The sequence below is a fragment of the Enterococcus wangshanyuanii genome, assembly GCF_002197645.1.
Lineage (GTDB): Bacteria > Bacillota > Bacilli > Lactobacillales > Enterococcaceae > Enterococcus_L > Enterococcus_L wangshanyuanii.
Genome location: NZ_CP021874.1, coordinates 1,787,033 through 1,844,703, shown reverse-complemented (window position 1 = coordinate 1,844,703; position 57,671 = coordinate 1,787,033). Strand labels below are relative to the sequence as shown.

51 protein-coding genes (2 of these 51 running past the window's edge) are annotated in these 57,671 nt (G+C 37.0%); 39 read left to right on the top strand and 12 right to left on the bottom strand.

Features of this window, described 5'->3' with window-relative positions:
• The 3 genes in view from CC204_RS08960 to CC204_RS08950 are tightly spaced (at most 3 nt apart) and all read right to left on the bottom strand, a layout consistent with a single transcriptional unit that may run on beyond the window.
• Positions 1–272 carry the beginning of an osmoprotectant ABC transporter substrate-binding protein gene (locus CC204_RS08960; RefSeq protein WP_088269874.1) on the bottom strand. 661 nt of this gene lie to the left of the window's left edge, so the window shows 272 of its 933 coding nt (coding positions 1–272); it begins with the start codon at positions 270–272; its stop codon lies off the left edge, out of view.
• Positions 269–907: an ABC transporter permease gene (locus CC204_RS08955; RefSeq protein WP_087640878.1), complete on the bottom strand. Its 639-nt coding sequence runs from the start codon at positions 905–907 to the stop codon at positions 269–271. Before CC204_RS08955 ends, CC204_RS08960 begins: the two co-directional genes overlap by 4 nt.
• A 3-nt stretch (positions 908–910) precedes the next feature.
• Positions 911–2,086, bottom strand: a complete 1,176-nt coding sequence (locus tag CC204_RS08950) for a betaine/proline/choline family ABC transporter ATP-binding protein (RefSeq protein WP_176372826.1) — start codon at positions 2,084–2,086, stop codon at positions 911–913.
• 287 nt (positions 2,087–2,373) lie between these two features.
• Between CC204_RS08950 and CC204_RS08945 the strand changes: the two genes are divergently transcribed.
• The 7 genes from CC204_RS08945 (at position 2,374) to queA (ending at position 10,158) form a co-directional block, all read left to right on the top strand.
• Positions 2,374–4,359: a glycosyltransferase family 2 protein gene (locus CC204_RS08945; protein WP_157894265.1), complete on the top strand. Its 1,986-nt coding sequence runs from the start codon at positions 2,374–2,376 to the stop codon at positions 4,357–4,359.
• Between the two features lie 18 nt (positions 4,360–4,377).
• Entirely contained in the window at positions 4,378–5,067 is a 690-nt protein-coding gene (locus CC204_RS08940; protein WP_088269872.1) for a hypothetical protein, read from the top strand.
• 37 nt (positions 5,068–5,104) lie between these two features.
• Positions 5,105–5,659, top strand: coding sequence for a hypothetical protein (locus CC204_RS08935; RefSeq protein ID WP_088269871.1), 555 nt, complete (start codon positions 5,105–5,107; stop codon positions 5,657–5,659).
• A gap of 209 nt (positions 5,660–5,868) precedes the next feature.
• On the top strand, positions 5,869–6,186 hold the full coding sequence (locus CC204_RS08930) for a PadR family transcriptional regulator (protein ID WP_087640883.1): 318 nt from the start codon (positions 5,869–5,871) through the stop codon (positions 6,184–6,186).
• Positions 6,187–6,194: 8 nt separating this feature from the next.
• On the top strand, positions 6,195–7,739 hold the full coding sequence (locus CC204_RS08925) for a DUF4097 family beta strand repeat-containing protein (RefSeq protein WP_227011263.1): 1,545 nt from the start codon (positions 6,195–6,197) through the stop codon (positions 7,737–7,739).
• Positions 7,740–7,852: 113 nt separating this feature from the next.
• Positions 7,853–8,365, top strand: a complete 513-nt coding sequence (locus CC204_RS08920; RefSeq protein WP_088269869.1) for a tetratricopeptide repeat protein — start codon at positions 7,853–7,855, stop codon at positions 8,363–8,365.
• A gap of 761 nt (positions 8,366–9,126) precedes the next feature.
• Entirely contained in the window at positions 9,127–10,158 is a 1,032-nt protein-coding gene (gene queA, locus CC204_RS08910; RefSeq protein WP_088269867.1) for a tRNA preQ1(34) S-adenosylmethionine ribosyltransferase-isomerase QueA, read from the top strand.
• 164 nt (positions 10,159–10,322) lie between these two features.
• On the opposite strand, the gene CC204_RS08905 is transcribed toward queA, so the two are convergent.
• From CC204_RS08905 to spxA, 3 genes are all read right to left on the bottom strand, one after another.
• A complete protein-coding gene (locus tag CC204_RS08905) occupies positions 10,323–10,595 on the bottom strand; it encodes a hypothetical protein (protein ID WP_088269866.1) in 273 nt (90 codons plus the stop codon).
• A 12-nt stretch (positions 10,596–10,607) separates the two neighbouring features.
• On the bottom strand, positions 10,608–11,447 hold the full coding sequence (locus tag CC204_RS08900) for a hypothetical protein (protein WP_088269865.1): 840 nt from the start codon (positions 11,445–11,447) through the stop codon (positions 10,608–10,610).
• A 351-nt stretch (positions 11,448–11,798) separates the two neighbouring features.
• Entirely contained in the window at positions 11,799–12,197 is a 399-nt protein-coding gene (gene spxA, locus CC204_RS08895) for a transcriptional regulator SpxA (protein WP_087641539.1), read from the bottom strand.
• A 360-nt stretch (positions 12,198–12,557) separates the two neighbouring features.
• Between spxA and lanM the strand changes: the two genes are divergently transcribed.
• Positions 12,558–15,449, top strand: coding sequence for a type 2 lanthipeptide synthetase LanM (lanM, locus tag CC204_RS08890; protein WP_088269864.1), 2,892 nt, complete (start codon positions 12,558–12,560; stop codon positions 15,447–15,449).
• A gap of 80 nt (positions 15,450–15,529) precedes the next feature.
• Positions 15,530–15,703 (top strand): hypothetical protein, encoded by a 174-nt coding sequence (locus tag CC204_RS21380; RefSeq protein WP_188634503.1) that lies wholly within the window; start codon positions 15,530–15,532, stop codon positions 15,701–15,703.
• 381 nt (positions 15,704–16,084) lie between these two features.
• On the opposite strand, the gene CC204_RS08880 is transcribed toward CC204_RS21380, so the two are convergent.
• Entirely contained in the window at positions 16,085–16,339 is a 255-nt protein-coding gene (locus tag CC204_RS08880; protein WP_086329112.1) for a helix-turn-helix transcriptional regulator, read from the bottom strand.
• Between the two features lie 680 nt (positions 16,340–17,019).
• On the opposite strand from CC204_RS08880, the gene CC204_RS08875 reads away from it, so the two are divergent.
• From CC204_RS08875 to CC204_RS08865, 3 genes are all read left to right on the top strand, one after another.
• Complete coding sequence (locus CC204_RS08875) at positions 17,020–19,656, top strand: cation-translocating P-type ATPase (protein ID WP_088269863.1); 2,637 nt, start codon at positions 17,020–17,022, stop codon at positions 19,654–19,656.
• Between the two features lie 1,078 nt (positions 19,657–20,734).
• Complete coding sequence (locus CC204_RS08870) at positions 20,735–22,681, top strand: KUP/HAK/KT family potassium transporter (RefSeq protein ID WP_227011262.1); 1,947 nt, start codon at positions 20,735–20,737, stop codon at positions 22,679–22,681.
• A gap of 114 nt (positions 22,682–22,795) precedes the next feature.
• Entirely contained in the window at positions 22,796–24,085 is a 1,290-nt protein-coding gene (locus tag CC204_RS08865; RefSeq protein WP_088269861.1) for a hemolysin family protein, read from the top strand.
• Between the two features lie 57 nt (positions 24,086–24,142).
• On the opposite strand, the gene CC204_RS08860 is transcribed toward CC204_RS08865, so the two are convergent.
• Entirely contained in the window at positions 24,143–24,730 is a 588-nt protein-coding gene (locus CC204_RS08860; RefSeq protein WP_088269860.1) for a hypothetical protein, read from the bottom strand.
• 202 nt (positions 24,731–24,932) lie between these two features.
• Between CC204_RS08860 and CC204_RS08855 the strand changes: the two genes are divergently transcribed.
• From CC204_RS08855 to CC204_RS08810, 11 genes are all read left to right on the top strand, one after another.
• Positions 24,933–25,658 carry an epoxyqueuosine reductase QueH gene (locus CC204_RS08855; RefSeq protein WP_162288338.1) on the top strand — a complete coding sequence of 242 codons (726 nt, stop codon included), beginning with the start codon at positions 24,933–24,935 and terminating at the stop codon, positions 25,656–25,658.
• Positions 25,659–25,819: 161 nt separating this feature from the next.
• A complete protein-coding gene (gene metE / locus CC204_RS08850) occupies positions 25,820–28,084 on the top strand; it encodes a 5-methyltetrahydropteroyltriglutamate--homocysteine S-methyltransferase (protein WP_088269858.1) in 2,265 nt (754 codons plus the stop codon).
• Positions 28,085–28,948: a methylenetetrahydrofolate reductase [NAD(P)H] gene (gene metF, locus CC204_RS08845; RefSeq protein WP_088269857.1), complete on the top strand. Its 864-nt coding sequence runs from the start codon at positions 28,085–28,087 to the stop codon at positions 28,946–28,948.
• 412 nt (positions 28,949–29,360) lie between these two features.
• Entirely contained in the window at positions 29,361–30,266 is a 906-nt protein-coding gene (locus CC204_RS08840; RefSeq protein ID WP_088269856.1) for a signal peptidase I, read from the top strand.
• 68 nt (positions 30,267–30,334) lie between these two features.
• On the top strand, positions 30,335–31,582 hold the full coding sequence (locus tag CC204_RS08835; RefSeq protein WP_088269855.1) for a hypothetical protein: 1,248 nt from the start codon (positions 30,335–30,337) through the stop codon (positions 31,580–31,582).
• A gap of 40 nt (positions 31,583–31,622) precedes the next feature.
• Positions 31,623–32,360, top strand: coding sequence for a cell wall protein (locus CC204_RS08830; RefSeq protein ID WP_088269854.1), 738 nt, complete (start codon positions 31,623–31,625; stop codon positions 32,358–32,360).
• A 13-nt stretch (positions 32,361–32,373) separates the two neighbouring features.
• On the top strand, positions 32,374–33,216 hold the full coding sequence (locus CC204_RS08825) for a BsaA family SipW-dependent biofilm matrix protein (protein ID WP_088269853.1): 843 nt from the start codon (positions 32,374–32,376) through the stop codon (positions 33,214–33,216).
• An 8-nt stretch (positions 33,217–33,224) separates the two neighbouring features.
• Positions 33,225–33,845, top strand: a complete 621-nt coding sequence (locus CC204_RS08820) for a hypothetical protein (protein WP_088269852.1) — start codon at positions 33,225–33,227, stop codon at positions 33,843–33,845.
• 115 nt (positions 33,846–33,960) lie between these two features.
• A complete protein-coding gene (locus tag CC204_RS08815; RefSeq protein ID WP_088269851.1) occupies positions 33,961–36,180 on the top strand; it encodes a MucBP domain-containing protein in 2,220 nt (739 codons plus the stop codon).
• A 52-nt stretch (positions 36,181–36,232) separates the two neighbouring features.
• Positions 36,233–36,409, top strand: coding sequence for a hypothetical protein (locus tag CC204_RS21155; protein ID WP_157894264.1), 177 nt, complete (start codon positions 36,233–36,235; stop codon positions 36,407–36,409).
• A 5-nt stretch (positions 36,410–36,414) separates the two neighbouring features.
• The gene (locus tag CC204_RS08810) at positions 36,415–37,116 is read left to right on the top strand and encodes a recombinase family protein (protein ID WP_088269850.1); all 702 of its coding nucleotides are present in this window, start codon (positions 36,415–36,417) and stop codon (positions 37,114–37,116) included.
• Positions 37,117–37,175: 59 nt separating this feature from the next.
• Here CC204_RS08810 and CC204_RS08805 read toward each other — a convergent pair whose 3' ends face one another.
• The 3 genes from CC204_RS08805 to CC204_RS08795 form a co-directional block, all read right to left on the bottom strand.
• Entirely contained in the window at positions 37,176–38,327 is a 1,152-nt protein-coding gene (locus CC204_RS08805; RefSeq protein WP_088269849.1) for a pyridoxal phosphate-dependent aminotransferase, read from the bottom strand.
• A gap of 110 nt (positions 38,328–38,437) precedes the next feature.
• Positions 38,438–39,160: an amino acid ABC transporter ATP-binding protein gene (locus tag CC204_RS08800; RefSeq protein ID WP_088269848.1), complete on the bottom strand. Its 723-nt coding sequence runs from the start codon at positions 39,158–39,160 to the stop codon at positions 38,438–38,440.
• Positions 39,153–40,616, bottom strand: a complete 1,464-nt coding sequence (locus tag CC204_RS08795) for an ABC transporter substrate-binding protein/permease (RefSeq protein ID WP_088269847.1) — start codon at positions 40,614–40,616, stop codon at positions 39,153–39,155. The genes CC204_RS08800 and CC204_RS08795 overlap by 8 nt, the downstream gene beginning before the upstream one ends.
• Positions 40,617–40,849: 233 nt before the next feature.
• Here CC204_RS08795 and CC204_RS08790 point away from each other — a divergent pair, with 233 nt between their 5' ends.
• From CC204_RS08790 to CC204_RS08750, 9 genes are all read left to right on the top strand, one after another.
• Positions 40,850–41,938 (top strand): iron-containing alcohol dehydrogenase family protein, encoded by a 1,089-nt coding sequence (locus CC204_RS08790; RefSeq protein ID WP_088269846.1) that lies wholly within the window; start codon positions 40,850–40,852, stop codon positions 41,936–41,938.
• A gap of 227 nt (positions 41,939–42,165) precedes the next feature.
• Entirely contained in the window at positions 42,166–43,311 is a 1,146-nt protein-coding gene (gene tgt / locus CC204_RS08785; protein ID WP_088269845.1) for a tRNA guanosine(34) transglycosylase Tgt, read from the top strand.
• Positions 43,312–43,392: 81 nt separating this feature from the next.
• Positions 43,393–43,764, top strand: coding sequence for a preprotein translocase subunit YajC (gene yajC, locus CC204_RS08780; RefSeq protein ID WP_088269844.1), 372 nt, complete (start codon positions 43,393–43,395; stop codon positions 43,762–43,764).
• A 128-nt stretch (positions 43,765–43,892) separates the two neighbouring features.
• Positions 43,893–44,141 (top strand): post-transcriptional regulator, encoded by a 249-nt coding sequence (locus CC204_RS08775; RefSeq protein ID WP_229677504.1) that lies wholly within the window; start codon positions 43,893–43,895, stop codon positions 44,139–44,141.
• A gap of 281 nt (positions 44,142–44,422) precedes the next feature.
• Positions 44,423–45,535, top strand: coding sequence for a GTP pyrophosphokinase (locus CC204_RS08770; protein WP_088269842.1), 1,113 nt, complete (start codon positions 44,423–44,425; stop codon positions 45,533–45,535).
• A gap of 210 nt (positions 45,536–45,745) precedes the next feature.
• Positions 45,746–48,343, top strand: a complete 2,598-nt coding sequence (gene adhE, locus CC204_RS08765) for a bifunctional acetaldehyde-CoA/alcohol dehydrogenase (protein ID WP_088269841.1) — start codon at positions 45,746–45,748, stop codon at positions 48,341–48,343.
• A 91-nt stretch (positions 48,344–48,434) separates the two neighbouring features.
• The gene (locus tag CC204_RS08760; protein ID WP_088269840.1) at positions 48,435–48,863 is read left to right on the top strand and encodes a GNAT family N-acetyltransferase; all 429 of its coding nucleotides are present in this window, start codon (positions 48,435–48,437) and stop codon (positions 48,861–48,863) included.
• A gap of 360 nt (positions 48,864–49,223) precedes the next feature.
• Positions 49,224–50,399: an RtcB family protein gene (locus tag CC204_RS08755; RefSeq protein WP_088269839.1), complete on the top strand. Its 1,176-nt coding sequence runs from the start codon at positions 49,224–49,226 to the stop codon at positions 50,397–50,399.
• Between the two features lie 104 nt (positions 50,400–50,503).
• Entirely contained in the window at positions 50,504–51,373 is an 870-nt protein-coding gene (locus tag CC204_RS08750) for a VOC family protein (protein ID WP_088269838.1), read from the top strand.
• Positions 51,374–51,453: 80 nt separating this feature from the next.
• On the opposite strand, the gene CC204_RS08745 is transcribed toward CC204_RS08750, so the two are convergent.
• Positions 51,454–51,933, bottom strand: coding sequence for an RrF2 family transcriptional regulator (locus tag CC204_RS08745; RefSeq protein WP_188634504.1), 480 nt, complete (start codon positions 51,931–51,933; stop codon positions 51,454–51,456).
• A gap of 100 nt (positions 51,934–52,033) precedes the next feature.
• Between CC204_RS08745 and CC204_RS08740 the strand changes: the two genes are divergently transcribed.
• The 7 genes from CC204_RS08740 to CC204_RS08710 all read left to right on the top strand — a co-directional run.
• A complete protein-coding gene (locus tag CC204_RS08740) occupies positions 52,034–53,140 on the top strand; it encodes a YhgE/Pip domain-containing protein (RefSeq protein ID WP_157894263.1) in 1,107 nt (368 codons plus the stop codon).
• A gap of 216 nt (positions 53,141–53,356) precedes the next feature.
• Positions 53,357–53,836 carry a PTS sugar transporter subunit IIA gene (locus tag CC204_RS08735; protein WP_088269836.1) on the top strand — a complete coding sequence of 160 codons (480 nt, stop codon included), beginning with the start codon at positions 53,357–53,359 and terminating at the stop codon, positions 53,834–53,836.
• 7 nt (positions 53,837–53,843) lie between these two features.
• Entirely contained in the window at positions 53,844–54,683 is an 840-nt protein-coding gene (rhaD, locus tag CC204_RS08730) for a rhamnulose-1-phosphate aldolase (protein WP_088269835.1), read from the top strand.
• A 20-nt stretch (positions 54,684–54,703) separates the two neighbouring features.
• Positions 54,704–55,003, top strand: a complete 300-nt coding sequence (locus CC204_RS08725) for a PTS sugar transporter subunit IIB (RefSeq protein ID WP_088269834.1) — start codon at positions 54,704–54,706, stop codon at positions 55,001–55,003.
• Positions 55,004–55,034: 31 nt separating this feature from the next.
• Complete coding sequence (locus CC204_RS08720) at positions 55,035–56,453, top strand: PTS galactitol transporter subunit IIC (RefSeq protein WP_088269833.1); 1,419 nt, start codon at positions 55,035–55,037, stop codon at positions 56,451–56,453.
• Positions 56,453–57,499, top strand: a complete 1,047-nt coding sequence (locus CC204_RS08715) for a 2-hydroxyacid dehydrogenase (RefSeq protein ID WP_088269832.1) — start codon at positions 56,453–56,455, stop codon at positions 57,497–57,499. The genes CC204_RS08720 and CC204_RS08715 overlap by 1 nt, the downstream gene beginning before the upstream one ends.
• A gap of 50 nt (positions 57,500–57,549) precedes the next feature.
• Positions 57,550–57,671, top strand: partial view of a BglG family transcription antiterminator gene (locus CC204_RS08710; RefSeq protein WP_162288337.1) — the beginning only. 1,927 nt of this gene lie beyond the right edge of the window; only the first 122 of its 2,049 coding nucleotides appear in the window; its start codon is at positions 57,550–57,552; its stop codon lies off the right edge, out of view.

Genomic DNA, 57,671 nt, shown 5'->3' with positions numbered 1-57,671 from the left:
CGAGCAGCCGAAATTTGGGCATCTCCATTGATCATCGCTTGGTGATTGATCGTTGTTGTCGCTAGATTATTGATGATCGTTGTCTTTTCATCTGTATAATGTTCGATCATTCCTGCAACTAAACTAGCCAAAATTTGTGCCTCAGATGTGATCCCGCCAGTGATGGAGATCGTATTTTCATCAGAATTAGAAGCCAATCCTGGTAATGAGCAGCCAGAAAGTAACAACGCACTGCAACATACAATAAAGAACAATTTTAATTTGTGTTTCATTCGTCTGCCTCCCTTAATGCTTTAGGAGTGATTTTCTTCTCTAATAAGCCCAGTAATAAATCAGCAGCTAAAGCTAAAATCGTTACTGGAATCGTACCAGCAAAAATCAAATCAGGCTGATAGTTATTCAAGCCACTGAAAATAAAGTCTCCTAGACCGCCTGCGCCAATATAAGAAGCAAGGGTTGCCCAAGCGATAACATAAACAGCAGCTAGGCGAATCCCAGCCATGATCGTAGGCATGGCGATCGGCAGTTCTACCATGAAAATCGACTGTGCATTTGTCATGCCCATTCCTTTAGCGGCATCCTTATAATCAGAGCTGACTTCTTTGATTCCAATATAGGTATTTCTCAAAATCGGCAACAATGAATAGATAAATAATGCGATAATCGCTGGAATTTTTCCGACACCGAAAATGGGGATCATCAGTGCCAATAGGGCTAAAGATGGGACCGTTTGTAAGGCACTAGTCAAACCAATAATAATAGCGGCCGTTCTTTTGGTGCGTGTTAGTAAAATCCCAATTGGAACCGCAAGCAAAATCCCTAAACCAAGGGCCATTCCAGAGATGAAAATATGCTCACCGATTTTTGTAACAAGCTCATTTCCCCGTTCTAAAAGAAACTGATTCATTTTTTACACCTCCGCTTGCGGCTGTGTGACATCTGTTGTTTCAGTTTCATCTGTATGTTCTTCTTCGCCCCAGATAACGTCATATACGATATCTACGAGAGAAGCTCTTGTTAAGATACCAACGACTTTTTGCTGGTCATCAACAACAGGAACGTATTTCAATCCACGTTTTAAAATGCGCTGTAAAGTATCCCGCAATAAGGAAGATTTTTTTACAAAGAAAACTTTTGGATTCATGATATCACTCACACTTGTTGCTTTATTCCGACGGCGGTCTAAGGTTTCAACATCGATAAAGCCTTTCAGAACACCAGACCCGTCAACTACTAATAGCGTATCTACCCGTTTTTCTCTCATTAGCTTGATCGCTTCAGAAAGTGATTTTTCTGGTGTGATCGTAATGGCGTTGTTCAGCATTACTTCACCCACAGTTGTAATATCCGGTTTCGCTTGGATCAAGCGATCCTCACCGATCAGCTCTTCAACAAATTCATTGACAGGATGGCGTAAAATATTATCTGGTGTATCAAATTGAATCACTTTACCTTCGCTCATAATGGCGATTCGATTCGCTAATTTCAGCGCTTCATCCATATCATGTGTAACAAAAACAATGGTTTTTCCTAAACGTTCTTGTAGGTCTTTCACTAAATCCTGCAAAGAATCTCTTGTGATCGGATCTAAAGCACCAAAAGGCTCATCCATCAATATAATATCCTGATTCGCTGCTAAAGCTCTAACGACCCCGATCCGTTGTTGTTGACCGCCAGATAATTCATTAGGATAACGATCAAGCATTTCTCTAGGCAACTCGACCAAATCGATCATTTTCTCAGCGATTTTGTTGCGTTCTTCCAAATCAACTTTCAGCAATTTTGGTACAAGTACAATATTTTCCCGGATCGTCATATGCGGCATCAAGCCGATATTTTGGATAACATACCCGATTTTTCTTCGTAACTCTACTGGATTGATCGTTTGAATGTCTTCACCGTTAATCAAGATTTTGCCTTTTGTTGGATCTGTCATTCGATTGATCATCCGCATCGATGTTGTTTTTCCACTGCCGCTGGTACCGATAAAGCAAATAAATTCTCCTTTATCAAACGACAGATTGACATCATCTACGGCGATTTTACCGCCTTTGTAGATTTTTGAAACATGTTGAAATTCGATCAACTTTCCCACCCCAAATTCTTTTTTCTTAGTCTGTTTTTCAATCGATCTTTGCTGTTTTACACCTAGATAACGAATGTTTCTATATTACTAGTATGCTACAAAACCTTGATTAGGACAAATCAGATGTTTTTTTGTGGAAATGCTATGAATCAAAAAAATAGCTGAGAGCTGCTATTAAAGGAAAATAGAATTTGACTATTATTCTATTGACAATAGTTAGAAACCTTAGTATATTGGTGTCTAGCGACTATTATTTTATGAATAATAGGAAGGATAAGGAGAATAGAATGGAAAAATTTGGGTTAGGTTATTTGGTATTTAGTTTAAGCTATTTATATTTATTTTATTTTATTTCGAAAAAAAATGAACAATATCGAAAATTTGTATTAGCTGGATTTGTCATTATTCAGTTGATCTATTTGTCATGGCGCTTGATTTACACGATTCCAAGCGGCAGTATTCCAGAAATGATAGCTGGAAGTCTATTGTATTTGGCTGAGTTTATGGGATTCTTACAGGCGTTTACGCTAGTCTTTTTATTTTGGAAACCATATAAACGTAAAGAAAAAAAGCTTGATGCACTAGAAGAGCTGCCCACAGTAGATATTCTAGTGGCAACATATAATGAAAACATCGAAATTTTGGAAAGAACAGTTGTAGGCTGTTTATCGATCGATTATCCTAAAGAACTATTGAATATCTATTTATGTGATGATGGTGATCGCCCGATCGTTAAAAAATTAGCTGAAAAACATCATATTGGATTTATCGCACGTCCTACACATGAGCATGCTAAAGCAGGAAATTTAAATTACGCTTTAACACAAACAAACGGACAGATCATCGTGACACAAGATGCAGATATGGTGCCGAAAAGAGAATTTTTACAGCGAACACTAGGCTATTTTTCAAACAAAAAAGTTGGTTTTATTCAAACGCCGCAAACATTTTTTAACTCAGACATCTTCCAACACAATTTATACTTAGACAGTGAAATCAATAATGAACAAGACTTTTTCATGCGTAGTTTAGAGGAAGGGAAAGATCGTTTTAACGCTGTCCTTTATGTTGGAAGTAATGCTTTATTCCAGCGTGAGGCATTAGAGTCGATCGGTGGTTTCACAACGGGTGTGATCACAGAAGATATGGCTACAGGATTGTTGTTGCAAAATAATGGTTGGCAGGGGGTTTTTGTCAACGAAGCGTTGGCTTCTGGACTTTCTCCAGAAACATTGGGTGATTACGTGAAACAACGTGATCGCTGGGGGCGCGGCAATGTTCAAGTAATCAAAAAATACACGTTGAAGAAACTTAAAAATTTATCTTTTATTCAAAAATGGTTCTATTTAGACGGTGTGATGTATTGGTATTCTGGCATGTATAAATTGATTTATTTGATGTCGCCGTTTCTATATCTAGTTCTTAATATTGCAAGCTTGAAAACTACATTAACGCAACTGATCGTATTTTGGCTGCCAGCCTTTTTATCTGGGAGTCTGATGTACAAATCAGTAGCTAGAAAAAAATATAATTCATTCATAAGTAATATCTATGAACTAGTAACGGCGCCTCAGGTATCCTGGGCTGTTTGGAAAGAAACCTTATTTAGTCCAAAGAAAAATAAAAAATTTCACGTAACCATCAAGGGAGTTCAAGGCTCAAAAGGATATTTTGATTGGCGCAACTGTAAGGTACAGATTTTATTATTGTGTATCAATCTGTTTACTTTATCCTACTATATTTTTCATTTAGATATTCACCATCTACAATGGCAAAGTATTTTATCGATCAATCTTTACTGGCTGCTGTACAATATCGTCAGTTTAGTGGTTGCAGTTAGTGTTGCGTATGAACGTCCGCGTCTGCCGATGAGTATTCCAGTGGATTATCAAGGAAAGATGAGCAAAGAAGGGCAGATCATACCCGTTCAAATCAATTACTTGAGTGAACGAAGTGTGATCATTACGGCTGAACAAAATGATCCTTATTTAAGTCAGTTATTGAATCAAGAAGAAGGATTGCTTTCTTTTGAAAAAATAAAAGAAGTAAAAATGGTTCGTTCGCGTATCTTAAACTTAGATGGAAAAGTTGAGATTACATTCAAAATTCAAAAGCTGTCCCGAAAAAATCATTATTTGTGGTTAGGATTGATTTATTCAGATGCAGAACATGTAGGGGATATTCAATCAATTAGAGTGAAATTTTACACGCTATTCAAGTATATTTTCAAAAATAAAAAAGATGCACAAAAAAATCAACAGTTACTGTTATAAAAGGAGCCAATTAGACATATGAAAAAACAGAGAATAATCATTATGTTAGCTTTGATCATTGTTGTTTTCACAGGATGTACGAAGAATGCTGATCCCAAAGACGTGACGGAAGCTTTCATTAATAATGTCATATATGGTAAGGACAAAGAAGAGGCAGAGAAGTACTTTTATGATTTAGATGCACCCACTCAAAGTGATTTAGTTCAGGATTTTTCCGAATTGTTTGATTTATCCGAAGCTCAGGCCAAAGAATTAGTAGAAATTTACCAACAAAAACTAGAGAATGAGACTAGCTTTTCTATTAAAATGAAAGAGCAGTCAGATAAAAAATCTGAAGCTGAGGTGACAGTAACAGGATTGGACCAAAGCACATTCGATCAAGTTGTTGATAAAAAAACAGACGAAGAATTGGTTAAATGGGTACAAAACAAAGGGTACGATACGATCAAGACATTAGATGATATCGATAAGCTCACCGATGAAAAGCAGCTAAACAAATTATTGAAAGAATTGAATGGACTAAAAGATGAAGACCTTAATCAAATCCAATTTGAAGCGTTAAAAAAGACATTCAAAGAATTAAAAGCAGCACCAAAATCTAAAACGATTCGTATAGAGCTGGAGCAAGATAAAAAGGAAAAGAAATATTGGAAGGTCATAGATGAGGAAAAAAGCTTTAATGAGTTACTTGATGCATTCCAAGGATAACTAGACTAAAGAATATGTTGATTAAGGAGAAGTTAGAATGAAAAAATTTATATTATTTTGCATAGCTCTTTTAATGATCGGTGTAGGTACGACCCAAATCGGCAGTACGACAGTAGAGGCTGCTTTTTCAAAAGATGAAGTTGTCAGAGAACGATTTGCTTTAAAAAGAGAACGGCTGGCCGAAGTTGTTTCTAAAAAAATTGCACGTGTAGAAAATTCGATCAAAACAAAATTGAAAGAGCAAGAGATCAAAAAAGCTCAGAAACAAAAAGAAGAAGCGAAAAAAGCTGCGGCTAAAAAAGTAGAAGCAGAAACGAAAGCAGAAAACGAGGCTCAGGCAGCAGCCCAAGCCTCTGAACAATCAGCTGCCGCCGAACAACCTGCTGATGCTTATCAGCAAGAAGAAGCTGCTCAGGTTCAAGAAGAAGCGGGAGCGCCAGCGGATGCTGTTTCCGGAGCCTCGGCAAATGGGCAAGAACGTGGGCAAAAGAATAGAGAATGGGGTAACCAGTTAAGCGATCCTAATTTGACACCGGCAGAGCGTCAAGGTATCATTCAAGAGAAAAAGAATTACAACCGTAATAACTATTAGTAAGCTGAACAATAGATTGTCCCGTGAATAAAATAGGTAACAGATTCCGCTTTTTTAAGTCATGCGGAAGTTTCAAATGTAAATTTTATTTAGAAAGAATAGGTGCAAAAATTGGTCATGATTGTTTACTCGTAGTTTATGTATAGTGTAGGAAGTATTAAAGACGGTCAGTAATTTGTCAATCAAAACTGTGATAAGGGGATTGAGCGATGAGGGCTTCAAGCCAGTTTAAAAAAGGTGCTTTAGAGATGTGTGTACTTCATTTTATTCAAAAGGAAGATCGCTACGGCTATGAATTAACACAACGAGTAAATCAATTTATACCAATTACCGAAGGGGCACTTTATCCGGTTTTACGTCGGTTAGTTAAAGAGTCCTACTGCATTATTTACGCCAAAGAATCACCAGATGGACCTTCAAGAAAGTACTATCAGATAACAGATAAGGGACAAGAATATTTGGCACTTTTGGAACATGACTGGGACGAGTTTGTTGATCAAGTAAACGAGTTGAGGAGGGCAGATTAGTGAGTACGATGGAGGAATATTTAGACCAGCTAAAAGCTGCTTTTGCTGAAGAAGATATAGAAGAATTCAATGAGTTGAAAGAAGATCTACTGGAGCAACTAGCTGTTTGTTTAGAAGATGGACAAACAGAAGCTGAAGTTGTAGCCAGACTTGCTTCACCTCAAGAAATTGCAGCAGACTATTATGCAGATCTAAGCTTAGCTGCTGCAATCAATGCGAAAACATCTGTTGTTCCTCGAGAAGAGATCCAAGATGTTTTTATTCAAACACAGAAAAAGAGAATGCAAAAGTTATTAAAGACAGTAGTTAAGGTATTAAAACCTTTGATATTACTTTTATTGTTGGCAGAGTTTTCTTTTTCTCTCATCTATATAATCAAAGAACTGCTCGAAGAAAAAAATCTAGCTGCTATTCCATTGATACTTTGTTTTTTTACAGCTGCATTGATTCTTCAATTAGTAAAAAGCTGGTTTATTGAAAAGAAAAAACTAGTAAATATCTTATCTACAGCAGCGTTAGCATTAGGTCTAGGGGGATTGTTGGTATTTTCTCTAACAGATCGTTTGATGTATACGGGAAGACAGTATTATAAAGAGATCGAGCTTTCTTCAAGCAAGAATGCTTCATTTAGTTTTGATTCAGATGCAGATGTCGAAATCACAACAGTAGAAGTTTCTAGTACTGAAAAGCCGAGTTTGATGGTCAAAGGAAGATTTAAAGAAAGTGATATCCAAAAAATCGAAAAAGGTTCTTACAAAAACAAGGTCGATTTGACCCTTGATAAAGAGAATATCTTTGATACATTTACTAAAACAGGGCGTTCGGAGGTGATGTTCTTTATTCCAAAAGGGACAATTCTTGATGATTTTCGCTTGAGTCTAAGCCAAGGAGATCTACGCTTACTAGATATTCAGACGAAAAATTTTGATTTGAATTTAATTTCAGGAGATGTCTATGCTAAGAATATCATTGCAGATGAAGGTCATGTGAAAAGTGATTTTGGAGATGTGATCATTGAAGAATCTGCCATGAACCTAGAGGTAAAAAGTGATTCTGGAAAGACGGTTATTACTGGTATGCTAGGTGATTTGATGATTGAAGGAAATAGCGGACTGTCTATTTTGAAATTCTTACGCTCAGATAATATCGTGTTGAACAACCATTCCGGCCGAATGATTTTGGAAGATACCGAGACAAAGAAACTAAAAGCGACCGCAACTGATGGCCAGGTCATTGTCAAGAGAACGAAGGGCGATCTACTAATGAGCAATGAAAAAGGTAAAATCGTCTCAGAAGAGAATAAAGGAAATCTAGAAATAGAAAATATTTCTGGACCGATCATTTCAATTCAGGATAGCAAAGTAAATGCTAAAGTATCCAGTCATTCTGGCTTTATTAAATGGCTTCAAGATCCTGCACAAGCAGTCAAAGTCACAGCGAGCACAGGAACAGGCGAAATAAAAAATGATTTTTCAAAGATACCTTCTGGAAAATACAGTATTGATGTGCAGTCGAAAACAGGTGACGTCAAGATTTTGAAAAAAGTAGAGTAAGTCTAAAATAGAACTATTTACGTAAAAATAAAGAAAGTGGAGTTAGATCGAGTCTAGTCTAATTCCACTTTCTAATGTATAAAACAAAAAGGCAAGTATTATAAGGAGAGCATATGTTTAATAAAAGAAAAATCAAAAAGTGGTTTAAGTATGGGGAAATGGCTATAGAGACGAAAGATTATAAGCAAGCGGTCTATTTTTTTAAGTTAGTCATTGAAGGAAGTATGAAACACGGCGGTATACGATTTAATGATTGTTTCAATGCACTTGTTCATTTAGGTGATATCTACAATGAAGAGCACTGTTTTGACGAGGCAGAGCAACTTTATCGTATGGCAGCAGGAATGGACTCTTCTGCCAAATACGTTTTACTAAAGGATGAATTTTTCCATACTGAATTTGGTTATGAACTAGATCGTAAAAAATGGCTGAAAAGAAATATGATCGACTATACGGATATCATTCAGGCGAAGAAAAAGAACCATTGGGGGTTTCTAATCGATGAGACCAAGACAGAAAAGAAGTACGGATCAGCAGTTAAAAAAATAAAGAAACAGAGTAAAACTGATCCATCTGAGGAGTTTGTTTGGGCGTATGGTGATTCCCTTGATACATCCCCATTTTAAGCGGATGAAAAGGATGAAGGCTATGAAAAAATGAAATAAACAGAAATTAATCTGACAGTTTGTTGACTATGAAATTGTTTTTCTTTAAAATGAGTAGTAGATAGAAACGAATAAAATAAAAAAGGCACTTCACAAATCAGTTGGCGCTGATTTATGAAGCCCTGAGAAGTCAGAAAAGGCTGACCAATCAAGTTGCCCGTGTTAATGTATAACATCAACACTCTCCATTTTACTCAATTTTGAGGAAAATATCTAGGATTTTCTTCATATAGAGCTAGTTGGTTGTGTGATGCTTATTTACTGAACATGCAATGGTGTTGGTGTAGTTTGCCAACACCATTTTTTTTGTTTGTTTCTATCTAGAAAGTGTAAAAAGTCGATAGGATGGATGCTTTAGGACTGAAGCCGACAGTCAAAAAGTGTTTGTCTGCTTTTGATTTGACACTTTCATGAACGATCAAGAATATCCTGAATCGGATGACTAACGTTTAGGTGGTAATGTTCAATCCGATTTAATTAGTCTTTGATCATTCAAAGGTGTGGACAGTTATATCCAATATAGATGAAAGAAAAGAGAATCGCCGCAGAATTACTTTTACTTCATTTTGGGTTATATCTGTCCATATTTTCATTTATTGATTAATTAGAAAATAGACTCGATCATTTCTAATAAATAACTAGTCTTGCTGCTTTCTTCATAGCCAGATAGAATAAAAAATGTTAGAATAGCGAAGACAAATCAAGTAGAAAGAGTGACAAATATGCTTAGTACAGAAGATTTTGATTTTGATTTACCTGAAGAGCTGATTGCTCAAACACCGCTAAAAGATCGAACAAGCTCACGACTTTTAGTCTTAAACCGTGAAACAAAAGAAATAGAAGATAAGCATTTTCATGACATCATTGATGAATTGAATGCTGGAGATGCGCTAGTCATGAATGATACACGTGTATTACCTGCGCGTTTATACGGAGAAAAACCTGAGACTGGTGGGCATTTGGAAGTGCTCCTTTTGACGAATACACAAGGAGATACTTGGGAGACACTGATCAAGCCAGCGAAACGAGCTAAAAAAGGCACTGAAATTCATTTTGGTGACGGACGTTTGAAGGCGACAGTTGTTGAAGAACTGGAGCATGGCGGCCGAATTGTTGATTTCACTTATGATGGGATTTTCTTGGAGATTTTAGAATCTTTAGGCGAAATGCCTCTACCGCCCTATATCAAAGAACGTTTAGAAGACCCTGAACGATACCAAACGGTCTATGCAAAAGAGAACGGCTCTGCCGCTGCTCCCACAGCCGGCTTACACTTCACTCAAGAACTACTTGAGAAGATTCAAGCAAAAGGGGTAAAGTTAGTCTATCTGACTTTACATGTTGGCCTAGGAACGTTTCGTCCAGTTAGTGTAGAAAATATTGCTGAACATGAGATGCACAGTGAATTTTATCGATTGACAGAAACGGCTGCAGAACAGCTGAATGAGGTTCGGCAACAGGGCGGGAAAATTATTGCTGTTGGAACAACCTCTATTCGTACGCTAGAAACGATCGGCTCAAAATTTGATGGCCAAATTAAAGCAGACAGTGGCTGGACAGATATTTTTATCACACCAGGCTATGAATTCAAGATCGTTCAAGCTTTTTCAACGAACTTCCATTTACCGAAGTCCACATTAGTCATGCTAGTCAGTGCATTTGCAGGACGTGATTTGACATTAGCTGCATATCATCATGCTATAAATGAACGCTATCGCTTCTTTAGCTTCGGGGATGCAATGTTTGTGAAATAAGGGGATACTTTGATTTTAATCCTTTTCAACGGTCTTTAAGATATACCAAACAAACTCTAACTTAACACTTTTCATTTTACCTTTGTATAAAACTGCTTTAGCGCCTATCTCTTATGAGATAGGCGCTTTTTTTATTGGTTTTTTTGTATAAAAAAAGCAATCTCTTAAGACTGCTTTTCCTTTTTGTATTTTGTTAGTAAAAAAGAAACGATCGTGTAAATAGTTAAGGCTATAAAAAATACCTCACTTATCTTGATAAACAGATGCCCTAGATCGTAGTTAATAGAAAATTTTTTTTGAAGATTAATCATCTCATCCAGCGTTAAAGTATCTGGGTCTTGCATAGGGAGAAAATTTAACGTTAGGATAACTCCTATTAGCCAAACCAGAAAAAGAACAAAATACAAGTTTTGAATTATTATTTTTCTATTAATCACAATAATAAACTCCTATCTTGACATTGTTCTCACAATTTCAATTTTATAAGGTTTGATGGCGCCTAACGTTTGGACAAATACACAATAATTATTTCCGAAACCTACACCAAAATTATTGCTATATCCGTTAACTTCCCACTTAAAGTCAAATATATCAGTAACTTTCACTGTAGTAAAGTAGTTACCATTTGCTTGTTTTTTATATGATACGGTATAGGATACACCTCTCAACGCAGTCATAAGATGTCCACTAGGAAAAGTATGTGTACCTGAAAACGATCCTGAAGATCGTCCACCTCTGAACGCTTCAGCTTTCAAACGACTGTAATATGCAGTCATCAAACTTTCACTGTCTACCATTCTTGCCCAAGTATCGTCTTTATTATAATAAGTTGCTGGAGTGTAATTAGTACCAATTTTGTCTAACGGCACAATCGCACGTCTCATATAGTTTGCCGTTTGCCAATGTCCCATGCGATCAACAACAGCGATGCCTGCTTTATAAGCTGCAATTGCTGTTGGGTATGGTGTAATAACTCTTTTTTGTGGAAGATCGGAAGACTCAATCACGTCTTCTAGTTTTTCATCTTGTGTAGAATCAAAATTATCTAATTCAGATAGCGCGGAATTTAAAAATGAGTTAAAATCTTCTGCAGAATCATTTTCGGAAGGTGCATCATAATACATGTTAATTGTACTCTCGATATAGTCCTTATTTGCAGGTTCAGAAGCTGAAAGTTCTGCGATTAAGTTCCTATTTTCCTCATTGATTTCAAATTTTTCTTGAGCTTCAACAGTTGTGCTAAAACCAAGACCCAACAGTAATAAAGTAACCCCTAGTAACTTTTTCATAATGTTTCTCCTTTTTGTTTTGATAAAAGTATACTATATCAATCTATTGGATTCAAATTGTGTTTTATTGGTAGGTATTATGTAATGTGTAAAAAGACGGTTAAAATTGCTCCTTTAGCGAATTTATCTTGAAAGATAATAAAAATCCCAACCGATCGAATAGAACAATCTATTGTCTATTCAATCGGTTGGGAAAAAACGGATTTTTTTATTTTTAAGTCTGTTATTAACTGTGGTATAGCCGTTTGTAACGCTATGCAATGTTTGTGAAATAATATCAAAAACTCATCGATTGCTTGGTCTTTTAAAGAAAGCAGTCGATGAGTTTTTTTGGATTCGAGGTAGTAACAGTTATAAGCCGCTTAGTAGTAATGTTTGGGACAGTTCTCTTTTACGGACTGATCTTGGTAGGAAGCAACGAATTTCATCTTCATTGAATCCGATTTGGAGTCTTTTTTCATCGATCATAATTGGACGGCGTAAAAGACCAGGGTTATCTTTTACTAGTTCTAAAAGTTCATGTAAAGGCAATTCATTGATATCTATCGCTAATTTTTGGAAGATTTTGGAACGAATCGAGATAATATCTTCTGTTCCTTCTTCTGTAAGAATTAATATATTTTTTAGTTCATCTAAGGTAATAGGAGTCGTGCCAAAGTTCTTTTCTTCAAATGGAATCTCATGGTCAATCAGCCACTTTCTCGCTTTTCTACATGATGTACAGCTATTTGTCGTATAGAGTTTTAACATAAAATTCATATCCTTTCGAAAATATTGGTACATACCTCTTAACAATTATAATATACTAAAAGTACAAAATTCACAAAATAAATGCTTGCGAAATGGCTGATTATTTCTATCAAAAGAGAGAAATAAATAAACATCTCGATTTTATTGTTATTTTTTATGAGAATTAGATGATTTAATAAGTCATCTTGAATGTTTATTTTGTTATCTTTAAAACTGATGACAGGAGATAAAAAAACGGAAGAAAATGGTGTATCTAGTTCGAAATAAAGTAACAAGCGCTCCTACAAAATAAAATTAGCATAGTATTTCAACTATTTTTTTATTATTATTAAGGTATGACATGATCAAGGAGAGAGAAAGATGATTGAAGAGGTAACGTATAGCTATGCGACAACGATTTCAGAAAGGATTCAGTGTTGGAAAGACTTGAAAATAGATGATGAAGAAGAAAAACAGTTCTTAAAGAAATGGCAGGCACGTAAAAGTTTGTTAACACCAGCTGATTTCAATGCAATGCTCAAGCAATATTCCTATGATGAACTTCTGTTTAGTAGAGCATTTTTACCCTTTACTGAAGAACGGGCGAAATTATTACTGCCAGAAATTGAAAAGAGCCAGTGGTTCCAATTGCATCAACGGTTATTTAAAGACGAAGTCTCGCTCAAGGAACTAAACTTAAGTGCTGCGTTACGTTTTCATTTAGCTTTTTATGAAAAACATATTCGTGGTCTGGCTAAAAAATATTCAGAAATCCTCATAACAGAAGAAGTGATCTGTGATTTAGTTGAACAGTTAAGAAAAGAGTTCTTTTTTATTTCTCAAAAAACCCTTGCATGGGATGTCCATCAAATGATAGAGGAATATCAACTAAAGGAAGAATCGAAAGAAGCGGAGTTTGTTAGCTACATCAAAGAATTTCTTGGGGATAAGCAACGAACCTATTTGTTTTTTGCAGAATATCCGACCTTAGCTCGACTTTTAGCTGTCAGATTGACATTTGCTTGTGACGTAATTGAAACCTTTCTTGCTTCTTTGAGTCATTCGACAGAGCAGCTAGTTGAACTTTTTCATGTTGAGTCCCCTTTTAAACTTGTGGATGTTTCATTAGGACAAGGGGATAGTCACGAACACGGTAAGACGGTGATTCAGTTTCAATTAGGAGAAGTTTCTTTAGTATTTAAATTTAAAGAATTAAAGATCGGCGAACGCTTTAATGAGCTGTTGACCTATGTAGAAGAAATAGACAAAACAGCCTCATTTTACAAGGTCCAGCGTTTCGTCCAACCGGATTTTACAATCGAGGAAAAGGTCGGTTATAAAGAATGTACAAAGGAAAATGAGGTTGTAGAATTTTATCAACAGTATGGAAAACTATTGGCGCTGACCTACTGGCTAGGCGCAACGGATCTACATATGGAAAATGTGATCGCTCACGGAAACCAGCCAGTTTTAATCGATGTAGAAACCCTGATTCGTCCAGATATCACTCATACAAAGAAAAATACTCGACAATTGAGAATAGAAAAAAATTCAGTAATCGTGACAGGACTGATCCCGCAAAGAAAGCAGTGGAAGCGTGAAATAGAGCTGGATGCATTATCGGGAACGAAGCAAAAATTACCTCAAAAAGTCAGTCGATTAAAAGAAGAGCATTCAAGTGAAATTGCGTTCCATTTAGAAGAAGCCTACATGCCAGGGGCCAACAATATTCCGTGTCTAAATGGCATTGAAGTCGATTATCATAAGTACCGGAAAGTTATCTTGACAGCGTTTAAAGAGATGAACACACTTCTGCTTAAGAATAAAACAGTTTTCATAAAAAAAGTTAAGGAGCTTTTTTCAGGAATACAAATTCGTCTAATTTACAGAGATACTCAGGATTACGGAAATTTATTGAATTTTACGCTGCACACAGATTGTATGTCAAACTATATTGAACGAGAAAAGGTGATCGAAAATGTCTGGGCTAGCAAGGTCGTGCCGAAAGCACTTATTTCTACTGAGGTCGAGTCATTATTAGTGCATGATATTCCTTTTTTTACAGCGAATACTTCTTCAACAAGTATTTATGTGAACGGTCAAGAATTTTCACAAATGCTAAAATATTCACCTCTGCAAGAGACCGTGGCCCATATGGAACAAATCACCAAAACAACGAGTCAGTTTTCTTATCTTTTATTGAAAGAAAGTCTTGAAATGCTGGAATATGATGTACAGAAAATTGAGATCCCAGAGAACAACCCAACTATTCAAGAACCATTATTACAAAGAGCAGCAGATATTGGAGATAAAATAATTGAGCAACTTGCTTTAGATACGAAAATACAGACCATAGATTGGTTATCTATTTTGCCAGCTGATGATCTTGACATACTCATTTCCTATCCAGGGAAAGATCTTTATGAGGGGAGCGGTGGAGTCTATTTATTTTTTGTTTATCTTAACCATTATGTTCCTAAAAAGACGTATCAACGTGTGATCGACATACTGAAAAAAGAAATCTTTGACTGTACGGATAATGAAGAAGCTTACGAGAGCGCCTTTTTCTCTGATGGGATGCGTCTTACAATAGCTTTTTATGCCTATAGATTACTTGGCGATGAAAAATATCGACACTATTTAGAGGACAGTCTAGAAGTATTGTTTCGTACTTCAAACTCACAAAAGAATCAACAAAGTGAGTGGATCTATGGCAGAAGTAGTTTGCTTGCGGTGTTGACAGTGATTTATCAGTCTCTAAAGCTTCCATTGGCTAAACAAGTGCTTGCGAAATATATGGATTCAATGGCGTGTCAGGAAATGACAGATAATAGTTTTGCTCATGGATATGCTGGAGTTTTGTACGGTGTGTATCAGGCAAATCAAGTTTTACAGGATAAAAAAGCAGAGACTATTCTTTTGTGGTATAAAGAAAAATTCATAGAAAAATTAGCGACTGAGCAGATACAAAATGATTCGTGGTGTCGTGGTTCTTTAGGGATAAGGTATGTTTGTGAGAGGCTTCAGATCGATTTTCCTATAGAAAAAGTAAATAGTTTACCATCCCAAAATGATTGCTTGTGTCATGGAACGGCTGGGACAGCTGAAGATTATACAGATAATAATATGTTATTAGTCAAAAAGAGCTTCATCTTGAAGTCTGATTCAGAAAGCTATCCAATTAGTCTCTTTGGCGGCTTAGCTGGAATTGGGTATCAATTATTACGAACATTTAACGTACATGAAGTTCCATCAGTACTATTTATCCAATAAACAATCTGAAAAAAGAACTTTACTTATTTAGTGGAACATCTTATAATCAAATTATTAAGATAAGGGGGAGAAAAAATATCATGAGAAAATTATCTATTGAGAAAATGGAAACAGCAAAAGATACAAAAAAAGTGGATGCGGTTGTTGGAGCTTCATTTGAAAGAAGTAAAAATTCCGAAGATACAATTGATCGCTCTGAAACAATTGTTGCAAATACTGTTGGTGGTTGGTCAAGATTAATTTGTTGGCCATAAAAATTCATAAAAAAAAGCTAACGTTAGTTAGCTTTTTTAGATTGTCTTTTTCAAGATCATAATGCCAATAGCTTCGGCACTAGATATAATTAGTACTGCAAAGTTTAAAATCCATGAGTAAGCTAGTTCATTGTATGATGCAACCTCGTAAAATAGATTGCTCAATGAGAAAAGTATTACCAAAGTGACAATGAAAGAAATAAAGCTTGCAGTTGAAATAATTTTCTTTCCACGTTCATCTTTTCCTTCTTTGCTAAAGAAAAAGTAAACAGAGTACACGATGAATACAATATAACAACTACTAGGCTAGACCAATGATTTACAGGCAAGTTATCAAAAAAAGATTTAAGTGATTCGATCATAATTTATCCTTTCCTTCCGTTAATCGGTTTCTTCGCTTGTTTGCTCGTCGTCTGTTAATTTTTTGAAAGTGAAGATTTGTTCAATCGGCACTTCAAAAACATCTGCTATGTCATGAGCCAATAAAAGGGAAGGATTGTACCTATTTCTCTCTAGTTGAATGATAGTTTGTCTAGATACTCCTACTTTATCAGCAAGTTCCTGTTGGGTCATGCGTTTCATAGCTCTGTAGACGTGAATGGAACTCTCAAAGGATGAGTTCTTCTTTTTTGGCAATGCAAATCCCTCCAATAGTCTAATTTATGTATCAAATAAAAAGCGCATAGTCACTATACCATATCTTACTTTCACTTACAAATATCTTGCAAAGAAAAAAGCCAAGCTTCTCGACTAGCTTGGCCTTCGTTTCCGGAAGGAATCAGTGTATTGATTTATATTTTTTTTACTTCTAGTTATACATGCAAAGTAATTAGTTGAATTTCTTGTTCATAAACCAAATGTTGTCTTCATTACATTTTCTACATTTCTTAAAAATATTTTTTTAATCAAACTATCTTTATATGCATTCTTTTCTTTAAATGAGACTAAATCTTCAGTGTTTTTATGCATATTCACTATTTGTAAAGATGTTTTTATGATTTTTTACTTTACACATATAGGTGTTGAAAGGTGAATCGTGCTCTGCTAACAATTTTGTGTTTACTCATTTCATGCTTCGAGAAATTCTTCAATACGACTGATATATCCTCCTTCCTTCTATAATTATAGTAACATAAAAAGTAAGCGTTTTCAACATAAAAGCTCCTTTTTTTATAAAATATTTAGTCAAATAGTAGCTAAAGCTAGAAAGAAAAATGAAAAATTAGCCATATTTATTGAAGTCTGAAAAAAAAACATGTTATAGTGAATATAGCCACTATATTAATAGAAGGAAAAAATAAGAATGGGGGGATAGGATGGACGCATACAAACAACCTATCGAAACAATTATCAAAGAAGTAAATACAAATAAAGAGCAAGGGTTAACGGAGCAAGAAGTAAAAAAACGACTGGCTGAACATGGTGCAAATAAGTTTCAAGAAACCAAAAAAGATTCTGTTTTGAAGAAATTTCTTCACAGTCTATCAGATTTTACAACAATCATTTTATTAGTTGCAGCAGCGATCTCGTTTTATACAGCGATCGCGACTGAGCATGGTGATTACTTTGAGGGAATCCTGATCATTGCCATCGTGATCATTAATGCAGTGTTGGCAATCGTTCAAGAAGGAAATGCAGAAAAATCACTTGCAGCTCTTCAAAACATGAATAAGCAAAGTAGTGCTGTTTTACGTGACGGCAAAGTCGAAACGATTGATGCAGAGGCTGTTGTTGTTGGAGATATCCTTGTTTTAGAATCGGGAGCGATGATCACGGCAGATGCACGGTTGATTCAGACTGCTCAGTTAAGAGTAGAAGAATCAGCACTGACTGGTGAAAGCGAACCAATCGAAAAAGATTCAGAGTACATAATAGAAAAGGATGCACCGCTTGGAGATCAGTTGAACATGGTATTCAAAGGATGCACGGTTGCAAACGGTCGCGGCAGAGCGGTTGTCACAGCGACAGGTATGCAGACCGAGATGGGCAAAATTGCAGGCTTATTGAACGACGATGTCACACAGCAAACACCATTGCAAAAACGTTTAAATCAACTAGGAAAACGAATTAGCCTGATTGCATTAGGAGCAGCTGCCATTGTTTTTATTATTGGACAGTTACAAGGCGAGCCATTATTGGAAATGTTCATGACGGCCGTTTCATTAGCAGTTGCAGCTGTACCTGAAACGTTGATGGTCATCGTGACCCTAACGTTGGCTTTTGGCGTGCAGAAAATGGCGAAAAAACATGCGATTATCCGCCGTTTACCAGCAGTTGAAACACTCGGGACTGCTAATGTCATTTGCTCAGATAAAACAGGAACGCTTACGCAAAATAAAATGCGTGTTAGACGTGTTTGGTCTCGTGGAGATGAAGTAACAGATACAGAAGATGCGATGACAGATGAAGCGATGGAAGTGCTAAAAATGGCAGCCCTTTGTACAGACGTGATCGTGGACAAAGAGGGTGATGACTTAGTCATTCAAGGAAATCCAACAGAGGCAGCAATTGTGCGTGCAGTTGAAGAAAACTACCATACAAAAGCTGAGCTGGAAGAAAAATACCCGAGAATTGGCGAAATTCCATTTGATTCAGATCGTAAAATGATGACGACAGTCCATAAAATGGGAAAAAAATATATTTCTGTTACCAAAGGAGCCTTTGATGTCTTACTGACCCGTTTTCGATTTGGGGATTTAGATCAGGCTGCTGTAGTTAATGATCGCTTCGGAAAAAGGGCTTTACGAGTGATTGCAGTCGGTTATGCGATCTATGATGAAGAACCTACTGAAATTACTTCTGAAGCCTTAGAGAAGAATTTAAGGCTATTAGGATTGATTGGGATGATCGATCCACCGAGACCTGAAAGTAAGGGAGCAATTGCCAGAGCTAAAAAAGCAGGGATCAAAACTGTAATGATCACAGGAGATCACGTGGTGACTGCCGGCGCAATTGCAAAAGAATTAGGCATTTTACAAGATAAAAGTGAAGCATTGACTGGTTCGGAATTACAACAAATGTCAGATGAAGAGCTAGATCAACGAGTAAAATCTCTCTCTGTTTATGCGCGTGTAACACCAGAGGACAAGATTAGAATCGTAAAATCATGGCAGCGGACAGGTGCTGTGGTAGCAATGACGGGAGATGGTGTCAATGATGCTCCTGCCTTGAAGGCTAGCGATGTTGGGTGCGCGATGGGGATTACTGGAACGGATGTAGCCCAAGGTGCGGCCGATATGATTTTAACAGATGATAACTTTGCAACGATCGTCGATGCTGTTGCTCAGGGACGAGCAGTTTACAGAAATATCCGTAAAGCAGTAAATTTTCTGCTTAGTTGTAATATTTCAGAGATTTTTATTGTATTGATAGCCATGCTTTTAGGCTGGGGCGCACCGTTTACAGCTGTACAACTACTGTTTGTCAACGTGGTTGCAGATGGGCTGCCAGGTTTTGCTCTCGGGAAAGAGCCTGCTGAAGCTGGAATCATGGATGAAGCACCAATTCCTAGAAATGAAGGGATTTTTGCGCGCGGTTTATGGCAAAAAATCGGGATCAACGCCTTTGTTTTCACAGTGATCACACTTTTTGGTTTCTATTTAGGGGCAAATGTTGATTCAGTATCATATTTCTTTGATGCAAGCTATGAAGTAGGTCAAACGGTAGCTTTCTTGATTTTAGCTTATTCATCGATTTTACATGTGTTCAATGTTAGAAGCACTCAATCGATATTTAGAGTAAAACTTGCAACGAACAAATCATTATTTGAAATGGCAGTGTTAGCAGTGATTATTACAACAGTGATTGCATTGTTGCCATTTACACAAGAATTATTTGGTCTGGTACCGATTGGTATGAATCATTGGCTGTTGGTTTTTGGCCTTTCTATCGTACCGATTTTTGTGAATGAAATGATTAAATTCCACTATTCTTCAGATGATGAGGAAGAGTAAAAAAGATAGGACAGAGACCTGGAATGCTGACTTTAACAAAGACAGTATTCCAAGTCTTTTTTTAGTAGAAAAAATGAATAAAAAATATTTATATAAAAGACTTGCTAAAATAGTGTGAGAGTATTATAGTTGTTATCAAAATCAGTTATCTTTTTATTGGTTTTTTCAATTAAATAAAAAATTACAACCACTATTTTTATTTGGATCTCCAAATAAAAATCTTAGGGGAGTAGCGACATAGTTTACTATGTTCTTAGATCAACAGCTAGTGTGAATAACACTGGTCTAAGAATGAAATTGCGAGACCTAAGTGTAAGGACCAAGTGTCGTTTCACTTAGGTCTCTTGTTTTGCTTTTTAGGTGGAAAATTTTAAAAAGAATGGTTGGCAACTTGCATCATCTAGCTTTACAGGCTAGCCTTTCGGGAAAAAGATAAAAATGGAGTGAGACAAAAAGCGTCTCAATCAATTTTTCCTATTTTCCATTCAAGGCAGATCGAGCCTGTTCAGCTTTTGCATCATCTAGCTTCAAGAGCTAGTCTCTCGGAAAAAAGATGAATAAGATTCGTGGTAAAAGCACCACGTATCATATTCCCTATTTTTCAGTCGAGACTGACCGAGCTCTTTTAGCTTTTGCATCATCTAGCTTCAAGAGCTAGTCTCTCGGAAAAAAGATGAATAAGATTCGTGGTAAAAGCACCACGTATCATATTCCCTATTTTTCAGTCGAGACTGACCGAGCTCTTTTAGCTTTTGCATCATCTAGCTTCAAGAGCTAGTCTCTCGGAAAAAAGATGAATAAGATTCGTGGTAAAAGCACCACGTATCATATTCCCTATTTTTCAGTCGAGACTGACCGAGCTCTTTTAGCTTTTGCATCATCTAGCTTCAAGAGCTAGTCTCTCGGAAAAAAGATGAATAAGATTCGTGGTAAAGAACACCACGTATCATATTCCCTATTTTTCAGTCGAGACTGACCGAGCTCTTTTAGCTTTTAATTTTAGGAGGAGAATCTTGTGGGAGAGAAATCTAAGTTTTCGCATCATCAGAAATTGACCGCTGCGGGTCTTTTAGTGGCTATGGGGGTCGTTTATGGCGATATCGGAACTAGTCCGCTTTATGTAATGAAAGCAATCGTTGGAGATAATGGCGGTCTTCAAAATGTGTCAGAGAATTTTATTATTGGAGCGGTGTCATTGATTTTTTGGACACTGACGATTTTAACAACGATCAAATATGTTGTGATTGCTTTGAATGCAGATAACCATGGTGAAGGAGGGATCTTTTCTTTATATACGCTTGTGCGTAAAAAAGGAAAGTATCTGATCATTCCGGCGATGATCGGAGGAGCAGCGCTTTTAGCAGACGGTGTCCTGACGCCAGCTGTGACTGTGACGACTGCAATAGAAGGATTACGTGGTATTCCGATATTTTTCGAGCGTTTCGGAAATGACCAAAATATTATTGTGATTATTACGTTAGTGATCATCCTTGTGCTGTTTTCAGTGCAACGATTTGGGACAGATGCTGTTGGTAAAGCCTTTGGTCCAATCATGTTTGCTTGGTTTACTTTCTTAGGGATCATGGGACTAATCAATTTTGGACAGGACTGGACAGTGCTACGTGCGTTGAATCCGTATTATGCGATCCATCTTTTATTGAGTCCGGAAAATAAGCTGGGGATTTTTGTTTTAGGAAATGTCTTTCTTGCTACGACTGGTGCAGAGGCACTGTACTCTGACTTAGGCCATGTAGGGAAATACAATATACGTGCTAGCTGGCCGTATATCAAAGTCTGTCTAGTGCTAAATTATTTAGGTCAGGCGGCATGGATTTTAAGTGCTAAAAATGATCCTTCAATTTTAGCAATTGAAAATCTGAACCCATTTTTCCAAATGATGCCGAATAGCATCATGTTGTTTGGTGTTGTTTTTGCTACGATTGCGGCAGTAATTGCTTCGCAAGCATTGATTTCCGGTTCGTTTACTTTAGTATCAGAAGCGATCAAATTAAAATTATTACCAAGATTAAAAATCATTTATCCTGGTGCAAATATTGGTCAAATGTACATACCGGCTGTGAATACATTGTTGTGGCTGATTTGTTCATTGATCGTTATTACCTTTAGAACATCTACACATATGGAAGCGGCATATGGTCTTTCAATCACTGTAACGATGTTGATGACGACGATTCTTTTGATGTTCTATCTACTGCAAAAAGGTGTACCGCGTGGCGTTGCTTATCTAGTTACTTTATTTTTCGGTAGTATAGAATCGATTTTCTTTGTTTCAAGTATTGCGAAATTCTTCCATGGTGGTTACGTTGCGGTAGGAATCGCCTTGTTGATCCTTACAGTGATGACGATTTGGGAATGGGGCAATATCATCAAAGAGAAAACCTCAGATACTGTACCGCTTAATCAGTATGTGGAGCAGTTACGGATGTTGAAAGAGGATACTTCTGTACCGAAATCTCAAACGAATGTGGTCTTCATGACACCTGATTTGATTGGTGAAGAGATTGGTCGACCGATCATTTATTCGATCTTAGATAAACAGCCGAAAAGAGCAAATGTCTATTGGTTTGTCAATGTTGAAGTAACAGATGAGCCTTTTACAAAAGAATATTCTGTTGATATGATGGGGACCGATTTTATCGTTCAAGTTCAATTATATTTAGGCTTCCATGTGGCTCAAGAGGTAAATATTTATATTCGTCAAATCGTTCATGATTTAATGAAAGATGGCCGTTTACCAAAACAACCACAAAGATATTCATTGACTCCAGGTCGTGAAGTGGGTGATTTCCAATTTATCATCATCCGTGAAGAGCTTTCAAAAGTTACCGAATTAAAAAAATGGGATCGTCAGATCATGCAGCTGAAACTAGCGATCAAAAAATGGACGACGACTCCAGAAAACTGGTTTGGTTTGGAATATAGTGAAGTGAAATACGAATCAGTTCCATTGATTATTGGTGATACACGTAAAACACGCTTAAGAGAAAGAAAACCTGTGTTATAACGTCAAAAAGCTTTAGTCCGTTAATCGGACTGAAGTTTTTTTGATTGTTCTTGTTCGCACAATTTTGATTAGACAAGTATAATGAGCACAGAGAAGAAAAACGAGGTGTAGGAAATGCTTGCAATCAATTTTTTTATTTTATTTTTAATGATCGCTGTTACTGCATTTTTTGTAGCAAGCGAATTTGCTTTAGTAAAGATTCGAATGTCTAGATTGGAACAACTAAAAAAAGATGGAGTCAAAAATGCTGAACTGGCGATTCATGTCACCCATCATTTAGATGCTTATTTATCAGCAAGTCAATTGGGAATCACGTTGACAGGATTGATCATTGGTTGGGTCGGTGAAGGATCTGTGGCGGCTTTACTGCACCCTTTGATAGGTAATTTACCAATCAGTGCTGCATTGAGCCGAACGATTTCTATTATTCTAGGCTTTGCGTTGGTGACTTATGTCGATGTTGTCGTAGGTGAGCTATTACCTAAAAGTTATAGTATCGCGCAGACAGAAAAAGTTGTTTTAGCTATTGTTAAACCGCTGCATTATTTTTATAAGATCATGTATCCGTTTATTTGGTTATTGAATCACTCAGCAGCTGGATTAGGTAAATTATTAGGGATCAAGCTGGTTTCAGAAGGGGAGGAAACCTTGACTCAAGAGGAATTGCTTTTTGTGGCAGTCGATTCTTATAAAAAAGGTGAGCTGACAAAGGAAGAGTATCATTATATGGAGAATGTCTTTGAATTTGATGATACCCTTGCAAAAGAAATTCAAGTCGATCGGACATCCATGGAAGTTTTTGAGGCAGATGAAACGGTCACGCAAGCGATCCAGCATTCTTTAAAACGGGGACATACGAGGTATCCTGTGATCGAAGAGTCAAAAGATCAGGTACTTGGCTATGTGACTTTACCGACATTGATCAGAGAATCTTTTGTAGATGGAGAAAGAAAAGTTTGTGATTTAGTAGAAGAACCGATCGTAGCCCTAGCGACGACGCCTATCAAAACCTTGTTGACAATGATGCGTAAAGAGGGAAAACACATTGCGATTTTAAAAGATGAATATGGTGGCACCACAGGAATGGTCACGATCGAAGATATTTTAGAAGAGCTTGTTGGAGATATTCGTGATGAAACGGACTTGGAAACAGCTTTGATCGCAAAAGAGTCAGAGAATACTTATATCATCTCAGGAAAAATCACGTTGGATGATTTTGAGCGCTATTTCAACGTTAAGATCCCAGAATTTGAAGCATCTGAAATGTCGACTTTAGCAGGATTTATTGTTGAACAAAAGAATACTCAAATTACAGTTGGAGATCGATTCGCATTTAATGAATTTACTTTTGAAGTCATGGATTATGAGCATGCACATATTGATTATTTTAAAGTAACAAAATAAAATAAGAGTGAGGCAAACGTCTGTTTTGACGGTTGTCTCGCTCTTTTAATTAAACAATTAAGCTCTATGATAAGTTAAATCAGATGGACCGAAGAAGGAGCCTGAAACGGACATTTGGGAAAAACTCTCTAAATCGATGTCATGAACAGTTAATGTGAAGTCATTATCAGGAACATGATTTCCTTCTGCGTCATACACTTCATTTGTGATGAGTAGACTTTGATTTTGTTCATCCCAATTTAAAGACGCTAATTTAATAGAAAAAGCACCGCCTACACCTGACATAGGAGCTATGCTTGCAGACCCACCTGTAAATGAAGCGGACCATTGTATGTCATTAGCATCATTTTCAGTTGAACGCCATTCGCCCATTAAAGCATTGTAGATTGTTTGTGGATCCTTAGGAGTAGCTTCTTGTGTATTCGTGCTTGTTTCAGTGTTAGCTTCTTCGCCAACCGATGATGAACTTACATTTATTGCATTGGTAGTCTCGGTTGTTGTTGAAGCATCTGTTTTTACTTTAGTATCAGTTGTTACTACTTGAGTCGATGTTTGTGGTTGTTCAGCTTGATTCTCCTTTTTCTCACCGCACGCACTTAATGTTACTAATAGTAGTGTTACCGTGAATAGTGTTGATTTTTTCATTATGTTACCTCCTTTTGATGTACTTATTGTAATCTAAAGGAAATGTTTTTGCAATAGTATTGTAATAAAAAACGTTATTCTGTTATATTAGTTGTAGTGAGCGTAAGAATTTGAATTTGATTTTTGTAAAATAGTCTGGATAAATGGTAATAGAAGAAGTAAAATGAAAAATATTGAACGATAAATTTTGGAGGTGATTTAGGTGATAAACCTAACCGAAATAATGGAGAAAATGCCTCCAAATCAAAAAATAAACTATGATCGTGTATTGCAAAAGGTCATTGCAGACTGGGAAAAAGAAGCGATTCGTCCAACCATTTTGCTTCATAGCTGTTGTGCCCCCTGCAGTACGTATACACTCGAATACTTAACGAAATATGCAGATGTGACGATTTATTTTGCTAATTCGAATATCCATCCTCGTACAGAGTATCAGCGCAGAGAACTCGTTCAAAAAAAATTTGTAGAGGATTTCAATGAACGGACGAATAATCAGGTTAAGTTCTTAGCAGCCCCATATGAACCAAATGAATTCTTGCAGATGGTCAAGACAAATAACTTAGCAGAAGAGCCGGAAGGTGGTAAGCGTTGTTCTGCTTGTTTTCAAATGCGATTAGATATCGTTGCTGAAAAAGCTCAGGAGTTAGGTTATGATTATTTCGGTAGTGCGTTGACCTTATCACCTAAAAAAAATAGTCAGTTGATCAATGAAATCGGAATCGATATTCAAAAATTCTATGCAACGAATTATTTACCGAGTGATTTTAAAAAGAATAATGGGTATAAGCGTTCGATCGAACTTTGCAAAGAATACGATGTCTATCGTCAATGTTATTGCGGCTGTCTATTTGCCGCAACAAAGCAAGGCGTTGATCTTAAAGTGATCAATAAAGAGGCGAAGGAATATTTAAAAGATAGAATGGAATAGCCAATCAGAAAAATGAGAGAATTACGTGACTTGAAGAGGAGTGACGTAATTTTTTTTATTTAATATAGCTTTAAACTATATTAAATGATAGAAAATAAGTGTTATTCTATATTTCTTTCTCGTGGTAAAGTAGTTGAAATACCTTTTGGAGGAGGAAATGTATGAAAACATCGATTATTGGTTTCCCTCGTGTTGGGGAATTACGGGAATTGAAATTTGCGACAGAAAAGTATTTTAGAAAAGAGATCACAGCGGATGATCTGGAGACTACGGGAAAAGAATTGCGGAAAAAGCATTGGCAGCTTTTAGTCGATCAGGGCATTGATTTCATTCCTAGTGGTGATTTTTCTTTTTTCGATACGACATTGGATACAGCAGTCCTGCTGAATTTAGTACCGAAGAAATATAAAGAGTTAGAGTTATCGCCGCTTGAAACCTATTTTGCCTTGGCAAGAGGGTATCAAGGTGAAGCTGGTGATGTAACGGCGTTAGCCATGAAGAAATGGTTCAATACAAATTATCATTACATGGTTCCGGAAATTGATGATGAAACGACACTTCAGCTAGTTAGTAGTAAGTTAGTCGATACATTTAAAGAAGCAAAAGCTCTAGGAATCAAAACACGTCCAACGATATTGGGGCCTTTTACATTGCTGAAATTAGCTACATATCACGGGCACAAGCGTGCAGAAGATTTTTATCAAGCGGCCATTACAGCGTATGCTCAATTATTTGCAGACTTATCTCAAGAAGAGTGTGAATGGCTTCAGATCGATGAACCAGCACTAGTATTAGATTTGACGCAGGAAGAAAACAAGCAATTCAAAGCATTGTATCAAGCACTCCTTGGTGAAAAAGGAAAGCTGAATATCTTAATTCAGACATATTTTGGAGACGTCCGAGATGTGTATCAGGATTTAATTGATCTACCTTTTGACGGAATCGGTCTGGATTTCGTTGAAGGGAGAAAAACACTTGAATTAGTCGAAGAATATGGTTTTCCAAAAGATAAAGTGCTATTTGCAGGGATTATAAATGGGAAAAATATTTGGGCGAATGACTATCAAAAATCATTAGCTTTGATTGAAAAGCTTCAATTAGTAGGTGAGATCGTCTTAAATACATCTTGTTCGTTACTGCATGTGCCATTTACACTAAAAAATGAAACTTCTCTGGGTGTTGATGTAACGAATCATTTTGCTTTTGCTGTTGAGAAACTGGCTGAAATAAATGATGTGAAGAAAATCAATGAAGACAAGCAAGCTCATCAAGCAGTATTAGAAAAAAATGTCAGCTTATTCAATCAGGAGCGTTTTATTAAAAATGGGCAATTGGCACAGAAAATTAAATCTTTGACAGATACTGATTTTGTTCGTCAGCCAGTATTAGTAGAACGTGCGGCGATTCAAAAAGAAAAATTGAACCTGCCGCTCTTGCCAACAACAACGATTGGTTCATTTCCACAAACAAAAGAAGTGAAACAAAATCGCGCTAAATTCAAAAAAGGTGAAATCACGGAAGCGGAATATACTACATTCAATCAAGAAAAAATTGCTGAGTGTGTGGCATTCCAAGAAGAGATCGGGCTGGATGTTCTTGTTCATGGGGAGTTTGAACGAAATGACATGGTAGAGTATTTTGGCGAAAGTTTGGATGGGTATTTGTTTACGGAAAAGGCTTGGGTGCAATCTTACGGCACTCGTTGTGTGAAACCGCCGATTATCTGGGGAGATGTTTCTCGGTCAAAACCAATTACAGTTTCATATTCTAAGTACGCTCAAAGTTTGACGGATAAGCCAATGAAAGGAATGCTGACAGGACCTGTGACGATTTTAAATTGGTCGTTTCCGCGAGAGGATATCAGTTTGAAAGAGTCGACACTGCAGTTGGCTTTAGCGATTCAAGAAGAAGTTTTAGATCTAGAAGCCAATGGGATCGAGATCATTCAGATCGATGAAGCGGCTTTGCGGGAAAAATTACCGTTGCGCCAATCCGACTGGCATTCTGAATATTTGGATTGGGCGATTCCAGCGTTTCGTTTAGTGCATAGTAAAGTTCAGCCAGCGACTCAAATTCATACACATATGTGTTATAGCGAGTTTGCGGATATTATTCGGGATATCGATAATATGGATGCAGATGTGATTTCATTTGAAGCTTCACGCTCGAATTTAACGATCTTGGATGCTCTGAAAGCAATCGATTTTCAAACCCAAGTTGGCCCTGGTGTTTATGATATCCATTCACCACGAGTACCTTTAGTCGGAGAAATTGAAGAAACGATCCATAATATTTTAAAGAAATTGCCTGTTGAAAAAGTTTGGGTCAACCCAGACTGTGGATTGAAAACGCGCGGAGTCCCAGAAACACATGCAAGCTTGAAAAATTTAGTCCTCGCAGCTAAACAGGTACGTGGAGGGATTTAAATGAGAACAGATGCCTTGTTTAAAGAAAAAACCGTTTTTTCTTTTGAAATATTTCCGCCAAGAAGAACAGCTCCTGTGGAGACGATTTATCATACGTTAGAACGTTTAAAAGGACAAAGGCCTGATTTTATCAGTGTCACATTAGGTGCTGGTGGCACAGGAAATAATTTAAGTACAGCAGATATTGCTCAAAAAATTCAAGAAGAACAATTTTTGCCGAGTGTGGCTCATTTACCTGCTGTCAATTTTTCTAAAAATGAGGTCATCACAATTTTGGATGAGTTAAAACAAAAGAAGGTGGAGAATATTTTGGCGTTAAGAGGAGATATTCTCCCTGATAAAGAGCCTAAGAAAGATTTTGTTTATGCGAACGATCTCATCACGTTTATTCATGAACAAGGGAAGTTCAATATAATCGGTGCCTGTTATCCTGAAACTCATAGTGATGCAGCAAGCTCAGTGGAAGATATTCAAAATTTGAAACGAAAAGTAGATGCGGGGACAAATCAACTGATCACACAATTGTTCTTTGATAATCACTACTTTTATACCTTCAAAGAAAAATGTGAGATAGCAGGTATCGATATACCGATTCAGGCAGGAATAATGCCTGTTGTAAACAAAAAGCAGATCGAACGAATGGTAAAAATGTCAAACGTGACTTTGCCAACAAAATTTTTAAAAATGATGGAGCGTTATGAACATAATCCAGAAGCGATCAGAGATGCTGGAATTGCCTATGCAATTAATCAAATTGTAGATTTAGTTGCTCAGGGTGCGGATGGTATTCACTTATATACGATGAATAATCCTTATGTCGCACAAAAAATCAGAGAAGCAACTCGGAGTCTATTTGAGGCGTAAAAAACTGAACAAAATAAACTGCATGGAATGACTGACAAAGTTATTCTATGCAGTTTATTTTTGTTTGTGAAATTATTGCATTTATAAGTATAATCAGTCTTTTTAAAAGAGATAAAATAACAAAAAATATAAATATGTTTATTTTTAAAATAAACGAAAGGTTGTTTTTTTCTTTTTATTTCCATAATTCGGAATAGAGTCGGTGTATATATGAAAGCTATTTTAATTAATAATTGAACATAAAACAAATAGATTTTTAAGGAATTTTAAAAATGAATTGATTTAAAAAATAACATGTAGTATCATTTTTCTTAGGTGGTTAAAAATAATTACATTTAGATAAGCTTATTGATTTCTAGTTAGAGTTTTTCTTATGTAGTAGTAGAAAAAGTAATGAGTGGGAGGGAAGCATATGTCAAGGAGACCAGCTGTTAAAAAGTTAGATCACTCTAGTGAAACAATAGATAGAAAACAGCGTCCTAAGCGTCATTCCCGAAATAAAGCCGATTACGATCAGCGACGTCCGAAGGTTGAAAAGTACTATGAAGGTAATGCAAGACCGAGACGAAAATCAAAGCCAAGTACTGATCGACAAGTATCAACTTCTTTTGAAAGAAGGGAGAAAGTTGACAGAGCTCGGCGGATTCGACAGGGAGATGACTTTCAAAAGCAGAAGATAAGAAGACGTCATCAGAGACACGAACCCAAAATTACTGAAAAGAAACCAGCAGTCGTACTATTTTCTTTTTTGGGCAATCTATTTTTTTATGTGGTTACGATCGGCATTATTATGATGGCGGTGATGTTTTCCTTTAGCTCGAAATCTACAGCATCGATTTTCGGCTATCGTTTCTATACCGTTTTGACCAATTCGATGGTTCCGCAAGAGAACGGTCTCAAAGGTGGTTTTTATGCAGGGGATATCGTGATCGTCAAAATGACAGATGGAACGAAAGTAAAGAAAAATGATATTGTGACATTTGCTGTAGGTGACGGCTCCCGCTATTTGACTCATAGAATGGTTGATCGTAAAGATGAGTTGAACGGCGAAAAAGGTGATTTTTTGATTACTAAAGGAGACGCCAATCAAAGTAATGATCCGCCAATAGCTGCAGATCGTGTACTCGGTAAAGTGATTGTAGCTGTTCCAAAAGTTGGTGATTTTTTAGATTTTATTCGGGAAGAATTTTGGGCTTGTCTTGTTTGTGTTCTTTCCTTATACGGATTTTTCTTAGTATTGAAAGCTTATTTGTTTTCACCAAAGGAAAAATATATCCGAAGAAAAAGGACTTCGAAACAGCCAATATACGAGCAATGATATTAGCACGTCGGCTGTTAATAGCGGCGTGAGAATATAAATTATTATCTTTAGGAGGATAAAGAAAAATGAAAAAGAACAAAAAGAAAAAGTTGGTAGCTGCCGCACTTTTAGCATTATTGGCAGCAGGAGCAGGTACTTTTGCGTGGATCAATTCTCAGGATCAACGAATCAACCGTGTGAAGACTGCAGCAATCAAAGACGGTAGTGTCAGCGTGGAAGAGTTATGGAATCCAAAGCCGATCGTACCAGGAACTGATGCAACGAAAGAAGTAGCAGTGACAAATTCTGGGAATACGCCTGTTTTTGTGCGTGTGTCTTATGAAGAAGTATTAAATTATCTGACAGAAAAAGGTGCAGTGACAAATCGGACTGAAGGTTGGAAAAAGAATGCTACACCTGCGATGTCGGATGATGTACCTGTAGAATTTGACGGTGAAAAATATACAGTAGCCGGCAGTGGTTATGCAGATATAACTGGAAAAGTAAAAGACAGTCAGGGAGCAGCTTTGCCAACAGGAGTTAAAGTCTATGCAAACGGATCTGTCACGAAAGATCCTGTGACTGGTGATGAGAATACTACGTTTAGCTACGCAGCGTTTTTCGAGTACAGTTCAGGGAAATTTCAGGCAATGACAACAGATGTTTCTGTGAAAAGCGGCAATACGGTCGGTTCATCAGCAGAGGATTGGGATTTTGTCATGAACAAAGCGGAGTATTCTGTTTATAAAGGTGGTTATAGTAATAACGTAGCTAACTGGGCTGCCTCTACATTAGAAGGTGCATCAGCAGAAGCGACTGCTGCAAAAGCCTCTTTACTGGGAAGTGCTGGAAAGAAATATGATGTAGATTATGACTATAGAGCTACTGCTTTAGGACTTTCTGGTATTCCTGCGGCTTCTCCTGCAATTGCTGGTGAACAAATTCCAACAGCCGCATCAGATAAAAAAGGCGTTCAAGCAGATAAAGCAGCTTTAGGCATCAGTGGTATTCATATAGAATATGGAACAGATATGACTGTAACGACAGCTTTAGCAAATAATAAGTGGACTTATAATAAGGAAGATGGTTATTTCTATTTCACAAGTCCGGTTAATTCAGGTGCTACAACTCCTCACTTATTGAAAAAATTAGTATTTACAAATGCAATAGGAACAGAATATACAAATGCAACATATGACTTGATCGTAAAAATGGAGGCGATTCAAGCGACAAAAGAAGCGTTGACAGATGCGACTGGTTGGAATCTACAAGGTGCGGATGCTTCAGAAACGAAAACGATTACTGAATATCTAGCGAGCCAAGCAGCAAGCTAACTTTTCTTAAAAAGGACAAAAAATAGGAAGGGGAAAAATAATGCTGCAATCACTGGTACAAAAACGTCTGCCGATGTTGTTTTTATATAGCTTCGTAAGCATTATAATCACTTTTACTAGCGGAACGCTTTTAGTTGTTGCAAGTCAAACCCTTCCTCCAGGATTGATCATTGGCGATGAGACAGGGATATCTGCTTCTTCGGAAGGCGAATATTATGTCGATTTGCCAAATGTTCTGCCGGGAGAAAGTTATGAAAAAATAATTACGATTCGCGGTTTAGACATTCAGGAGCCGTTTGAACTGGGAATTTTAGTTACGCCGGACTCATCGAAGGGACTTGTCGATTTTAATCAGCTGATTACCTTGACTTTGACCTTAGAAAATAAGGTTTTATATCAGGGTCCGTTATTAGGTAATGGAGAATTTGACTGGACAGTTCAACCATTGATCATCGGAACATGTGAATATGGTACCGACCAAATTTTAATTGCCCGTTTTGATGTCGACAAAAATTTTACAGCAGCCGATTTTAAAGAAGAAAGTCAATTACTTTATCACTGGACGTTTGTTGCAACAAAAAACCAACAAGAAGAGTCGACTTCCATAAGTAAGGAACCAATATCTAAAGAAAAAGAGCGGTCCAAGGGGATATTTCCTCTGACAGGAGAAGAAATCAGAAATTTGATTTATAAGATTTTAGCAGGGTTACTATTGGTATTGATCAGTATTTTGCTATGGAAGAAGCATAGAGAAGAACAGAGTGAAAGAGAATCGTAAAAGGGGGCTGCAAATGAAAAAAGGAAAACGGGTCTTAAAAATTATTCACGCACATAAATTGTTGTGGGGGCTATTTTCTGTCGTGTTAAGCTTACTGCTTATCGTAGGAAGCACCTATTCTTGGATTACTTATAGCGATGACAAGATCAATCGAAATAAGCCGAATAGCAAACAATTTTCGGTTGTGATCGATGAATTATTTACCCCCAATTTGCAATGGATCCCAGGTACAGTAACTGAAAAACGATTACTTATCAAAAATGACGGGCAGCTTCCTGCATTTGTCAGAGTGTCTCTTTATGAATTTCTTGCTCATTTTGAATTAGATATGACTGATGGTACAGGAAATGGTGGATTAAAAATCAGTACTTTATCAAGTGGAGCAGACATATCTATGGAAGATGCCGATACATGGGAAAAAGGTCATACGTATAAGCTTAAGCCGAGTCAATATTATACTGCATCAGAAGTTTACAAAGGCGATAAGTCGAAACCAAACACAGCATATGTCTACAAAGGGAAACGACCAGCAGAAGGTCTGAGGTATTTGACGATCAACTTCAATGATCCGGATATTTTTGATAAGGACAATCAGCCCGACAAAGAGAAAAAATACTATTGGTACTATTCAGAAGGATATTTCTACTATTCAGAGATCCTAAAACCAAATGAAAAAACAAAAGAATTGATCCAAGCGGTGAGTTTGGATAAGAATTTGCCGAATAAATATAAAGGTTCATTTTATCAGCTGATTCCTATTATGGATAGCCATGACAGTACGAAATCTTTATTGGAGGATTGGAAGCTTCCTGCGGGTTCCTACGTTGAAGCTATGTACCATGAGAAGGTACATTAGGAGGTCTTATGAAAGAACAAAAACAAACGATTTATTTTGTTGGGCTATTACCGTTTTTTATTTTGTGTTTAGTAATGGGCGGTATTACTGTCTATGCTGCGATGACGATGCAAGAAGAAAAAGTAAATCGTTTTCAGATTGGCAACTTGGAAACAAAAATCGATGAAGTGTTCACTGAACCGACAACGATTTTACCGAATCAAGCAGTGGACAAGAAAGTTGATATTATCAATACAGGAACACTTGATCAATTTGTTCGTGTTTTGTTACAACCGGAAATTAGTTTAGAAAAAGCTGGTGTCACAAGGCTCTTATCATCTAAAATCGGAGATGAGGTATTGCTGGATGTAAATACTGCTCAGTGGCGATTAGGGGAAGATGGCTACTATTATTATTTGGACATTTTAAAGCCTGGAGTAAGTAATGCAGCGAAGGATCTATTTACGCAAGTAACGTTAAAAACTGGCCTGGGACCTGAATATCATGAGGCAAAGTTTAACTTATTGGTGAAGGTGGAAGCAATCAATTGTAATAAATATTCCTATCGTGATGCTTGGTGGCAAGGAGAAATGCCGATCGAGGAGGAATTGTTGAAGATCGACAAACAGCTAGCGGTTAAAGCAGAATAAAAATAGGCACATGGGATGCGTATTCCATGCTTGCCTTTATACTCAGCACTTATGAAATGAGTGTTTTTAATGGAGAAATCATTGATTTGATAAGTAGTGATAAAAAGGAGAGAAAATGAAAAAAAGAAAGCAGAGGTTGAGTCAGAAAGTTAAGGTAAAATGGTGGTTTATATTGTTGCTTGTTTTTGTTGTTGGAGGGTATCTGTTTGTAAGTCAAGGTAATTTAGGGGCTTTTACAATCATCAATAAAGGTGAGTTTTATTTAAAAGCCGAAAATCGTTGGGATGGAAATGAGAAAAAGAGTTATTCTTCTTTGGAGTGGGGCGCTGTTGATGGATTAAAGCAGTCGGGTTATCAGTTGTTCCAATCAGAAGATGGTGTCACTTGGAATGCTCGTTCTATGAATTATGGAAAAACGATCAAGGTTTTAAATATTTATCCAGATACAGTAGATGCGCGAAATCTAAAAACATGGATGGATAGTTTAGAGTTAAAAAATTCAAAAGGGGATAGATTGATACAAGTAAGCTATGCCGCACAATCAGTTTTTGGGTTGGATCCTGATAGCCATTTAAAAAATGCTAAAGGGGATTATATATACGATGTTATCATGTTTGGTTCATGGGATTATAACAATCATGTAGATATTTCAGTTGCAGCAAAAAATGCAACACAAGCATATATCGATAGCGGTAGAGGTGTATTATTTGGTCATGATACGATCACACCGAATGATCGAGGTCATACTAATTTTAATAGTTTTGCTAGCCAGTTAGGATTTAAATTACAAGCGTCATCTTTTCAGCTTGGCAGTACATCTGTAAAAATCAACAACAACGGTTACTTGATGAAGTATCCATTTGAGCTGCAAAATGATTTAGCCTTAACAATACCTTTGACACATACATGGGGACAAGGGATTTTACCTGGATCCAGTACGATCAAATGGCTGGAATTTCAAGAGCCATATAACTGGAATAAGCCTGGAGATGGTAGCGCTGATGCAACATTTTATTTAGCTACGAACAACAACCTGGGGATGATTCAAACAGGACATAGTAACGGTCAATCGACGATGGATGAGCGCAAGATCATTGCAAATACCTTGTATAATTTAGCTCAGGTTTCATTAGAAACAACGGCACAAGATTATACAGTAAAGGATGATCGTGCCCCAAAACTAGCAACGGCTACGCCAATGCCAAATACTAGCATAGAGAATTTTACTATAGAAATCGATAGTACAGATATAGGAAAAGAATATCAATGGTACGTAGAAGCAGATACAAGAGAGAATGGATTGAAAAAATCCGATGTAGTGAAAGAAACGATCACTAGTAATATCGCGGGTTATTTTTATACGATCGATAATTCTGCAGCGTCCAATTTAAACACTACCGTGACAGGCTACAAAGACGAATTTGGTCGGATTGCTTCTGATCGTTATGACATTTATGTAGCACCGCAAGGAACAACAGATAAAAATGCAATAGACTATGATCCCTTAAAAGATGCAAACTTGGTCACATATAATACAAAGGGAACAATCAGCGGGATTGACGGTTTAACTGATTATGATAAATATCTACATATTGTTACTGTTGACCGTGCAAATAATGTCAGTGGAGTCAAGACGATCCCGTTTAAAGATCTTATCCCATTGTCTAGAGTCACTGAAAGGTACTTAGATACAGAAGGAAACGAGATTCAAACAGAAACGTATAAGGATATAGTGAAGGGGAATAGCTATACTCAGAGGTTCAAAAATTTGAATGGTTACGCAGTAGATAGCTATCAGATCGACCATGCAGAAGCTGTACCAAGCACAGATAAGACAACTGTTTTGATTGATAATGTTAGCCAAAATACGACAGTCACTTATTATTACAGTAAATTGATTCAATTAAATCTTAGACAAGTTGTGCTAGCAAGTCAGGAAGAAATTATTATACCGAAAAAAGGATATTTACAGCTAGATAACGGACGCATAGATAAAAGAAGTAATTTATTTAATGTCACTGTTGATTCCGGAGCAGATCAGGAACAAGTAGCTTATACAAGTATGGTTATTGCAAAGCAGTCAACACATCATCAGGTGTCTGTAACAGTAGCGATACCTGAATATTATTCATACAGTGGCTATACAGTCACAAAAGATAATAATCCTCATGATAGTGGAATGCGGGTAAAAGACAAGCTTCATTTGGATATTACTGAAATTGCTGAGTATTGGGTGACTATTTATATAGAACCTTCTATCGATCAAAAGCGTTCCCCTGTTCCTTATAATTGGGATCATCAACTAAATAAATTAGGAGAAATTCAAATCAAATAGCTACAGAAAAAGCTTGACCATCACTTTTCACCTCAATTTCAGGAGGATGCGTATGTATATACTATTAATGGCATCGGCAATCGTCATTTTTATTCACAGTTTACTGCTTGTGTATATTATTCAAAAAAATACGGAATTGACGGATAAGCTTGAGCAGCTGTCTCACGAGTTTGTACCAAAAAAGAAGAGACGATCTAAGTTACGAAAAAGAAGTGATCAGAGGAAGTAAAGAAGATGAAATTAGGTTATGTTCATGGGCATAAAGTAGAGCAACAATATGATATCTTAGAGAAATACGAAGTAGATGAAATTTTTTCGGATACGGATCAAAGCTATGAGCGGCTATGGCAAGCTGATAGCGAGCTTCAACGATTACTGAATTATTCAGAATCAGAAGATAGCTTGGTTATATCCTCCTTAGAGGTGCTGTCAAGAGATTACCAGATATTACTTGAGTTGTTCAGCGAGTTAGAGAGATTACAGGTTGAGCTGATTGTTTTGACATCACCGGAACTGACATTGCAAGAATGGCAGCAGGTACTTTATTGGGTCGCCAGAAATGATCGTTTATTACACCCAAGACTAATTAGTGTTAAAATGAATCGAGAAAATAAGAAAAACAGAGAAAATTATACTGTGTTTAGCAGAAAGTCTGAAGGCAAAACACTCTATCAAGAAATCTTTTGGTTACTCGTCAATAAGCAAAAAATCAGAGCAATCGCAAAAGAAAAAGGAATTCCTGTTGAAACTGTTTTTCGAATTCAGCAAGAGGTTAAACGAATGAAGTTAGCGCTGATTTTTGTTACCTGTTTCTTTTTAGCAATTACGACGATCAAATTAACTGAAAATTTTTCAGATAATCTATTGATCCAAGTTGTAGTATGTATTGCTACGACAATGATCATACTCTATAATGCATTATCAGATAGTGAATAAAAATCAAAAAAGAATTGTCCTTTTTCATCATGTTTTGGAAAAAGGACAACTCTTTTTAATTAAAAGGACATTTTTTCTATTCGGTCAAAAGCCTCTTTTAAAACACTTATATCCTGAGTAGCTGCCAAACGTACATATGCATCACCAGTTGTTTCACCGAAAGCTTTTCCCGGTATCATCAGGACGTTGGTTTCTTTCAACACTTTTTCAACAAAAGGAACAGATGTTAATCCTGTTTTAGAAATATTGATAAATGCATACATGCTACCTTTTACAGGATGTAAAGAGAGAAAAGGAATTTGGGCGATTCGTTGTTCCAAATATTCCAGACGCTCTTTAAATACAGTGACTACTTTAGGAACTAATTCTTCAGAATGGATAAGAGCATAAATCCCTGCTTGCTGTGAGGGACTTGGAGCCGAATACGTGATGCTTTCGTTAATTAGTTTTGCTGCATCATTAATATAATCTGGTGCGATCATGTAACCAATCCGCCAGCCTGTCATAGCAAAGGCTTTTGAGAAGCTGCTGAATGTAATCGTGTTTTCGGGAGCAAAGGCAGCCATCGGCACAAAATCATCATAAAAACAAAAAGCTTCGTAGACTTCATCCGAAAGAATATAAAAATTATGTTCAATAGCAAGATCTGCAATCGCCTTAAATGTTTCGGATGAAAAAACAGCGCCTGTTGGATTATTTGGAGAATTGATGATGATTGCTTTTGTTTTGTCTGTGATTGCTGCTTTTAAGACATCGATATTGATTTGAAATCCATCCTCTTCGTAAGTCGGAATGAAGACGGGGGTGCCGCCAGCGAAAAGTACTTGATCTTTATAAGGTGAGAAATAAGGTTCATGAATAATTACCTCATCATCAGGGTCCAATAATACTTGCAGGGTTAAATACATCCCATGTAAAGCCCCCACTGTGGCGCGGATTTGTGTTGTTTCAAAAGACAGACCGTACTGCTTTTGATAAAAGGCTGCGACGGTATCAAGAAACTCCTGACTGCCGCCAGAAGCAGTATACTTTGTATGACCATTTTTAGCATCGGTAAAAGCTGCGTTGATGATCGTTTCGTCAGTGATCAAATCAGGATCACCGATTGATAGATCCAGTAAATCCGGTACTTGTTTTGCTAATGTAGCGATATCCATTAAAATGTTTTCAGCGGGTTTTTGATGACGTTGTGCAATGTTTGAAATATCCATATTTTTCCTCCAGTTACCTTTGTACGTTCTTCGTTTATTCTATTCTTATTTTGTTGATTTTTAAAGAGGGCGAAGCAAATTGTTGTAAATTTGCTCAGCCCTCTGTTTTATTATAGTACTTTTCTTAAAAAGTCTTGCGTTCTTGGATTTTTAGGTTGTCCAAATATTTCTTCAGGTGTTCCTTCTTCTTGAACAATGCCAGCATCCATGAAGATCACTCGATCTGCAACCTCACGAGCAAAGCCCATTTCATGGGTTACGACGACCATCGTCATTCCTTCGACAGCTAAAGCCTTCATTACAGATAACACTTCGCCGACCATTTCAGGATCAAGTGCAGATGTTGGTTCATCGAACAGCATCACATCGGGATTCATCGCTAAGGCTCGAGCAATTGCTACACGTTGCTGTTGTCCACCCGATAGGCTTGAAGGGTAACTGTCGCTTTTATCTTTTAAGCCGACTTGATCTAATAAAGCGAGGGCTTTCTCTTTTGCTGCGGCAGGTGTTTCCTTTTTAACTTTTATTGGACTGATCGTTAGATTATCTAAGACTGTTTTGTGTGGGAACAAGTTAAAATTTTGGAAAACCATGCCCATTTTTTGTCGTAAGGTATCGATGTCCGTATCCTTATCCAGCAAATTTTTTCCTTCAAACTCAATAATGCCGTCTGTCGGTTGTTCTAGTAAATTTAAACAACGAAGAAAGGTACTTTTTCCACTACCAGATGGACCGATGATCACGACAACTTCTCCTGCTTTGACATCTAAGTCGATCCCCTTTAAGACTTCGTTTTTTCCAAAGGTTTTGTGTAAATTTTTAATATTAATCACTAGTACTCATTCTCCTTTCAGCAACACCTAATAGGCGGGAAATAGTAAAGGTCAACACAAAGTAAATCAATGATACAACAAGATATGGTAAGAATGGCTTGAAGCTGGCTCCTTGTACATTCCCAGCTTGGAAGATCAATTCAGAAACACCGATAACAGAAACAACGGAAGATTCTTTGATAACTGTCACAAATTCATTTCCAAGTGCAGGTAAGATATTTTTGATTGCTTGAGGCAATATGATATAACGCATCGCTTGTGGTTGATTCATACCCAATGAACGAGCGGCTTCTAGCTGACCTTTATTCACAGCATTGATTCCGGCACGAACGATTTCAGCGACATAAGCACCACTGTTTAAAGCTAGGGCAATACAGCCAGCTGCGATTTTCGATAAATCTAATCCTAAGACACCTGTACCGAAATAAACGATAAAAATTTGAACTAATAGCGGTGTACCACGAACATATTCAATGTAAGCGATCGCGATACCGCGTAAAATTTTTGATTTTGACAATTTCATTAAAGCAAGTAGACCACCTAAGATAGCCCCGAATAAAACACCCATAAAGGCTAGGAAAATCGTATAGCCAGCACCGCTGATATAAAATTTACCATATTTTCCAAGAAAGCTTTCATCATCTGTAAACATTAATTTTCCAGCTTCTTTTTTATAGCCTTCCAACAAGTTATTGTCGTTGATCGTTTGAATCGAAGCATTGACTTTTTGCTCTAAAACAGGTGCATTTTTGGGAATCGCAACTGCGGCGTCTTTTTCTCCTTGTTCAAATGTGACATCTGCAAAGGTCAAATTAGTATCTCGATCAACATAAGCTTCTGCTACAGGCCCTTCTAATACAGCGGCCTCTACTTTTTTATTTTTCAAGTTCATGATGATGTCAGGAACTTTTTGTAAAGAAGTCGGCACAGAACCAATTAGTTCTGTTTTTGCTAGTTCTTCTTGTGTCGTTTGTTTTTGAACGCCGACTTTCACACCGTCAAAATCATTTGTCGATTGAAATCTGTCTTTATCATCTTTTCTAACAACGACTTTTTGTTGAACGGTCATATAAGGATGAGAAAAATTAACTTCTTTCAAACGTTCAGGCGTTGGCGCCATACCTGAGATGATCAAATCGATCTTTCCAGTTTTCAAGGCACCTAATAAGGCATCAAAACCTAGTTCTTCTATTTTTAATTTTACGCCTAGATCATCAGCGATTTTTTGAGCGATAGAAATATCAAACCCGACGATTTGGTCTTTGCCGTCAACATCAGCATGAAATTCATACGGAGCATAATCGGCGGAGAGACCAACGATCAATTCTCCTCGTTTCATAATACTGTCATAGACAGGATCTTTTTCTTCAGCAAAGGCTGTGCCGACGGGAAGAATAGTTAATAATACCAGTAGAGCGGGTATGATAAGTGCCAAAACTTTTTTACATCGTTTCATTTGTTTATCTCCTTTATAATAGAATTAGTGAAAGCAAGTCACCCTTTGAAGCAAATATTCGAGCGTTTTCGATAAATATACTGAAAAAATCGGATAAATGTATAAAAATTTATTGTTTTCGGATGTGAATTATCATATCATAGATTAAGGGAAAGGAAAAGTGGATTTATTCAAAGAATGTAGAAAAGTTCGCTTTTGCATAAAAATCAAGAAAAAATGGAAGGTCGAGAAGAATGAATCAGTCATTGATAGTAAGAGGAGCACCGCAAGAATACGAATGCCGAGTTGGGGCGTGGAATGATTTAGAATCCCATTTAAATAGAAGAAATATCAAACGTGTCATGGTACTGCATGGGAAAGATTCATGGGAGGCAGCGAAAGAATATTTTCCGGAATTAATGCATATTGATACATTTTTTGTGTATTATGGCGGAGAATGTACTGATGAAAAAACAGCTGAGCTAACGGCTCAATTTAAACAAAAGGATTTAGAGGGAATTATTGCAGTAGGCGGCGGAAAAATTGCTGATCTAGGTAAATCAGTAGCAAATCAATGTCAAACACCAGTATTGATTTTACCAACGTTAGCTGCAACCTGTGCGGCATATACACCTTTGAGTGTTATTTATGATCAAGCAGGTTCAATGGTCCGTTATGACGTATTTGCCAAAAGCAATGCACTGGTTTTGATCGAACCGAAAGTCATTTTGAATTCACCAGTTGAATTGATGGTCGCAGGAATTGGTGATACAGTTGCTAAATGGTATGAAGCAGATGCAATGATTTCGCAGTTATCTGTCCAATCAATAGAGATACAGGTGGCAGCTTTTGCAGCGCAAAAATGTCGTGAAGTGTTATTGGCCAATAGTCATGAAGCTCTTGAAGCGATGCGGAAGCAAGAAATCAATCAAGCTTTTTTAAATGTTGTTGAAACCAATATTTTGTTAGGTGGAATGGTCGGCGGTTTTGGTGATGATTATGGTCGGACGGCAGGTGCACATTCGATTCATGATGCATTGACGATTTTACCAGAAAGTCACAAACAATTGCACGGAAATAAGGTTGCTTATGGCGTGTTTGTTCAGTTGGTGATCGAGGATAAATGGACTGAAATCGAAAAGTTGATTCCATTTTATCATGAGTTACAATTACCGATTTCATTGAAAGAGATGAATATGACTTTAACAGAAGAAGAGTATCAACAAGTTGCAGAACGCGCTGCTGAGCCGCATGAAACGATTCATTATATGAAAGAAAAAATTACTCCAGATGTAGTGAAAAATGCCATGATAAAGTTGGAGGCAGCAATGAATCAAAACTAAATGGTTTGATGCTGAACCATCCATCTCAAGTACGGAGTAAACTATTTTATAATCATAGTTATTTTTGATAATGAAAAGGAGTTTTGAACATCACTTATTAAGGTCTGTTCAAAGCTCTTTTGGTTGTCTAAGGATATCCTAAAGAAAGCCTGTAAAACCTTGCAAAGACGCAAAAAAAAAAGTATGATGAGGAAAGCGTGAATTTACAAAAGAAAGTAGGGAAATGAATGACGGAACCAGCCATTCGTTATCGTTTAATCAAGAAAGAAAAACATACAGGTGCCCGCTTAGGTGAATTGATCACTCCGCATGGAACTTTTCCAACACCGATGTTTATGCCAGTAGGAACGTTAGCGACAGTAAAAACAATGTCCCCGGAAGATTTAAAGGAAATGGGTGCAGGGGTAATTTTAAGTAATACCTATCATTTATGGCTTCGCCCTGGCGATGATTTGATCGCAGAAGCTGGCGGCTTACATAAATTTATGAATTGGGATCAACCGATTTTAACGGATTCAGGTGGTTTTCAGGTATTCTCATTAAGTGATATGCGTAAAATCACTGAAGAAGGAGTTCATTTCAGACACCATTTAAATGGATCGAAATTATTCCTATCTCCGGAAAAAGCCATCAACATCCAAAATAATTTAGGCTCTGATATCATGATGAGCTTTGATGAATGTCCACCATTTGATGAAAGTTACGATTATGTGAAAAAATCGATCGAACGGACCTCACGCTGGGCAGAACGAGGCCTAAAAGCTCATGCGAATCCTGATCGTCAAGGATTATTTGGGATCATTCAAGGAGCTGGCTTTGAAGACTTACGTCGTCAAAGTGCAAAAGACTTAGTTAGTATGGATTTTCCAGGCTATTCTATTGGTGGGTTATCTGTTGGAGAACCAAAGGCAGAAATGAATCGTGTGCTTGATTTCACAACACCATTGATACCAGATAATAAGCCAAGATATTTGATGGGTGTCGGAACTGCCGATTCATTGATCGACGGTGTGATTCGTGGAATTGATATGTTTGACTGCGTATTGCCGACCAGAATTGCCAGAAACGGGACTTGTATGACATCAAAAGGCCGCTTAGTCGTTAAAAATGCCCAGTATGCCAGAGATTTTCGTCCGTTGGATGAAAAATGTGATTGTTATACATGTAAAAATTATACGCGTGCGTATATTCGACACTTGATCAAAGCAGATGAAACTTTCGGTATCCGTTTGACGTCTTATCATAATTTATACTTCTTATTGAATGTGATGAAACAAGTGCGTCAAGCAATCATGGATGACAATCTACTCGAATTTCGTGAAGCCTTTTTTGAGGAATACGGATTCAATAAAGAGAATGCAAAAAGTTTCTAATAATTTAATCAAAAGACTGGTGTTGTAAACGAAGTTTTGTTACAGTAAACTAGTGATTATATGATAGAGAGGTGAATAAGAATGGGCGGAGGACTTTCGTTTATTTTACCATTAATTCTTTTAGCAGGAATGATGTTTTTCATGACACGTTCGCAAAAGAAGCAACAAAATGAACGTCAAACACTTTTAGACGCAATGAAAGTGGGCGATGAAGTAGTCACGATCGGCGGGTTACATGGAGTGATTTCTGAGTTTGACAGTGTAAAGAAAACGGTCTTGATCGATTGTGAAGGAATCGTTTTAGAATTTGATCGTGCAGCGATCAAAACTGTAAAACCAGGTACGACTGTAACAAACGATAGCGATGTAACAGTTGTTGAAACAAAAGAAGAAACAATTGTGGAAGAACCAACAACAATTGAAACTTCTGACAACGACGAAACGAAAGAATAATTCCAGCTTGCTGGAATTTTTTCTTTCTAATAGAGATCGCCTTAACAAAATTCAGTTTATTACATAGTTGATTCTTTAGAAAGAAGGGATGCGTCATCGAAAAGTTATCTTGGCGCCAGCGTTTTTTGGTGAAAAAAGAATTAAAAACAACCTGCGAATCTTTTCGAAAGCTTGGTTATTCCTCGGTCGATGAAAAAGAATTGATGCATTATCTTGTTTCTTATCGTTGGAAAAAGGCAGCACCATCATCGATTCAAGCCTGTCGAGAAGACATTTTACATATTAAGCCAAATGAATTTTTTGATTATCAGCAGTTGGTTGCACAAACCAGCCGATTGACGATCAATGACTGGCAGGATTTGAAGGACTTATTTTAAATTAGTAAATAAATCTCCAAATGTTAGGTCTAACGATTTAACGTTTGGAGATCTTTTTATTTTTATTAAAAATAATGAACACGATATTTAAATTTTGGTTAAAATAAATGTCTTAATGTGATAAAGTATATAAAGAGTTTATTATATTATGAATCTAATGAATTTTTTTTTAAAGGAATATTCTTTACCTAGCTGACAGTTCATAAGAGTTATATGGGAATAAAAGTGCGAAAAAAATTAGTTGATGACTGATTACATTAACGTATACGGAGGTCAAGTATATGCGGGAACTTGATGACAAAAAAACAGAAATTTTAAAGGAATATGATAAAAAGCATAAAGTTTATGAATCATTTGCTAAACAAGTTGAAAATTTACTTATGATTTTGATACAAAATGACAATATAAAAATTAGTTCCATACAATCTAGAGTGAAAGAAAAACAAAGCTTAGAGAAAAAAATAGAGAAAAAGCAAACAGTGTTGTCTAGTGAAGACAAGCGGTCTTATAAATACAATAAACTAGAAGATATAACGGATATTTGTGGTATTCGTATATGCACATTTTATAGTGATGATGTAGATAAAATTGCTGATATTATTGAAAGAGAGTTTCTTGTAGATCAAGGTAATTCAATTGATAAGAGAAAAGCGATAGAACCAGATAGATTTGGCTATTTATCTTTACATTATATTGTATCTTTATCTGAAGAAAGACAATGTTTAAGCGAATATACTTCTTTTTCCGATTGTAAGTTTGAAATCCAAATTAGAAGTATCCTACAACATACTTGGGCAGAAATTGAACATGATCTTGGCTATAAATCAAGTGTCGGGATTCCAAAAGAAATTCGCAGAGATTTTTCAAGGCTGTCAAGTCTTCTAGAGCTTGCAGATAAAGAATTTCTTAGTATTAGAAATAAACTAGACTCTTATCAAGAAGCTGTTAAAGGGTCTCTTATTACTGGACAAGATCAAAATATAAATATTGATAGAATATCTATAAAGAAACTGATGGACTCTGATTTTTTTACACAGCATGTTGATTATTTAGAAAAGAAACTTGGATTGAAAACAAAGTATTATTCTACTTCGGCTGATATCGATGATATAGTTGATGCGTTAAATTATTTAGATATTAATACAATTGATCAATTAAAGTATCTTTTAAATAAATCAAAAGAAATGATGATTCTTTCTTTAATAGACTCAGATTCAATTGCTGACAGAGGCATTTTCTTTTATTGTTGTTATTACTTAGTGATTAAAAATGAATTAGGGTTAGAAGTCTTGCAGGAAGTTTATAGTCGCTTGGGTATCGGAGACAGGGCAACCAAAAAACGTTATGCTGAATTTCAAAAGTTTTATAAGAAAGCTGCAACTAAAACTAAGTAATATGGTAGATTATTTTTAGTTTATAGTAGAAAAGAAAGTAATGAACAGACTTTTTTTATTAATTTGAAAAAAGTCTGTTTTTAAATTTTCAAACAAATGTGAAAAAAATCACAAAAAACTATTTACAAGAAAAAAATATTGTTGTATGATATGTATGTGAAATGGTTAACAAACAAAAATACATGATTCATTTTTCAGGAGGATTTTAAAATGGCTAAAACAACCAAGAAAGAAGAGACTCAAACAACTGATGTAGCAGCAATGATCGATGAGTTAGCGAAAAAAGCAAATGTTGCTTTAAAAGAAATGGAAGATTTTGATCAAGCGAAGGTTGACCATATTGTGCATCAAATGGCAATGGCTGCTTTAGATCAACATATGCCACTAGCAAAAATGGCTGTTGAAGAAACTGGACGCGGAATTTATGAAGATAAAGCAATCAAAAATATGTATGCCTCTGAATATATCTGGAACAGCATCAAGCATGATAAAACAGTTGGTGTGATCAATAAAGATGACCAAACTGGTTTGATCGAAATTGCTGAGCCTGTCGGTGTGGTTTGCGGAGTAACACCAACAACAAATCCAACATCAACAACAATTTTTAAAGCCTTGATCGCACTTAAAACACGTAACCCAATCGTTTTTGCATTCCACCCAAGCGCACAAAAATGTTCTGCAGAAGCAGCACGTATCGTTCGTGATGCTGCAATCAAAGCAGGTGCTCCTGAAAACTGTGTACAATGGATCGAACAACCATCATTAGAAGCAACTTCTGGTTTGATGAACCATCCGGGAATCGCCATCGTTTTAGCCACTGGTGGTGCAGGTATGGTGAAATCAGCTTACTCAACTGGTAAACCAGCATTAGGAGTAGGTCCTGGTAACGTTCCTTCTTATATTGAAAAATCAGCTAAAATCAAACGTGCTGTAAACGACTTGATCGTTTCAAAATCATTCGATAATGGAATGATTTGTGCTTCTGAACAAGCTGTGATCGTAGATAAAGAGATTTATGCAGCTGTTAAAGCTGAATTTGAAGCACACCAAGTGTACTTCGTAAAACCAAATGAATTACAAAAACTTGAAGATGCAGTAATGAACGAAGGAAAATATGCAGTTAATCCTGCAATCGTTGGTTACTCTGCTGAACATATTGCTGATTTAGCAGGTATCAAAGTACCAAAAGGAACAAAAATCTTAGTTGCAGAAATCGAAGGAGCAGGTGCTGAGTACCCACTTTCTCGTGAGAAATTATCACCAGTCCTTGCAATGATGAAAGCGAAAAATACAGATCACGCCTTTGACTTATGTGAAGCAATGCTTGAATTAGGCGGATTAGGACATACTGCTGTGATCCATACAGAAGACGAAGACTTACAAGTGAAATTCGGTTTACGCATGAAAGCTTGCCGTATCTTGGTAAACTCTCCATCTGCTGAAGGCGGAATCGGAAATATCTACAACGAAATGATTCCATCATTGACATTAGGCTGCGGATCATATGGTAAAAACTCTGTCTCTAAAAACGTATCTGCTGTCAACTTGATCAACGTCAAAACTGTAGCGAAACGGAGAAATAATATGCAATGGTTTAAATTACCACCAAAAATTTTCTTTGAAAAAAATTCATTACAATATCTACAAAAAATGGAAAACGTTGAACGTGTTATGATCGTTTGTGATCCAGGAATGGTTCAATTCGGTTACGCTGATACTGTTCGTAAAGAATTACAAAAACGTAAAAATGATGTTCAAATCGAAGTTTTCTCAGCTGTAGAACCAAACCCATCAACAAATACAGTTTACGCTGGAACAAAAGTGATGGTTGATTTTGAGCCTGATACGATTATTGCGTTGGGTGGCGGATCTGCAATGGACGCGGCTAAAGGAATGTGGATGTTCTATGAGCACCCAGATACAGAATTCTTTGGTGCAAAACAAAAATTCTTGGATATCCGTAAACGTACGTACAAAATCGACAAACCAGTTAAAACACAGTTCGTATGTATTCCAACAACATCAGGTACGGGTTCAGAAGTGACACCATTTGCGGTTATCACAGATAGCGAAACACATGTAAAATACCCATTAGCTGATTACGCATTGACACCAGATGTAGCGATCGTCGATCCTCAATTTGTTATGTCAGTTCCAGCTTCTGTTACAGCAGATACTGGTATGGATGTATTGACACATGCGATCGAATCTTATGTTTCAGTTATGGCTTCTGATTATACACGCGGATTAAGTTTACAAGCGATCAAGCTAGTTTTCGATCACTTAGAAAATTCTGTGAAACGCCCAGATGCAGAATCTCGTGAAAAAATGCATAATGCTTCTACAATGGCTGGTATGGCATTTGCCAATGCATTCTTGGGAATTTGTCACTCTGTAGCACATAAAATTGGTGGAGAATATGGTATTCCTCACGGACGTACAAATGCGATTTTATTACCGCATATCATCCGTTACAATGCCAAAGATCCTTCAAAACATGCAATGTTCCCTAAATATGACTACTTCCGTGCAGACACAGACTACGCTGATATCGCGAAGTTCTTAGGTCTTAAAGGTAAAAATACTGCTGAGTTAGTTGATGCATTAGCTAAAGCTGTATACGATTTAGGTGTAGCAGTCGGAATCGACATGAATCTTAAAGCACAAGGTGTAACACAAGAAATTCTTGATTCTACTGTCGATCACATGGCTGAATTAGCATACGAAGACCAATGTACAACAGCAAATCCAAAAGAACCATTGATCAGCGAATTGAAACAAATCATCATTGATGCATATAATGGTTAATTAAAAAAAGAGTAAGGACGACTTGAAAAAGTTGTCCTTCTTTTTTTGATTCAGCTATACTGATCATAACGAAAAAAAGGAGGATCAACTGATGACGATTCGAGTAGCAACAAAAGCAGATATACAGGCAATCAATCGATTGAATACGGAGGCACTGCAGCATGAATATCCTTTAAAAGAAGCTGAAGAACGATTAGCTTATATACTTTCATCACCAGCCAATCAGTTATTCGTAAAGGAAATCGCTGGACAAGTAGTCGGTTATATTCAATTAAGTGAATACATCTGTACGTATGGACCGATTTTGATGAATGTTTTAGGGTTAGCCGTCGATGAAGCCTTTCGCCATCAAGGAATCGGTAAAGGTTTACTAAAACATGGTGAACAGTGGGCCAAAGATCAAGGAGCGCAAGGACTGCGTTTGAATTCAGGTTTAGAGCGAACGGAAGCACATAAATTTTATCGACATGAAGGGTATGAGGAAATCAAAAAGCAAATCAATTTCAGAAAATTATTTTGACAAAAATCAGATTGACAAGTCAATGATTAAAATGATACGATTTAAACAATCAAACAAAGAAAGGAGGGAACACCATGAAAGCATTTGTAAAGACAATAAGCAATAATCAAATGATCGAAAACGATAAGTATCAGTCAAAAAAGCTGGGCACGCCTTTTGTGGTGTTCTCTTTTAAGTAGATAAAATTTCTGTATAGAAGTTTATAGACGGCGCTGTGGATCGTAGATGATCATGCAGTGCCGTCTTTTTTTATTTTTTTGGAGGTGAACCCAATGAGTGGGAAAAGAAAGAGTAATCAAGCAGGCTAAGGAATGCGGCCGCATTTTGCATTCCAATAAATAAAAAGAACGAGGAATCAGAATGTTAACAATCAAAGGAAAATATAACGAAGCGCACGTTTACACAGAGATGTTGGATGATGCAACGATCGGGCAAATCATGTCCTTATGTAATCAAGAATTTGCAAAAGCAAGTCAAATCAGAATCATGCCGGATACACATAGCGGGTCAGGCTGTGTGATCGGCACAACCATGACGATCCAAGATAAAGTAGTGCCAAATTTAGTAGGTGTTGATATCGGCTGTGGACTATATGTTGTAAAACTAAAGAAATCGATCAAAACCAATTTTGACAAATTAGATCGGATCATCCGTACAAGAATCCCAAGTGGGTCGAATTCTCATGATAAAAGCTATCATGAATTTGAATTAGGTGGCATCCATGCGCCAATTCATAAAGGCTGGGCATTAAGAAGCTTGGGAACATTAGGCGGCGGCAACCATTTTATCGAAGTCAATGAAGGAAAAGATGGCTTATACTTAGTCATCCATAGCGGCAGTCGCGTATTAGGAAAAGAAATCGCTGAGTATCATCAGGAAGTTGGCTATCAAAAGTTATCTCAGCAGCGAAAAGAATTGAAAATCGCAGCAGCACAAGCAACAAAACAAGGTGAATCTGCAAAAGCCGCAGAATTGACTACTCTGCGTGAAGCAATAAAAATTCCATATGAATTATCTTACGTCACAGGAAATGATTTAAAGAACTACTTGAATGATATGCAAATTGCCCAAGCATATGCTGCAATGAATCGTAAAATCATGGCTGAAACAATTCTCAAAGGAATGAAGTGGAAAAAAGCAGTCATTGAATCGTTTGACTGTCCTCATAATTATATTGATTTAGATACAAAGATGTTAAGAAAAGGCGCAGCTTCGGCAACGTTAGGAGAAAAAATGATCGTACCTCTAAATATGAAAGACGGTAGTATTTTAGTTATTGGTAAGGGGAATCCAGCATGGAATCAATCAGGGCCGCATGGTGCTGGCAGACTGCTGAGTCGCTCACAAGCAAAAGCGAAAATCAGCTTAGAAAGCTACCAGCATGCAATGAAAAACGTATGGACGACCTCTGTATCGAAGAAAACCATAGATGAAGCACCAAAAGCATACAAGCCGATGAAACAACTACTTGCGGATATCACAGACACAATGGACGTTCAAGAAGTGATTCGGCCATTATATAATTTTAAGGGATGATGCAAAAAAATTTAAAGGCAATCCTTTTCCAATTAATGAATAAGGCATATATAATCAAGCTAAAGGAATAAATTCAGTGATGATTCATGAAAGGAAGAGTGATTATGTCAAAATTTTCACCGTGTTTATGGTTCGATGGAAAAGTGGAGGAAGCAGCAGAATTTTATGTGGATGCGTTTGAACAAGGAGCGATCAAGCAAACTGATTACTATGTAGATAGTGAACATCAGCCGAAGGGCTCTATTTTAACGATTTCGTTATCTCTTGCAGGACAAGAATTTATTTTGTTGAACGGCGGTCCTGAATTTAAATTTACGCCAGCGATTTCATTTTACGTGGAATGTGAGACAGAGGAACAAATCGATCAGTTGTGGGGAAAACTAAGTCAAGAAGGCAGTGTATTGATGGAATATGGTGAATATCCTTTCAGTCCTAAATTTGGCTGGGTTGCTGACAAATATGGTGTATCGTGGCAGTTGGTTTTAGCTGGGCGTCCTCAATCGATTGCACCAACATTTTTATTTACGAAAGAGCAATCGGGAAAAGCAGAAGAGGCAATGAATCAGTGGATTAGTATTTTTGGTGAAGGAAATGTTGAATACGTTCAAAAAAATCCTGACGGTACGATTTCACAAGCGTTATTTACGATGCATGGACAGCCGTTTCGAGTAATGGATGGCGGAGCAGTCGATCATGATTTTACATTTACTATGGCGACATCTTTTTATGTTTATTGTAAGGACCAAGAAGAAATCGATCGGTTATGGGATGCAGTAACTGCTAAGGGAAAAGAATGGCCCTGCGGCTGGATGGAAGATGAATACGGTGTTTGTTGGCAAACGGTAACGAGTGATATGGAAAGATTATTTGATAATTCTGATCCAGATCGTGCGTATCGTGTGATGCAGGAATTGTATAAAATGAAAAAAATCGATATAGCTGCGTTACGAGCAGCTTATGAAAAAAAAGAATAGTATTCGCGCTCAAGTGTGTCAAAAAAATTGAAACTGCTCCTTTTACTGATGAATGATTTTCAGTGAAAGGAGCAGTTTTTTTAGTCTTCTGAGATTATTTGTTTCCAATCGATTTCAAGTGTTTTTCCATCATTGCTTTTAGGAGCAATTTCGTCAACGAAGTGTTTAGCTAAGGTTTGTTTGTATTCCGCTTCAGCAGCTAGCAAAATTTGTTTTACGACGAGTTCTTTTTCTTTCACTAATGCTTCTGACAGAAACATATTATGGATCGGGTTTAAATCCAATTTATCCAAAAATGTTGTATTTTCATCGACAGCTTCAAATACGTCCAAAAAACTAATCTCGCGAATGTCTTTTTTTATCGTGTAACCGCCATTTTTTGATGCGCTTGAATTGATCAAACCAGCATCTTTTAATTTTTTAGCAATCTTTAATAAATAGGTTGGGGAGACTTCCATTCGTTTACTGATTTCTTGAGATTTTAAGGCACTGCCCTCAGGTAATTCTGCCAACATGACTAAGATAGCGAGCGATTGAATAAATGAATTGTTAAGTTTCACAAAAAAACTCCTTTCAGGTGATTGACAAATAGGTAAATAAAAGATATCTTTAGATTCTTGATATCCCCGGATGTTAAAAGTCTTTAGAAAAGGTGATTACATGAAAAAGAAACTAACTATTGCAGGAATAGCATTGTCGTTGATCTTATTGATTCCTATGCTCTATTCTACTATATTTATCAAATCTATGATGGATCCTTACGGAAATATTGATAAACTTCCAGTAGCTTTGGTAGACAATCAAGAAAACAATGATATTTATACTGCTCTTAAAGAGAGTGACCTCTTTGATTTTACAATAACAGACCATAAAGAGGCTATTGAAAAGTTAAAGAAAGGAGAAGTATACGCAACGATTGAATTTGAAAAAGAGTTTATGAATAGAATATCAGAATTTCCAGCGAAACAAACTTCCGCTGAAGTGATTCTGACAACAGGAGAAGGACTTAATTATTCTTCTGCGAAGATCATCTCAAGTGCTATCGATAAATTTGTGTTACAAGCAAATAATAAAGCATCTAGTTCAATGATTCAAAAATTGAACCACGAAAAAATACCTGTTCCAGCTCAAATTAGTGAGATCATTCAACTAGATCATAAAGAGTATTATCCAGTCAAAAATAATGGTGAAGCCATGGCACCCTATATTTTATCTTTGACACTGTTTGTTGGAAGTATCTTTTTGAATCAATTTGTAATGCGGATCTTCAAGAAAAAATCAGAGAATTATTTTGGTTATTGGCGTAAGCAATATCTCTATCCATTATTGATCGTATTTGGACAAAGCTTACTTTTAGCGTTTGCGATCTTCAATATTTTAAATATTCATACGAATTATTGGAAGGAATTTATGTTATTCATTTTCCTTGCTTCAGGGACGTTTTACAGTGTCATTGTATCATTTAATAAACTCTTTCCCGGTATAGGGAGTTTACTGGTATTGGTTATTACAATGCTCCAAACTTCCTCATCTGGTGGAAGTTATTCGATTTATTTAGCTTCCTCTGTATTTCAAACGATCCATCGCTATATCCCGATGACATATAGTGTGGATGGCTTTAGAAAATTACTTAGTTTGAATACCACGAATATAAAAACAGAGACATTTGCTTTGCTCTTATTCTTAGGATTGAGTCAAATGATCATCTATTTTTCATATTGGTATCATGAAAAACGTAAAGTAGAGGAAGTAGAACGCTCTAATTGAGAATAAATTTTAGCTGTCTGTAGTGTGACTTTTTGGTTATACTGCAGGCGTTTTTTTAGTTGATCGAACAAAGACAAAAATCATTTTGATCTAGCTCATCACATTTTTTTTTGAAAAAGAAGAGTACATTGTGATGAAAGCGCAAACAACACTTGGCTTTGATTTGCTATACTCTGATTGTAAACAAGACAACAATCAAAGAAAGGAGGCTGATGAATGCTTGTTGCAGATAAGTTTCTTAGAGCAGAGTTAGTTGATATTTATGAGGAAGAGGATGATCAGGCAGTCTTTTTTTCTCATTTGTCAGCGAAGCTACTCGAATTAGGCTATGTGGACGAAGAATATTTACACGCGCTGTTAAAAAGAGAAGCGGAGTATCCGACTGGTTTGAAGACCGCAACATTGAATGTAGCCATTCCACATACCGATCCCCAATACATTAAACAGCCATTTATCTATATCATTAAATTGAAAACGCCAGTGACATTTGGTGAAATGGGCACGGATAACGTTTTTTTAAAAGCAGAATATGCCTTTTGTCTAGGGTTTGACAAAGGTGAAGATCAGCTAGTGCTACTACAAAATTTAATGGCGATGTTTATGGATCAGTTATTTATGGAACGTTTGGAAATCGAAACCGATAAGAAAAAAATGTTTGATTTAGTCATCAATTATTTTAATAAGGAAGAGGAGTAATGATCATATGAAAATCCATAATATTTATGAAGCACCGTTTATCAAAGAAATGTGTGAGGCAACAAGAAATCTCTGGAAAAATGGCTGGGCGGAAAGAAATGGCGGCAATATCAGCTACCGTTTAGATCAAGAAGAAGTCGGTTTTTATTTAGATGTCGATCGCATTATTGCGGAAGTTGATTTAGGCTTTGAGATCCAAGAGTTAGCGGGGAAAATTTTCTTAGTCTCTGGCTCAGGGAAATACTTTAAAAATGTGTGGCAAAACCCCGCTGACAATCTAGTGATTTTAAAAATTTCAGCAGATGGAAAAAAATATCAGGTGCTTTGGGGCTTGGAAACAGGCGGTGTCCCTACAAGTGAGCTGGCTTCTCATTTAAAATGTCATGCCGTTCGTCTGCAGCAGGATCCCGAGCATCGAGTGATTTTGCACACACATTCGATCGCGATTTCAGCAATGACCTTCATCCACGATTTAGATGAGGATGCGTTTACAAAAACACTTTGGGAAATGATCACTGAATGTTTAGTTGTTTTTCCAGACGGTGTAGCAGTCTTACCTTGGATGGTTGCCGGCACAGTTGAATTAGGGGAAGCATCAGCGGCTAAAATGTATGATTCACGAATCGTCATCTGGCCTCATCACGGGATCATGGGGGCAGGGCAAACGATGGATGATGCTTTTGGATTAGTTGAAACAGCTGAAAAAGCAGCAGATATCTATATGAAAGCCCAAGCAGTCTCAACGGACTTTAAACAAAAAATCACCGATCAACAGCTCTGGGATTTAGCCGATCATTTCGGCGTAGTTCCTAAAGCTGGGATTTTAAACGAACGAGTAATCCAATAAAATCAAAGGAGGATGTATAAATGAAAAAATTGAATGTTATTTCAGTCTGCGGTTCAGGAACAGTAACAAGTACAATGGTAGCAAATAAGGTCAAAGATTTTCTAGAAGAAAATGGGTATCGGGCTCAAACCGTCGAAGTCAATCCTGGAGGAGTAGAAGGGCAGCTGGCTTCTGGTAATTGGGATATCATTGTTCATACAAGTCCATTAAAAGGAAACTATGAGATACCAACGATCAATTCGGTCGGGTTACTAACTGGGATGGGCGAAGAAGAATTTTTTGAAGAGCTGCTGGAAACAGCAAACAAAATAACAGGCTGATAAGTGAACTAAAAGTAAAGGGGGAAAAAGAATGCTGGATCTACTTTCACAAATCATGGATGCATTTGGTGCGGCAGTTGTTGTTCCGATCATAATCTTTTTCATTGCTTTGATCATGAAGGTCAAACCTAAAAAAGCGTTTGGGGCAGCATTGAATGCTGGGATTGGATTGACTGGTTTCAATATGATCATTGGGGCTTATTCACCGATCGTTACACCCGTAGTCAATCGCATGGTAGAAGAAACAGGTGTTAATCTAAGGATTTTAGATACGGGCTGGCAGGCAACGAGTGTAGTGGCCTACTCTACTCAAGTTGGTATGATCTTTTTAGGGTTAGGGCTGATTTTACAGACGGTACTATTCTTGGTGAAATATACAAATATTTTTATGCCTTCTGATTTATGGAATAATTATTCCTTTATGCTTTGGGGATCGATGTTGTATATTTCCACTAAAAACTTATGGTTATCGATCGGTTTGATGGTTTTGTCAAATTTATATTGTTTGGTATTTTCGGAAATCATTGCCAAACGTTGGTCTAATTATTATGGTTATCCAAGTTGCACAATGACTGCACCGCATCATATTTGTTCGGTTCCATTAGCGATCGGAATGGACTGGTTGTTGACAAAGCTAGGTGCAAATAAGGTCAAATGGAATCCTGAAACACTTCAAACGAAGCTGGGCTTTTTAGGAGAACCAACATCATTAGGATTTATTTTAGGTCTTGCTTTAGGTTTTGCAGGAAACTTTATGCGATTGAATATGCTTGAAGCTTGGGGAGAAGTGACGATCGTTGGGATTTCAACGGCAGCTATCATGGCGATTTTTCCAAAAATTGCCGGAATTTTTGCTTCGGCATTCACTACGATCACAGATGCTTCTAAGAAGACTGCAAAATCAAGCAGTTCAGACCGTGTCTGGTTCTTAGCGATCAATGATGCAGCTGGCTATGGTGAAACGGCCACTTTACTGACAGGAATGCTATTGATCCCGATCGTGCTTGTTTTGGCAATCCTTTTACCAGGGAATCAAACGCTGCCGATGGTTGATTTGATCGCGATTCCTTATATGATCGAATTGATTATTTGTGTATCGAATGGGAATATTTTTAAATCATTGATCAGCGGGACGATTTGGTGTGTAGGCGGATTGTATATGATCACAGCTGTTGCGCCGATTTTTACTGATGTTGCTGTAGAAGTAGGAGTCAATTTACCTGAAGGAGCTTTGATGATTTGCAGCTTTGCGGTAATGACCAATCACATCATGGGCTTATTGTTCTTGATTTTCATGACGCAAAATCCACTGTGGATCGGTTTATCTGTTGTCGTATACATTGTTTTATATGTGTTTGTCCGTGTGAAGAAAGAATCGATCCATGCTTATCTTGAAGAGCAAGCTGAACGTGAAGCGAATACTGGGATCATAGAAGGAGCTGTTTCGTAATGAGTAAAGTGATTGTTGTCGGAGATACATTAGTTTCAGCCGCTACTTTAAAAGAAGCGGCTGAACAGTTAAAGATTCCCAAACCGATCGAAGTGACTTGTTTTGATTGGTATGCAGATTTAACAAAAGAAGAATTTCAAGCAAAAATCAAAATTATTGAACAAGGCGGTCCAGAAGCAGTTGAACTTCCGGAAGGGATCTTGCCAGCGTTGGAAGAGGCGGAATATCTTTTAGTGCATATTGCCCCTGTTTCTGCAAAAATGCTGGAAGCAGCACCACAATTAAAAATGATCGGGACAAGCCGCGGCGGTTTGGAGCATATCGATTTAGAGGCTGTCAGCCAACGGAATATCCCGTTGATCCATGTCATTAGAAATGCAGAGCCAGTTGCTGACTTTACCGTTGGTTTGATGTATGCGGCAACTAGGAATATCGCCTTGTCACATAGACAGGTAATGAACGGACAATGGCCAAAACAATTTCCAAATGATTTATACAAAACGACCTTGTCTAATTTAACTGTTGCTTTGATCGGATTAGGGTATATCGGAAAATTAGTCGTGAAACGATTAAATGGACTTGGTGTGAAAGTAGTCGCTTATGACCCGTATGTCGATCAGGAAAAGATCAAAAGAGAAGGACTGGCTGTTACTTTTGTTGAATTGGAAGAAGCCTTCAAGCATGCGGATATTCTATCACTTCACATGCGAGTGACACCTGATACAACCAATATGATCAATGACTCTTTGATTTCATTGATGAAACCAAGCAGTTACTTGATCAATACAGCAAGACCGGATATTTTATACAAACCATCTTTTGTTAAGGCGTTGAAGGATAGAAAGATTGCCGGAGCAGCAATTGATGTGGTTTGGGAAGAACCGATCCAGGCTGATGATCCTCTATTGGCATTAGATAATTTGACGATCACGTCTCATATTGCCGGTGATACGATCGATGCGATTCCGCGATCGCCATATCTTTTAAGAGACGTGATGAATGAATTTTTTGAAAAGGGTTCCAGTGACATGCTGATTCGCTTATAATTGCAGCTAACTAACATCATAAAATAAAGGCAGTGAAAAGAATGGACTCAATGGCGGTACAGATTTTACAGTTGATCGTTTCTAATACAAGTATTTCTTTGCAGCAGTTAGAAAGAGAAATCAGGGCTTCTAAGGGACAAATCGAGTACAGAATAAAAAAGATCAATGCATT

Excerpts from the sequence above, each read along its gene's own strand:
- CC204_RS08955 (WP_087640878.1), bottom strand. The coding sequence starts at position 907 with ATGAATCAGTTTCTTTTAGAACGGGGAAATGAGCTTGTTACAAAAATC.
- CC204_RS08945 (WP_157894265.1), top strand. The coding sequence starts at position 2,374 with ATGGAAAAATTTGGGTTAGGTTATTTGGTATTTAGTTTAAGCTATTTA.
- CC204_RS08940 (WP_088269872.1), top strand. The coding sequence starts at position 4,378 with ATGAAAAAACAGAGAATAATCATTATGTTAGCTTTGATCATTGTTGTT.
- CC204_RS08935 (WP_088269871.1), top strand. The coding sequence starts at position 5,105 with ATGAAAAAATTTATATTATTTTGCATAGCTCTTTTAATGATCGGTGTA.
- CC204_RS08930 (WP_087640883.1), top strand. The coding sequence starts at position 5,869 with ATGAGGGCTTCAAGCCAGTTTAAAAAAGGTGCTTTAGAGATGTGTGTA.
- CC204_RS08925 (WP_227011263.1), top strand. The coding sequence starts at position 6,195 with ATGGAGGAATATTTAGACCAGCTAAAAGCTGCTTTTGCTGAAGAAGAT.
- CC204_RS08920 (WP_088269869.1), top strand. The coding sequence starts at position 7,853 with ATGTTTAATAAAAGAAAAATCAAAAAGTGGTTTAAGTATGGGGAAATG.
- queA (WP_088269867.1), top strand. The coding sequence starts at position 9,127 with ATGCTTAGTACAGAAGATTTTGATTTTGATTTACCTGAAGAGCTGATT.
- CC204_RS08900 (WP_088269865.1), bottom strand. The coding sequence starts at position 11,447 with ATGAAAAAGTTACTAGGGGTTACTTTATTACTGTTGGGTCTTGGTTTT.
- spxA (WP_087641539.1), bottom strand. The coding sequence starts at position 12,197 with ATGTTAAAACTCTATACGACAAATAGCTGTACATCATGTAGAAAAGCG.
- lanM (WP_088269864.1), top strand. The coding sequence starts at position 12,558 with ATGATTGAAGAGGTAACGTATAGCTATGCGACAACGATTTCAGAAAGG.
- CC204_RS21380 (WP_188634503.1), top strand. The coding sequence starts at position 15,530 with ATGAGAAAATTATCTATTGAGAAAATGGAAACAGCAAAAGATACAAAA.
- CC204_RS08875 (WP_088269863.1), top strand. The coding sequence starts at position 17,020 with ATGGACGCATACAAACAACCTATCGAAACAATTATCAAAGAAGTAAAT.
- CC204_RS08870 (WP_227011262.1), top strand. The coding sequence starts at position 20,735 with ATGGGGGTCGTTTATGGCGATATCGGAACTAGTCCGCTTTATGTAATG.
- CC204_RS08865 (WP_088269861.1), top strand. The coding sequence starts at position 22,796 with ATGCTTGCAATCAATTTTTTTATTTTATTTTTAATGATCGCTGTTACT.
- CC204_RS08860 (WP_088269860.1), bottom strand. The coding sequence starts at position 24,730 with ATGAAAAAATCAACACTATTCACGGTAACACTACTATTAGTAACATTA.
- metE (WP_088269858.1), top strand. The coding sequence starts at position 25,820 with ATGAAAACATCGATTATTGGTTTCCCTCGTGTTGGGGAATTACGGGAA.
- metF (WP_088269857.1), top strand. The coding sequence starts at position 28,085 with ATGAGAACAGATGCCTTGTTTAAAGAAAAAACCGTTTTTTCTTTTGAA.
- CC204_RS08840 (WP_088269856.1), top strand. The coding sequence starts at position 29,361 with ATGTCAAGGAGACCAGCTGTTAAAAAGTTAGATCACTCTAGTGAAACA.
- CC204_RS08835 (WP_088269855.1), top strand. The coding sequence starts at position 30,335 with ATGAAAAAGAACAAAAAGAAAAAGTTGGTAGCTGCCGCACTTTTAGCA.
- CC204_RS08830 (WP_088269854.1), top strand. The coding sequence starts at position 31,623 with ATGCTGCAATCACTGGTACAAAAACGTCTGCCGATGTTGTTTTTATAT.
- CC204_RS08825 (WP_088269853.1), top strand. The coding sequence starts at position 32,374 with ATGAAAAAAGGAAAACGGGTCTTAAAAATTATTCACGCACATAAATTG.
- CC204_RS08820 (WP_088269852.1), top strand. The coding sequence starts at position 33,225 with ATGAAAGAACAAAAACAAACGATTTATTTTGTTGGGCTATTACCGTTT.
- CC204_RS08815 (WP_088269851.1), top strand. The coding sequence starts at position 33,961 with ATGAAAAAAAGAAAGCAGAGGTTGAGTCAGAAAGTTAAGGTAAAATGG.
- CC204_RS21155 (WP_157894264.1), top strand. The coding sequence starts at position 36,233 with ATGTATATACTATTAATGGCATCGGCAATCGTCATTTTTATTCACAGT.
- CC204_RS08810 (WP_088269850.1), top strand. The coding sequence starts at position 36,415 with ATGAAATTAGGTTATGTTCATGGGCATAAAGTAGAGCAACAATATGAT.
- CC204_RS08805 (WP_088269849.1), bottom strand. The coding sequence starts at position 38,327 with ATGGATATTTCAAACATTGCACAACGTCATCAAAAACCCGCTGAAAAC.
- CC204_RS08795 (WP_088269847.1), bottom strand. The coding sequence starts at position 40,616 with ATGAAACGATGTAAAAAAGTTTTGGCACTTATCATACCCGCTCTACTG.
- CC204_RS08790 (WP_088269846.1), top strand. The coding sequence starts at position 40,850 with ATGAATCAGTCATTGATAGTAAGAGGAGCACCGCAAGAATACGAATGC.
- tgt (WP_088269845.1), top strand. The coding sequence starts at position 42,166 with ATGACGGAACCAGCCATTCGTTATCGTTTAATCAAGAAAGAAAAACAT.
- yajC (WP_088269844.1), top strand. The coding sequence starts at position 43,393 with ATGGGCGGAGGACTTTCGTTTATTTTACCATTAATTCTTTTAGCAGGA.
- CC204_RS08770 (WP_088269842.1), top strand. The coding sequence starts at position 44,423 with ATGCGGGAACTTGATGACAAAAAAACAGAAATTTTAAAGGAATATGAT.
- adhE (WP_088269841.1), top strand. The coding sequence starts at position 45,746 with ATGGCTAAAACAACCAAGAAAGAAGAGACTCAAACAACTGATGTAGCA.
- CC204_RS08760 (WP_088269840.1), top strand. The coding sequence starts at position 48,435 with ATGACGATTCGAGTAGCAACAAAAGCAGATATACAGGCAATCAATCGA.
- CC204_RS08755 (WP_088269839.1), top strand. The coding sequence starts at position 49,224 with ATGTTAACAATCAAAGGAAAATATAACGAAGCGCACGTTTACACAGAG.
- CC204_RS08750 (WP_088269838.1), top strand. The coding sequence starts at position 50,504 with ATGTCAAAATTTTCACCGTGTTTATGGTTCGATGGAAAAGTGGAGGAA.
- CC204_RS08740 (WP_157894263.1), top strand. The coding sequence starts at position 52,034 with ATGAAAAAGAAACTAACTATTGCAGGAATAGCATTGTCGTTGATCTTA.
- CC204_RS08735 (WP_088269836.1), top strand. The coding sequence starts at position 53,357 with ATGCTTGTTGCAGATAAGTTTCTTAGAGCAGAGTTAGTTGATATTTAT.
- rhaD (WP_088269835.1), top strand. The coding sequence starts at position 53,844 with ATGAAAATCCATAATATTTATGAAGCACCGTTTATCAAAGAAATGTGT.
- CC204_RS08725 (WP_088269834.1), top strand. The coding sequence starts at position 54,704 with ATGAAAAAATTGAATGTTATTTCAGTCTGCGGTTCAGGAACAGTAACA.
- CC204_RS08720 (WP_088269833.1), top strand. The coding sequence starts at position 55,035 with ATGCTGGATCTACTTTCACAAATCATGGATGCATTTGGTGCGGCAGTT.
- CC204_RS08715 (WP_088269832.1), top strand. The coding sequence starts at position 56,453 with ATGAGTAAAGTGATTGTTGTCGGAGATACATTAGTTTCAGCCGCTACT.